Source organism: Photobacterium makurazakiensis, assembly GCF_050336715.1.
In the GTDB taxonomy this organism is placed as follows: Bacteria; Pseudomonadota; Gammaproteobacteria; order Enterobacterales; family Vibrionaceae; genus Photobacterium; species Photobacterium makurazakiensis.
In genome coordinates, this window is sequence record NZ_JAKJSJ010000024.1 from 1 (window position 1) to 57,671 (window position 57,671).

At 45.9% G+C, this 57,671-nt stretch carries 55 protein-coding genes, 1 rRNA gene and 1 riboswitch (1 of these 57 running past the window's edge); of the genes, 20 read left to right on the forward strand and 36 right to left on the reverse strand.

The window, feature by feature from the left end:
- Nucleotides 1–391 (reverse strand): 16S ribosomal RNA (locus L4D09_RS11855); the annotation flags it as partial.
- A 491-nt stretch (nt 392–882) separates the two neighbouring features.
- Between L4D09_RS11855 and L4D09_RS11860 the strand changes: the two genes are divergently transcribed.
- The gene (locus L4D09_RS11860) at nt 883–1,338 is read left to right on the forward strand and encodes an RNA recognition motif domain-containing protein (RefSeq protein ID WP_428457717.1); all 456 of its coding nucleotides are present in this window, start codon (nt 883–885) and stop codon (nt 1,336–1,338) included.
- Here L4D09_RS11860 and murI read toward each other — a convergent pair.
- From murI to L4D09_RS11875, 3 genes are all read right to left on the reverse strand, one after another.
- Nucleotides 1,307–2,095 (reverse strand): glutamate racemase, encoded by a 789-nt coding sequence (murI, locus tag L4D09_RS11865; protein WP_428457718.1) that lies wholly within the window; start codon nt 2,093–2,095, stop codon nt 1,307–1,309. The genes L4D09_RS11860 and murI overlap by 32 nt on opposite strands.
- 74 nt (nt 2,096–2,169) lie before the next feature.
- Nucleotides 2,170–2,838: a Dph6-related ATP pyrophosphatase gene (locus L4D09_RS11870; protein WP_428457719.1), complete on the reverse strand. Its 669-nt coding sequence runs from the start codon at nt 2,836–2,838 to the stop codon at nt 2,170–2,172.
- A gap of 51 nt (nt 2,839–2,889) precedes the next feature.
- A complete protein-coding gene (locus tag L4D09_RS11875; protein ID WP_428457720.1) occupies nt 2,890–4,734 on the reverse strand; it encodes a TonB-dependent receptor domain-containing protein in 1,845 nt (614 codons plus the stop codon).
- A 43-nt stretch (nt 4,735–4,777) separates the two neighbouring features.
- A riboswitch (cobalamin riboswitch) is annotated at nt 4,778–5,004 on the reverse strand.
- 147 nt (nt 5,005–5,151) lie between these two features.
- On the opposite strand from L4D09_RS11875, the gene trmA reads away from it, so the two are divergent.
- Nucleotides 5,152–6,258, forward strand: a complete 1,107-nt coding sequence (trmA, locus tag L4D09_RS11880; RefSeq protein ID WP_428457721.1) for a tRNA (uridine(54)-C5)-methyltransferase TrmA — start codon at nt 5,152–5,154, stop codon at nt 6,256–6,258.
- Nucleotides 6,259–6,345: 87 nt separating this feature from the next.
- Here trmA and L4D09_RS11885 read toward each other — a convergent pair whose 3' ends face one another.
- Both L4D09_RS11885 and fabR read right to left on the reverse strand, forming a co-directional pair.
- Entirely contained in the window at nt 6,346–6,711 is a 366-nt protein-coding gene (locus L4D09_RS11885) for a YijD family membrane protein (RefSeq protein ID WP_428457722.1), read from the reverse strand.
- 24 nt (nt 6,712–6,735) lie between these two features.
- Complete coding sequence (gene fabR, locus L4D09_RS11890; protein WP_428457723.1) at nt 6,736–7,368, reverse strand: HTH-type transcriptional repressor FabR; 633 nt, start codon at nt 7,366–7,368, stop codon at nt 6,736–6,738.
- A 305-nt stretch (nt 7,369–7,673) separates the two neighbouring features.
- Between fabR and sthA the strand changes: the two genes are divergently transcribed.
- Nucleotides 7,674–9,089: a Si-specific NAD(P)(+) transhydrogenase gene (gene sthA / locus L4D09_RS11895; RefSeq protein ID WP_428457724.1), complete on the forward strand. Its 1,416-nt coding sequence runs from the start codon at nt 7,674–7,676 to the stop codon at nt 9,087–9,089.
- Nucleotides 9,090–9,167: 78 nt separating this feature from the next.
- On the opposite strand, the gene cysQ is transcribed toward sthA, so the two are convergent.
- The 14 genes from cysQ to gspC form a co-directional block, all read right to left on the reverse strand.
- Nucleotides 9,168–10,001, reverse strand: coding sequence for a 3'(2'),5'-bisphosphate nucleotidase CysQ (cysQ, locus tag L4D09_RS11900; protein WP_428457725.1), 834 nt, complete (start codon nt 9,999–10,001; stop codon nt 9,168–9,170).
- An 8-nt stretch (nt 10,002–10,009) separates the two neighbouring features.
- Nucleotides 10,010–10,561: an ADP compounds hydrolase NudE gene (gene nudE, locus L4D09_RS11905; RefSeq protein WP_428457726.1), complete on the reverse strand. Its 552-nt coding sequence runs from the start codon at nt 10,559–10,561 to the stop codon at nt 10,010–10,012.
- Between the two features lie 166 nt (nt 10,562–10,727).
- The gene (locus L4D09_RS11910) at nt 10,728–11,486 is read right to left on the reverse strand and encodes a type II secretion system protein N (RefSeq protein ID WP_428457727.1); all 759 of its coding nucleotides are present in this window, start codon (nt 11,484–11,486) and stop codon (nt 10,728–10,730) included.
- Between the two features lie 2 nt (nt 11,487–11,488).
- Nucleotides 11,489–11,965, reverse strand: a complete 477-nt coding sequence (locus tag L4D09_RS11915) for a type II secretion system protein M (protein ID WP_428457728.1) — start codon at nt 11,963–11,965, stop codon at nt 11,489–11,491.
- The gene (gene gspL / locus L4D09_RS11920) at nt 11,962–13,254 is read right to left on the reverse strand and encodes a type II secretion system protein GspL (protein ID WP_428457729.1); all 1,293 of its coding nucleotides are present in this window, start codon (nt 13,252–13,254) and stop codon (nt 11,962–11,964) included. The genes L4D09_RS11915 and gspL overlap by 4 nt, the downstream gene beginning before the upstream one ends.
- Nucleotides 13,223–14,248, reverse strand: a complete 1,026-nt coding sequence (gene gspK, locus L4D09_RS11925) for a type II secretion system minor pseudopilin GspK (RefSeq protein ID WP_428457730.1) — start codon at nt 14,246–14,248, stop codon at nt 13,223–13,225. The genes gspL and gspK overlap by 32 nt, the downstream gene beginning before the upstream one ends.
- Nucleotides 14,241–14,903 (reverse strand): type II secretion system minor pseudopilin GspJ, encoded by a 663-nt coding sequence (gene gspJ / locus L4D09_RS11930; protein WP_428457731.1) that lies wholly within the window; start codon nt 14,901–14,903, stop codon nt 14,241–14,243. The genes gspK and gspJ overlap by 8 nt, the downstream gene beginning before the upstream one ends.
- Complete coding sequence (gene gspI, locus L4D09_RS11935) at nt 14,890–15,285, reverse strand: type II secretion system minor pseudopilin GspI (protein ID WP_428457806.1); 396 nt, start codon at nt 15,283–15,285, stop codon at nt 14,890–14,892. Before gspI ends, gspJ begins: the two co-directional genes overlap by 14 nt.
- A 5-nt stretch (nt 15,286–15,290) precedes the next feature.
- Nucleotides 15,291–15,887 carry a type II secretion system minor pseudopilin GspH gene (gspH, locus tag L4D09_RS11940; protein ID WP_428457732.1) on the reverse strand — a complete coding sequence of 199 codons (597 nt, stop codon included), beginning with the start codon at nt 15,885–15,887 and terminating at the stop codon, nt 15,291–15,293.
- Nucleotides 15,888–15,893: 6 nt separating this feature from the next.
- Nucleotides 15,894–16,328 carry a type II secretion system major pseudopilin GspG gene (gspG, locus tag L4D09_RS11945; RefSeq protein WP_428457733.1) on the reverse strand — a complete coding sequence of 145 codons (435 nt, stop codon included), beginning with the start codon at nt 16,326–16,328 and terminating at the stop codon, nt 15,894–15,896.
- A gap of 21 nt (nt 16,329–16,349) precedes the next feature.
- Nucleotides 16,350–17,570 (reverse strand): type II secretion system inner membrane protein GspF, encoded by a 1,221-nt coding sequence (gspF, locus tag L4D09_RS11950; RefSeq protein ID WP_428457734.1) that lies wholly within the window; start codon nt 17,568–17,570, stop codon nt 16,350–16,352.
- A gap of 3 nt (nt 17,571–17,573) precedes the next feature.
- Entirely contained in the window at nt 17,574–19,076 is a 1,503-nt protein-coding gene (gspE, locus tag L4D09_RS11955; protein WP_428457735.1) for a type II secretion system ATPase GspE, read from the reverse strand.
- The gene (gene gspD / locus L4D09_RS11960; RefSeq protein WP_428457736.1) at nt 19,076–21,094 is read right to left on the reverse strand and encodes a type II secretion system secretin GspD; all 2,019 of its coding nucleotides are present in this window, start codon (nt 21,092–21,094) and stop codon (nt 19,076–19,078) included. Before gspD ends, gspE begins: the two co-directional genes overlap by 1 nt.
- Before the next feature lie 38 nt (nt 21,095–21,132).
- Nucleotides 21,133–22,026 carry a type II secretion system protein GspC gene (gene gspC, locus L4D09_RS11965; protein ID WP_428457737.1) on the reverse strand — a complete coding sequence of 298 codons (894 nt, stop codon included), beginning with the start codon at nt 22,024–22,026 and terminating at the stop codon, nt 21,133–21,135.
- Nucleotides 22,027–22,318: 292 nt separating this feature from the next.
- Between gspC and hslR the strand changes: the two genes are divergently transcribed.
- From hslR to L4D09_RS11985, 4 genes are all read left to right on the forward strand, one after another.
- Entirely contained in the window at nt 22,319–22,729 is a 411-nt protein-coding gene (gene hslR, locus L4D09_RS11970) for a ribosome-associated heat shock protein Hsp15 (RefSeq protein WP_428457738.1), read from the forward strand.
- A 95-nt stretch (nt 22,730–22,824) separates the two neighbouring features.
- Entirely contained in the window at nt 22,825–23,703 is an 879-nt protein-coding gene (gene hslO / locus L4D09_RS11975) for an Hsp33 family molecular chaperone HslO (RefSeq protein WP_428457739.1), read from the forward strand.
- Nucleotides 23,704–24,022: 319 nt separating this feature from the next.
- A complete protein-coding gene (gene pckA / locus L4D09_RS11980) occupies nt 24,023–25,654 on the forward strand; it encodes a phosphoenolpyruvate carboxykinase (ATP) (protein ID WP_428457740.1) in 1,632 nt (543 codons plus the stop codon).
- A gap of 141 nt (nt 25,655–25,795) precedes the next feature.
- Nucleotides 25,796–27,793, forward strand: coding sequence for an AsmA family protein (locus L4D09_RS11985; protein WP_428457741.1), 1,998 nt, complete (start codon nt 25,796–25,798; stop codon nt 27,791–27,793).
- Here the strand turns inward: L4D09_RS11985 and L4D09_RS11990 are convergent.
- The 3 genes from L4D09_RS11990 to L4D09_RS12000 are packed head-to-tail and all read right to left on the reverse strand — an operon-like array spanning nt 27,748 to nt 30,040.
- Complete coding sequence (locus L4D09_RS11990) at nt 27,748–28,668, reverse strand: bifunctional GNAT family N-acetyltransferase/hotdog fold thioesterase (RefSeq protein ID WP_428457742.1); 921 nt, start codon at nt 28,666–28,668, stop codon at nt 27,748–27,750. The two genes, L4D09_RS11985 and L4D09_RS11990, sit on opposite strands and share 46 nt — an antisense overlap.
- A 47-nt stretch (nt 28,669–28,715) precedes the next feature.
- Nucleotides 28,716–29,153, reverse strand: coding sequence for a D-aminoacyl-tRNA deacylase (gene dtd / locus L4D09_RS11995; RefSeq protein WP_428457743.1), 438 nt, complete (start codon nt 29,151–29,153; stop codon nt 28,716–28,718).
- Nucleotides 29,150–30,040 (reverse strand): virulence factor BrkB family protein, encoded by an 891-nt coding sequence (locus tag L4D09_RS12000; protein WP_428457744.1) that lies wholly within the window; start codon nt 30,038–30,040, stop codon nt 29,150–29,152. The genes dtd and L4D09_RS12000 overlap by 4 nt, the downstream gene beginning before the upstream one ends.
- Nucleotides 30,041–30,143: 103 nt before the next feature.
- Here L4D09_RS12000 and L4D09_RS12005 point away from each other — a divergent pair, with 103 nt between their 5' ends.
- A complete protein-coding gene (locus tag L4D09_RS12005) occupies nt 30,144–30,785 on the forward strand; it encodes a DUF2959 domain-containing protein (RefSeq protein WP_428457745.1) in 642 nt (213 codons plus the stop codon).
- On the opposite strand, the gene L4D09_RS12010 is transcribed toward L4D09_RS12005, so the two are convergent.
- Nucleotides 30,782–31,321: an AAA family ATPase gene (locus L4D09_RS12010; RefSeq protein WP_428457746.1), complete on the reverse strand. Its 540-nt coding sequence runs from the start codon at nt 31,319–31,321 to the stop codon at nt 30,782–30,784. The two genes, L4D09_RS12005 and L4D09_RS12010, sit on opposite strands and share 4 nt — an antisense overlap.
- Before the next feature lie 96 nt (nt 31,322–31,417).
- A complete protein-coding gene (gene typA / locus L4D09_RS12015) occupies nt 31,418–33,247 on the reverse strand; it encodes a translational GTPase TypA (protein ID WP_428457747.1) in 1,830 nt (609 codons plus the stop codon).
- A 538-nt stretch (nt 33,248–33,785) separates the two neighbouring features.
- Here typA and glnA point away from each other — a divergent pair.
- The 6 genes from glnA to L4D09_RS12045 all read left to right on the forward strand — a co-directional run bounded on the left by glnA (nt 33,786) and on the right by L4D09_RS12045 (nt 39,986).
- Complete coding sequence (gene glnA / locus L4D09_RS12020; RefSeq protein WP_428457748.1) at nt 33,786–35,195, forward strand: glutamate--ammonia ligase; 1,410 nt, start codon at nt 33,786–33,788, stop codon at nt 35,193–35,195.
- Between the two features lie 126 nt (nt 35,196–35,321).
- The gene (locus L4D09_RS12025) at nt 35,322–35,879 is read left to right on the forward strand and encodes a DUF4124 domain-containing protein (RefSeq protein WP_428457749.1); all 558 of its coding nucleotides are present in this window, start codon (nt 35,322–35,324) and stop codon (nt 35,877–35,879) included.
- 121 nt (nt 35,880–36,000) lie between these two features.
- Entirely contained in the window at nt 36,001–37,050 is a 1,050-nt protein-coding gene (gene glnL / locus L4D09_RS12030) for a nitrogen regulation protein NR(II) (protein ID WP_428457750.1), read from the forward strand.
- A 55-nt stretch (nt 37,051–37,105) separates the two neighbouring features.
- Nucleotides 37,106–38,515: a nitrogen regulation protein NR(I) gene (glnG, locus tag L4D09_RS12035; RefSeq protein ID WP_428457751.1), complete on the forward strand. Its 1,410-nt coding sequence runs from the start codon at nt 37,106–37,108 to the stop codon at nt 38,513–38,515.
- A 147-nt stretch (nt 38,516–38,662) separates the two neighbouring features.
- On the forward strand, nt 38,663–39,664 hold the full coding sequence (add, locus tag L4D09_RS12040; protein WP_428457752.1) for an adenosine deaminase: 1,002 nt from the start codon (nt 38,663–38,665) through the stop codon (nt 39,662–39,664).
- 193 nt (nt 39,665–39,857) lie between these two features.
- Nucleotides 39,858–39,986, forward strand: a complete 129-nt coding sequence (locus tag L4D09_RS12045; RefSeq protein ID WP_428457753.1) for a hypothetical protein — start codon at nt 39,858–39,860, stop codon at nt 39,984–39,986.
- A gap of 93 nt (nt 39,987–40,079) precedes the next feature.
- Here L4D09_RS12045 and hemN read toward each other — a convergent pair whose 3' ends face one another.
- The 5 genes from hemN to L4D09_RS12070 form a co-directional block, all read right to left on the reverse strand.
- Nucleotides 40,080–41,453: an oxygen-independent coproporphyrinogen III oxidase gene (gene hemN / locus L4D09_RS12050; RefSeq protein WP_428457754.1), complete on the reverse strand. Its 1,374-nt coding sequence runs from the start codon at nt 41,451–41,453 to the stop codon at nt 40,080–40,082.
- A gap of 160 nt (nt 41,454–41,613) precedes the next feature.
- Nucleotides 41,614–42,105, reverse strand: a complete 492-nt coding sequence (locus tag L4D09_RS12055) for a DUF2489 domain-containing protein (RefSeq protein ID WP_428457755.1) — start codon at nt 42,103–42,105, stop codon at nt 41,614–41,616.
- A 3-nt stretch (nt 42,106–42,108) separates the two neighbouring features.
- On the reverse strand, nt 42,109–42,648 hold the full coding sequence (gene yihI, locus L4D09_RS12060; protein ID WP_428457756.1) for a Der GTPase-activating protein YihI: 540 nt from the start codon (nt 42,646–42,648) through the stop codon (nt 42,109–42,111).
- Nucleotides 42,648–43,289: a class I SAM-dependent methyltransferase gene (locus tag L4D09_RS12065; protein WP_428457757.1), complete on the reverse strand. Its 642-nt coding sequence runs from the start codon at nt 43,287–43,289 to the stop codon at nt 42,648–42,650. The genes yihI and L4D09_RS12065 overlap by 1 nt, the downstream gene beginning before the upstream one ends.
- Before the next feature lie 947 nt (nt 43,290–44,236).
- On the reverse strand, nt 44,237–44,854 hold the full coding sequence (locus tag L4D09_RS12070; protein ID WP_428457758.1) for a c-type cytochrome: 618 nt from the start codon (nt 44,852–44,854) through the stop codon (nt 44,237–44,239).
- Nucleotides 44,855–45,011: 157 nt separating this feature from the next.
- Between L4D09_RS12070 and yihA the strand changes: the two genes are divergently transcribed.
- Nucleotides 45,012–45,671: a ribosome biogenesis GTP-binding protein YihA/YsxC gene (gene yihA / locus L4D09_RS12075; RefSeq protein ID WP_428457759.1), complete on the forward strand. Its 660-nt coding sequence runs from the start codon at nt 45,012–45,014 to the stop codon at nt 45,669–45,671.
- Nucleotides 45,672–46,395: 724 nt separating this feature from the next.
- Here the strand turns inward: yihA and spfP are convergent.
- Together spfP and polA are read right to left on the reverse strand one after the other, a co-directional pair.
- Nucleotides 46,396–46,443 (reverse strand): small protein SpfP, encoded by a 48-nt coding sequence (spfP, locus tag L4D09_RS28890; protein ID WP_438616993.1) that lies wholly within the window; start codon nt 46,441–46,443, stop codon nt 46,396–46,398.
- Nucleotides 46,444–46,620: 177 nt separating this feature from the next.
- On the reverse strand, nt 46,621–49,392 hold the full coding sequence (gene polA / locus L4D09_RS12080; RefSeq protein ID WP_428457760.1) for a DNA polymerase I: 2,772 nt from the start codon (nt 49,390–49,392) through the stop codon (nt 46,621–46,623).
- 324 nt (nt 49,393–49,716) lie between these two features.
- On the opposite strand from polA, the gene elbB reads away from it, so the two are divergent.
- Nucleotides 49,717–50,367: an isoprenoid biosynthesis glyoxalase ElbB gene (gene elbB / locus L4D09_RS12085; RefSeq protein ID WP_428457761.1), complete on the forward strand. Its 651-nt coding sequence runs from the start codon at nt 49,717–49,719 to the stop codon at nt 50,365–50,367.
- Nucleotides 50,368–50,593: 226 nt separating this feature from the next.
- Here elbB and L4D09_RS12090 read toward each other — a convergent pair whose 3' ends face one another.
- The 4 genes from L4D09_RS12090 to recQ form a co-directional block, all read right to left on the reverse strand.
- Nucleotides 50,594–51,046 (reverse strand): GNAT family N-acetyltransferase, encoded by a 453-nt coding sequence (locus L4D09_RS12090; protein WP_428457762.1) that lies wholly within the window; start codon nt 51,044–51,046, stop codon nt 50,594–50,596.
- A gap of 107 nt (nt 51,047–51,153) precedes the next feature.
- A complete protein-coding gene (locus L4D09_RS12095; protein WP_428457763.1) occupies nt 51,154–51,849 on the reverse strand; it encodes a 7-cyano-7-deazaguanine/7-aminomethyl-7-deazaguanine transporter in 696 nt (231 codons plus the stop codon).
- 109 nt (nt 51,850–51,958) lie between these two features.
- The gene (locus tag L4D09_RS12100) at nt 51,959–52,276 is read right to left on the reverse strand and encodes a DUF3630 family protein (protein ID WP_428457764.1); all 318 of its coding nucleotides are present in this window, start codon (nt 52,274–52,276) and stop codon (nt 51,959–51,961) included.
- A gap of 304 nt (nt 52,277–52,580) precedes the next feature.
- Nucleotides 52,581–54,425 (reverse strand): ATP-dependent DNA helicase RecQ, encoded by a 1,845-nt coding sequence (gene recQ, locus L4D09_RS12105; protein WP_428457765.1) that lies wholly within the window; start codon nt 54,423–54,425, stop codon nt 52,581–52,583.
- Nucleotides 54,426–54,689: 264 nt separating this feature from the next.
- On the opposite strand from recQ, the gene rarD reads away from it, so the two are divergent.
- The 4 genes from rarD to ggt form a co-directional block, all read left to right on the forward strand.
- Nucleotides 54,690–55,601 (forward strand): EamA family transporter RarD, encoded by a 912-nt coding sequence (rarD, locus tag L4D09_RS12110; RefSeq protein ID WP_428457766.1) that lies wholly within the window; start codon nt 54,690–54,692, stop codon nt 55,599–55,601.
- Between the two features lie 127 nt (nt 55,602–55,728).
- Nucleotides 55,729–56,520, forward strand: coding sequence for a helix-turn-helix domain-containing protein (locus L4D09_RS12115; RefSeq protein ID WP_428457767.1), 792 nt, complete (start codon nt 55,729–55,731; stop codon nt 56,518–56,520).
- A gap of 87 nt (nt 56,521–56,607) precedes the next feature.
- On the forward strand, nt 56,608–57,276 hold the full coding sequence (locus tag L4D09_RS12120) for a LysE family translocator (RefSeq protein ID WP_428457768.1): 669 nt from the start codon (nt 56,608–56,610) through the stop codon (nt 57,274–57,276).
- A gap of 127 nt (nt 57,277–57,403) precedes the next feature.
- Nucleotides 57,404–57,671, forward strand: the beginning of a protein-coding gene (gene ggt / locus L4D09_RS12125) for a gamma-glutamyltransferase (protein ID WP_428457769.1). 1,520 nt of this gene lie beyond the right edge of the window; the window shows 268 of its 1,788 coding nt (coding positions 1–268); the start codon lies at nt 57,404–57,406; the stop codon falls past the right edge of the window.

Sequence of the window (57,671 nt, forward strand, 5' to 3'; positions counted from 1 at the left end):
TCCCCCATTGTGCAATATTCCCCACTGCTGCCTCCCGTAGGAGTCTGGACCGTGTCTCAGTTCCAGTGTGGCTGATCATCCTCTCAAACCAGCTAGGGATCGTCGCCTTGGTGAGCCATTACCTCACCAACTAGCTAATCCCACCTGGGCTAATCTTAGCGCGAGAGGCCCGAAGGTCCCCCTCTTTGGTCCGAAGACGTTATGCGGTATTAGCTATCGTTTCCAATAGTTATCCCCCACACTAAGGCATATTCCCAGGCATTACTCACCCGTCCGCCGCTCGCCGCCCAACAACGCCCCCGAAGGATTGTTGTTGTCGCTGCCGCTCGACTTGCATGTGTTAGGCCTGCCGCCAGCGTTCAATCTGAGCCATGATCAAACTCTTCAATTAGAATTTTTGTGGTCTCTCGACCGGCTCAACGAATACTGATTGAACATCAATAACTAGAAGCTAGTCATGACATTCGAATTGACTGTGCCAAAGCTTCGTTATCTACAAGAGATAGCGTTACCTTGTATTGGTCACTCAGTTCATTGATAAATCTTTTGACTTAACTTTTTCACGAGTGCCCACACAGATTGCATGGTCAAATTGTTAAAGAACAAACTGACTGGTTAGCGGCTTAAGTTGCCGTTCTCCGTGTCAGTGAGGCGGCATTATAGAGAGTTCAGTCAGTCTGACAAGCCTTTTTTTATAAAAAATTATCACCTGATGGTTATTTCAACTAATGTGAGATAAACGCCTCTAAATTAAACATTAGAGGATCGTCACATTCACTTACTAGTAATTCCAAGTCAATGAAAGTAATATCAATGTGACTTTGTTGTTAAAATAACCTATAACGCCTTCTTTTTTACTTTTTATGACGATGTAGCCTTTATATGAAATTATCCAATCAAAACTTAATACCGATTCTCGCTGTTGCCGTAGTTGGAGGTATCCTTTTTAGTTTCTTTTCTCCTCTAGCTGGCATTGCTTTTGCCCTTGGTGCCGTCTGTACAGGTATCGCACTTCCACTTCTAGCTTCTTCTCAGCCTAAAGATACGCAGGCAGATAACTCTCAAAGTAGTAAGACCCTTTACGTTGGTAACCTTCCTTATCGTGCAAATGAAAGTGAAGTAAAAACGTTATTCGCAGAGTACGGGGAAGTTTTCGCGGTACGCTTAATGAAAGATAAGCGCACCGGGAAAAGACGCGGCTTTGGTTTTGTTGTGATTAATAGCAAAGATGCGGAACATGCTATTGAGCAACTAAACAATAAAGAGTATGGCCAGCGAACACTCAAAGTACGTGAAGCAAATGAACCTAAGAACGGGGAAAATGAAGAGACTGAATAGTATTCAGCTTTAATTTCGCAAAACTAACATTCAGTGCCGCAGAACATTCAACTGCGGCACTGTTGTATGTAAGGTTTACAATTGGTGTATGGCTATCTTCAATGTTGCCCAATAGCGCTTTTACCCGATTGGCCACAGCTTTACCTGAATCAACAACATCAACCCCACTTCCTAAAGCCATCAATATCTCATCTTTAATTAATGGAAAGTGAGTACACCCTAAAACAATATTATCAACTTGGTTTGCCCAGGGTGACAATATGTCCTTCAGCTCTGAAATAAAGATTGGTTGCCCTCGAAGTTTCTCTTCGGCCATTTCTACTAAGCGTGTAGAACCAATACGTAGTACTTCACAGTCACTTGCAAACTGGCTAATTAAAGTATCGATGTATTGCCGTTTCACGGTTGCAGGTGTCGCTAATAAGCCAATCACTTTTTTCTGGCTGTTCAGCGCTGCTGGCTTAATCGCAGGCACAACACCAACTACGGGAATTGAAAGCAAGCTTCTCAATGCAGGTAATACGATTGTACTTGCGGTATTGCAGGCGATAACGACTAGGTCTATTTGATGGCGCTCAGTTAAAAGCTTAACGATATGCTCAGTACGGCTAATAAGTTCCTGCTCTGGTAATTCACCATAAGGAAAAGCCGCATCATCAAATGCATAGACATACTGAACTTGCGGTAACTGACTATAAATTTCTTGATAGATTGATAACCCACCAACACCAGAGTCAAATATAAGTACCCGCTTCACTGTCTATTACACCTTCATTGCAAGATAGAGCTCATAATACTGTGAATATAGTCTGATCGAAAAGTATCTAGTCGTTATTTCTCTGCTAATTGATATCGTTGGTGATGAAATCGGCCTTTCCGTTCGATAGTTCGAGGTTCAATAACAAGTTCATCGTTAAAGCAAGGCGCTTTTATGACTAACGTATGAAACTCACCATCCTCACCGCACGGATCAACACCGGCTGGTAAGCTTTCAATAAATTCACGGCTGTACCATGCCCCACAATACTTGCCATCTAATTGGTTAGTATCAACAGTAACAACCATTGTTTTTATCCCGCAGTCGAGGATCTCTTGTGCCAACACAGGGCTTTCTTGCCCCATTAACGGGAATACACACTGCCAACCCGCTGGTTCTATATAGCTACGACGGTATTCCGCAATACCATTACAGAACATGTCGCCGAAAGCGACAGCTTCAACTCCGAGCCCACTTGCCCTTATACCCTCAATGACCAACGACTGATATATCTCATTAGCGGGAAAAACTTCAGGTAGTGGAATTTCAATTAATGGCAAACCAGCCAAGCGAGCTTGCTGTCTCACTACACTCATTGGTGTCGCTTGAAACGGCACTTCATCATTGAGGTAAGTTGTGTATAAACCGACAACGTCATAACTCGGGTTGTTAAGTAGCCGGATTAAAGTCAGTGTGGAGTCTTTACCTGATGACCAGCTAACAATGGTTTTGATTGGCTTCATGATTAAATACTTCTCATAAAAAAAGCCACCAGCAGGTGGCTTTCAACATTCTTAGAATTGATAGGTTACTGTTGCGTAGTAGCTGCGTTCAGCGGAGTTATAACCATAAGCGGTCATATAATCTTCATCAAATAGATTCGCAATACGCCCTTGTAGCGTTAATGCGTCAGTAATGAAGTAACTTGCAGCAATATCAACAAGGTGGTAACTGTCTAATTCCAGATCTTCTCCGGGGAAATTAAAGTTAGTATCACGTGCTGTACCTTGGTAGAGATAGCTTAAATCCAGTTGATAATCATTAGCTAAGTAACTAGCATTCCACTTGAATGATTCATTAGGAATGCGCACTAAATCTTTTCCATCGTTTTGGTTTTGATGATCCATAAGGTCAAATGATAGGTCATGAGCAATAAACCCAGTCATAAAGTTTGCCGTAAGCTCAAGTCCTTTAATACGAACATCATTATTTTCCAGTTGCTCACCTTTACCTTGGTTCTGGATCTGATTACTAATCGTATTATCGTATAAAGCGACACGCCAATCTAACAGAGAATGAGAACCTTCAAGTGCAACTTCATAGCTTTCAGACTCTTCAGGCTCTAATTCAGAATTACCATAGTCAGGCCAGTATAGGTCATTAAAGGTTGGAGCTTTAAAACCTGTTCCAGCATTTGCAGTAACTCTCATATTGTCGACAAAGCGCCATCCAGCACCTAGCTGCCATGATGTATAAGAGCCATAATGCTCATTATCATCATAACGAACACTCGCTTCCAACTGAATGTCATCAGCATCTCGTAGTAATGAAATATATCCAGCATCATTTCTACGGCTCTCTTGATCATAAGATTTAAATGATTGTGTCCAGCTATCCCACAACTTGGAATCTGAAACTTTTTCTTCAACAAGATCTAAACCAAAACCCAAATAATATTGGTCTGAAAACTGATAACTGTTATTCCAATTCAGTTGTATTCGATCCGTAACAATCGTGCTGCCAGGGGTGCCACCACCTTTGTTTTCACCTTCATCACGGTTAGTTGCAAGTAACAAAGAAGATGCAAGATGCTCTGAGCTATATGACAACTGTCCTGAAATATTATAAAGAACATAATCCGCTTCATCATTTCCAGGAGAGCTTGAAGCATCATATTCCGCAAATCCGGAGTGGTAGTAAGCATTAACTACAGCTTTCCACTGCTCATTAAATACAAAACCTAATTCACCAAGGACATCTATATTTTTGAAACCATCATCATCAGGTTGGTCAATGCCCCATGCACCCGAAGAGAAATCAGAAACATCAAAGCCATCTGCAGTTTCGAAGTTTGCAGCAATTTTCCCCCAAGATCTTTCTGATATATTTCCCGCAACACTGCCTTTCGTTTGGTAATAGCCATCACTACCTAGGCCAGCTGCAACTTGGCCTTGCGTATCTCCAGGCTGGGTGGTGGTAATAATATTAATAACGCCTGCTGTAGCATCCGCTCCGTATACCGCAGCACGAGTACCACGAAGAAACTCGATGCTCTCAATACCAGTTAATGGCAACTGACCAAGGTTCACTCCACCACTTGTTGCACTACCAAGACGTACTCCGTTCATCATAATCAGAACATTCTTACTGCCTCTTACGGTAACTGTTGTTAATTGCCCATAGCCACCATTCGAGGATATCTGTACCCCTGGTAAACGGCGTAATACTTCAGCAAGGGATTTTGCTTGGATAGCTTCAATTTCGTCTTTTGTTACTACCGATACGGGAGCTATGACATTTTTGATGGGCTGTTCGAAACGGTTGGCGGTTACCACCATGACTTCATCTGTCGATTCTGCAGATGCCATAGATGGCAGGCACACTTGCGCCAACACCACTGCTAATAGTGTTTTTTTCATTATTTTAATTACCTTAAGTCGCGTTTATTACTGAGCAGGCTCTTTCCTACTCGGTACACTGGTCGGTCTTCGGACTTAAGAGCAAGGTTGAGTAACCACCTAGGCAACAACTTCCCACTTCAAGCAACTGCATTGCGCAATTAGGTAGAAGCAGTGTTCGGAACTTACGTCCATGTGCTTTCGTTCTCTATCACCGCTGCGCGTCAGTTACGGATTTTCACCGTATTCCCTTTGCCTGCTATCAGGCTAACCAGCGCACTCAGGATGCTAATAATCATTACAGCAAATGTCTACCTCCGTTTACGGTTGATAGTGAAATATAGCCAATAACACCATTTTTATCTGAGCTAGCACTGGACATCGGTCAACAATGCAATAAAATCTCCGCTCTTATTTTGAGCAGTTTGAGGCAACGACATGGCATCCACCGCGATTAATCCAGCTGAATACCAAAACCAGCTAGATGAAAAAGCAGCGCGTATTCAAAATATCTTTGCAGATTTTGAAACCCCTGAGCTTGAGGTGTTCTCCTCGCCAGCCGAACACTACCGTATGCGCGCAGAATTTCGCATGTGGCACGAAGGCGAAGATCTGTTTTACGTCATGTTCAACCAAGAAACGCGTGAAAAATACCGTGTCGATCAATTTCCTGCCGCCAGTCGCCTAATTAATGATTTAATGCCACTGCTGGTTGATGCACTTAAACCGATACAAGTGCTACGCCACAAACTGTTTCAAGTTGATTTTTTATCGACTTTAAGCGGTGAAATTCTTGTATCAATGCTTTATCACCGCCAACTTGATGAAGAGTGGAAAGTTGAAGCCAAAGCATTGAAACAGCGTCTAAATGATGAAGGTTTCAACCTTAATTTAATTGGTCGAGCTCGTAAGCAGAAAGTTGTACTTGATCAAGAGTTTGTCATTGAAAAACTAAAGGTTAACGACCGAACGTTGACGTATAAGCAAGTTGAAAATAGCTTTACCCAACCAAACGGTGAAGTCGCGCAAAAGATGCTTGAGTGGGCCGTTGATTGTACCCAAGACAGTGAAGGTGATTTGCTGGAACTGTATTGTGGGAATGGTAATTTTTCATTGGCTTTAGCACAAAACTTTGAGCAAGTGCTAGCAACGGAACTGGCTAAACCATCGGTTGATTCCGCTCAATACAACATTGCAGTCAACAACATCGACAATGTTCAGATCATCCGTATGTCGGCTGAAGATTTTACGGATGCGATGGAAGGAAAACGTGAGTTCCGTCGATTGAAAAGCCAGAACATCGATCTAAAGAGCTACAACTGTAACACCATTTTTGTTGATCCACCTCGCTCGGGGATGGATGAAGGCACTTGCCGTATGGTACAAGGCTATGAGCGTATTATGTATATTTCTTGCAACCCAGACACTTTGCAAGAAAACCTAAATATACTGTGTGAAACACACCGTATTACTCGCTTTGCACTGTTTGATCAGTTCCCATACACCCACCATATGGAAGCAGGTGTACTGCTTGAGCGCAAATAAGCTCATAACCTTATTTAGGACGGGTCATAAATAATAAAAAAGGCGCCTTCAGGCGCCTTTTTTATATTAAAACTAAGTTACTTATACTTAAGCTTCTGTCTTAGTCGACATCAAGCCCACCTTATAAGCCACCCAGAATAATAGACCTAAGGTGATCATTAGCGATAAAAAGTTTGAGCCCATCTCAGGCGCCATAGCACGCAAGAAAGCGGAATAACCAAACGCACCAACCAAGAAGCAGGCAAAGGCAATTGCCGGGGTACCTTCAGACATTGGCTTATTTAGGTATTCTTGGTATAGGCAGTAAACTGCCAATGCAAACGCAATTATAGGAAAAATAGAGAATGATACGGCACCAGAGGTCAATACAGATAATGTGGCATTACCACATAGACCTGCAAGTAGTGACATCACTAACGTTTTGCGTTCAGCTTTAATTTGATCTTTGTTCATATCCTTTCACCAACAAAAATGAAGTTAGAGTTTTTGCCTGAGCTCACGACGCTCACGCTCTTTGCGGTACCAGTAGGCACCTTTTGCAATTGTTCGCAATTGCATAATCAATCTTTCCGCATGCTCTGCACGAGCATGGTTATCAAGATCCAACGCTTCAGCGCCAGAACTAAACACCAAGGTGACAGATGCTTCAGCTTGGGTATAAGCTTCTTCATGTGTTACGCCAGTCTTGGCTTCTAAATATTCGGTAAGCTCCGCCACAAAGTGCTGGATCTCTCGCGCCACAGCAGCCCTAAAAGCTGGAGAGGTTCCCGAGCGTTCACGCAGCAATAGGCGAAAAACATTCGGACTACTTTCGATAAACTCCATGAAGGTTTCTACCGAGGTACGAATGACACTGCCTTCTTTTGCAATTCGTTGACGGGCCTGACGCATCAATTGACGAAGGATCAATCCCCCTTCATCAACCATGGTTAGCCCAAGCTCATCCATATCTTTAAAATGACGATAAAAAGACGTTGGAGCAATGCCCGCTTCTCGCGCCACTTCACGTAAACTGAGATTCGAGAAGCTGCGTTCTGCACTCAGCTGATTAAATGCTGCATCAATCAATGAACGGCGGGTTTTTTCTTTCTGCTGAGCCCTAATACCCATGAATTTCTTGCTTCTCTCTGAGTTATCTTGCGCCAAGTTACTGCCACTATACGCGCTTTTTGATAGTCATCAAAACATAGTAATTCCTGACATACACTTAATCAAAACCGAATGGTCAGATTTACTGCTAGCTCACAAACTCACACATAACGGAAAAATCACTACATACATCCGATTTTTCACACATCATTGCCTGAACAACGTGATCATTGCCTATCTATCATAGAAGATTGATTCTACCCGCTTTTATAAAAAGTTAAAATGGCGAGACCGCAATGTTGCCAAAATGATAATAAAGGCCAAGCATGACAAAAAGCAAAAATTCCGCCAATCAACATTTCGACGCGATTATTATCGGCAGTGGACCTGGCGGTGAAGGGACGGCCATGGGGCTCACAAAAGCGGGTTTCAATGTAGCAATTATTGAACGAGAAGACAGTGTGGGGGGGGGATGTACACACTGGGGAACCATTCCATCCAAAGCCTTGCGTCATGCTGTTAGTCGGATCATCGAATACAACCAGAACCCACTTTACTGTAAAAATAACTCCAGCCTCCATAGTACATTCAGTCAAATTCTGGGGCATGCGCAAGATGTCGTGAATAAACAAACTCGAATGCGCCAAGGGTTTTATGACCGTAACCAATGTTCAATTATCTTTGGCGAGGCCAGCTTTACCGGTTCTCACACTGTTTGTGTAAAGAAGCCTGATGGCAGCCGTGAACATTACACCGCAGATAAATTTGTGATTGCGACAGGCTCTCGCCCTTATCAGCCCGATAATGTCGACTTTACCCACGACAGGGTTTATGACAGTGACTCAATACTTCAATTAAAGCATGATCCTCGCCACATCATTATTTATGGCGCAGGGGTTATTGGCAGTGAGTACGCCTCAATATTTAGAGGGCTTGGGGTCAAGGTTGACTTAATTAATACCCGTGACCGATTACTCGAATTTCTTGATAATGAAATTTCAGACTCACTGTCTTACCACTTCTGGAACAGTGGTGTCATGATCCGCAACGGCGAGACCTATGACAAAATTGAAGGGACTAAAGATGGTGTGATCCTACACCTCCAGTCAGGCAAAAAGATGCGTGCAGACTGCCTGCTATATGCCAACGGCAGAACGGGAAATACCGACCGACTTAACCTAAGCAAAGTGGGTCTCGAACCTGACTCGAGAGGGCAGCTCCAGGTAAATGAAAACTACCGTACAGCGGTTGAGCATGTTTATGCCGTCGGTGATGTTATTGGCTACCCGAGCCTTGCCAGTGCTGCCTACGATCAAGGCCGCTTTGTTGCCCAAGCCATTGCCAACGGTGAAGCATTAGGCCGCCTTATTGAGAATATTCCCACAGGGATCTATACCATTCCAGAAATCAGCTCTGTCGGTAAAACGGAGCAAGAGCTAACCGCCGAACGAGTACCCTATGAAGTTGGCCGTTCACAATTCAAGCACCTTGCCCGAGCCCAAATCGCCGGCACGGAAGTAGGGAGTTTAAAACTGCTATTCCACCGAGAAACAAAAGAAATTTTAGGCATTCACTGCTTTGGTGAGCGAGCCGCTGAAATTATTCATATTGGGCAAGCCATCATGGAACAAAAAGGAGAAGGGAATAATATCGATTACTTCGTTAATACCACCTTCAACTATCCAACAATGGCAGAAGCATTCCGAGTCGCAGCTTTGAATGGACTCAACCGCCTCTTTTAGATTTCGCCCTACCGTCTAAGAAAGCAATAAAACAAAAAAACGGAGCATAAGCTCCGTTTTTTATCGCACAGATCTCGCTCACTCGGCTTCGAGTAATCGATTATCCGGTGTCAAAATAGATGCCCAAGGCAAGTTTGCATCACCTAACGTAATAAAATTCGGATTTTCCAACGTATCACGCTCATTGTAAGATAATGGTGCTAAGTGGGTATTTAAAATCCGTCCACCAGCTTCTTCAACTATGCATTGTGTCGCGGCCGTATCCCACTCTCCAGTTGGCCCTAGGCGTAGATAGCAATCAACAGCTCCTTCAGCGACAAGGCATGACTTCAATGCAGCCGAACCCAGAGGGACTAAATCATAATTCAATGCAGGATCTAACCGATTGGTGATCATACTAATATCTTGACGACGACTTATCGCAACAGCTAAAGACTGAGTCGGCAATTCATACTTATGGGTAGAAATACGCACCGTTTCACCTTCAGGTGTCGTTTTCCATGCCCCTTTTCCGTTATAAGCATAATAAACAACACCAGAAACAGGCGCATAAACAACACCCATAATCGGCATGTTATTCTCGACTAAGGCAATAATTGTCGCAAAATCACCACTCCCAGCAATGAATTCCTGCGTACCATCAAGTGGGTCAACCAACCAGTAACGTTGCCACTGAGCACGCTCTGATAATGGTACGACAGCATCTTCTTCAGATAACACTGGGATGTCTGGGGTTAACTCTGATAGTTTTGCGACCACTAACTTATGGGCGGCCAAGTCTGCACTCGTAACAGGGGTATTGTCACTTTTCAGCTGCTTTTCAAATTGGCCACGCTGATAAATATCTAAAATAACCTGACCTGATGCTCGGGCAATATCGATAACTTGGGGTAATAGGTTCGATAAATCCATTTCCGCTCCTATTTAGCTAACTGTTTAAGGGCAAGGAAAAGGGCAGTGATGCTCCTCGCCTCGGCAAAATCTAAATGATTAAGTAATTCTTCAGCTTGATTCAATGGCCAGCGCACAATTTCCAATGGCTCAGGTTCATCACCGTCGAGAGATTCTGGGTATAAGTCTTGAGCCAAAAACAGCGTCATACGGCTGGAGAAATACGACGGGGCAAGCACCACCTCTTTCAGTGGTTGCAACTGGTTAGCACCAAAACCAATTTCTTCTTTCAATTCACGGTTCGCAGCCTCTGCTGCCGACTCACCTAAATCAATAAGCCCTTTGGGGAATCCAAGTTCATAACGGTCGGTACCGGCAGAATATTCACGGATCAGGAGTAAATCCCCCTCTTGTGTAACGGGCACAACCAGCACAGCATGTCGACCTGATGGCTTCATTCGCTCATAGGTTCGTTCGACCCCATTGGAGAAACGAAGCTCTAGAGATTCAATTTGGAATAACTGAGACTGAGCAACAACATGCGTTGCCAGAATTTCAGGTTTTTTATGATTCGCAGCCATGCTAATTCCTGTATTTACTACCAATTGCCATGAGGACTAGCGATTGGAACAACTATGACTATTAAATGGCAATGAGTAATCGAAATAAAGCCTTTTTTCTATAAAACGTTAGCCTGACAAAATAAGTCAGGCTTTCACGTAGTAAAGCGACGAGAACGATATCGAACTAAAGGCGGCCGCTGTTATTAATTTTGTACTGCCCTTTCGGATCAGGGTTGCCTAGCCATTTAAGCTGCGCTGCAAGTTGCGGTGGAAATTCAGCGCCCGGTTTAAACCACCCCGTTAAGGCATAGGCATTCCCTTGGGACAGCGTTGCGGTCCACTCACTTGACACGTCAGCAGAGGCTTGCTCAAGCTGAGCGACAAGACTACCTTGCTCACAGCTCAAATCGGCAATGACTGGGCCTGGGTTTATCGCACCAAGCGGGGATGAGACTTCGCCAGATGTCCACGCTAATGCGCCATCAAGTTCAGAACAGTAAGGCGCGGCAAACTGATAGTTACGCAGTGTAAGCTCTAGGTTACCTGTAATGGCTACAGGTACGGTCATCGGCACATAATTCATTACCTGCCGAGCCGGTAGTGAGACTAATAAATTTTCAGCGACCGGTCCCGATGAGCCATACCCAACCATACCTCGGCCCGCCAAGTTCATTTCGCTTCCTTGGCCAAAGCGAACATCCAGCTTTACTTTCCCGGTTAACAATGAAAATACTCTCATATCCCACTGTAGGCGACCTAAGTTCATACCTTGCCAACGCACTTGGCTTGCTGTCCCTTGCCACGGTGTTCCTGACACCCCTGAAACGTCAAGCCCCTGTACCTTTGGGGCTTGCTGCCATAGCCAACTCGCAGGTATATGCGCCACCAAACTGGCCACTAAAACCGCACTAAAAGATGTGCCTAGCAATATCTTATATTTCACGTTTACCCTCGCCCTAACTGCAAGCGGTTTACTTCAACAACACCAGCACGATCGGTTTTTGATACATCTAAAAATTGAGCATCAATACCATGCTCGTCACGTAAAAAAGCCAGCCAATTTACCAATGTCGTAAACGGCAATGGTTTAACCCAAACCTGTAGCATTTCATCTCGAGGTTGAATTCGGATCAGCTCAATGCGAAATTGACGAGTGGTTTCATTAACCACTTGATTGAGACCTTTATCACTGACAGAGCCTGTTGAACCCGTAGCACCACGTAAGGCCACTATTTCATCGGCTTTTCCACCAACCCACGTTAGTAGCTGCCGTTCATTATGAAGGCGGCGTTCGGCATTTTCAGCTGAAGTGGCAAGAGGCTGCCAAATACCCCAATATAAAACCGCCATTAGCATCGCGATACCGCCACCTAATACAAGACGTTGTTCACGCTGGCTTAAGCCTTTCCACCAAGCCTTCATGATTTTCTCCTTAGCACAACAGCACCTGTAACTTGATTACCTTCACGGTTTAGCTGTCCCATATCTATTTCAAACTGCTCGGCTAGCAAGGTACGTAACTGTTCAAAATTCTGAAAATCTGCTGCTACAGCCTGAAAGCGAATCTCACCTCGATTTTGATCATACCTGAGGTTTTGAACCGATAATTGCGATACTTTGGCCAAGGATGGTTGCAACTCTGCCAACCACGGTAAAACACTGTCGTTTGAGCTCGTTCCGCCAAGACGAGATATTTCACTCTCTACTTGACGCTTCAAATAGCTCTGAGAAGGGATACGCTGAAACTGTGGCAGTACTTGCCTAAAGATACGCTCGCTTTCCGCCTTATAAGCTAGCGCCTGCTTTTCCATCGACTGTATTGAGACAACATGCTGTGTGATCAGCACAGTTAATACCAATCCAGCAGCAATCGCGACCTTACGCCATGGCTTAAGGTATTTACGCCAAGCTGGCTGTTGTTTATATACACCGGATAATAGGTTCGCTTTGCTCGCTTCTGCGCCCTGAGCCAATAGCTGCATGACCAGTTCTGGTGTTTCAGCCAGCCATTCACCGGAGACACCGACTGGCGCTGGTGTATAGTGGTGGATAACAATTTGCTGCTCAGTATCTTGCTCTGTTACCGCATCGCCGATACTGTCTTCATCACTATCATTGCTATCTTCATCATCATTCTCTTCAGCACTAAAACGCAACGGTGCCTTCTGAGCTAACAACCAAGTTTCCAACCATTCAGGTTCTGCACATACGCCCTGAGCCTCAGCTTGACGGACTAGCCATTGGCCCTCTAACTCGGCGGCAGTGTACCCATGATCAAACAACGGCAAACACAAACTGTCTGGTAACAGCTTTTTAGCCTCAATGCCGCTATCAGCCAATGCGGACAACCAGAGCTCAACCTTGCGGTGTTCAACAACAGCCACTTGGGCCATGTCATCACCTTTTTGTAAAAGGTGCACATGCAAACCATCAACATCCTGTGCCAGCTCTTCTTCTAATAAGAACGGCAATACCGTTGCGAGCTGACGACTACTGCCAGCAGGAATTGCAACCTCCGTCAGTAATACATCACAGGTTGGAACCAAGACATAAACAGCCCGTTGAGTGGCGTAGTCAGCAATATCGTCAAGCTGAGCAATCGATGCCAACTGGCCTGACGCGATCACCTCTTGCTGCTGTGGTGACCAGACTAACCATTGAACCGGCTGTTCAGCACGGCTACTGAGTCTTATTGTCAGAAATTCGCTCACTGATCCCTCCATAACGGCGACGTACAACCGTCACCTTGTTTTCACCATCGCGTTTAAGCAGTGCGACCAACCGAATTCTTGATCGATCCACCAATATTTCAGTATCTAATTGGAAATAATCACTACTTACAGCCAAGTACTCCTTGGCTTGCTCTTTAATATCTGCATCAACACTGCCTAAAGCAGATTCCGCAAGAAAATCATCTACGCTGTCCCAACCATCATAAGGACGGTCAGCAATAATACGTTGAGCATCTGACAGTGAGAGCCTAGGGGTAAATAACCCAACTAACAGTGGTGCCTGATAATCGTAAAGTGTATTGACGTTAACGGCTAACGTATCGGTTGGGATCGCGCAAACCAAAAACTTCACACGATTATAAATATCGGCTGAAACACCATTAACAGCCCTTAGCTCACTCACATCAGCCATCCAGTCGTTCGGCGGCAAATAGGGAGGTCGAAAACCTTCATAAGTACTATCACCAGCCCCAAACGAAGAATTTACCGCTTCGTCACTATCAACATATTCCCAACTCGAGTCAGCAACCACTTCCGCGGCATAGCTTTCAACGCCCACTTCTTCCATCACGGCTTGTAGTACCTTGATCAAGTAAGGTTTATTGGTTCTATCGGTTAACGGCTTAACACCGGATAACGCATTAAGGTTAAAACAGGCCTGTCGATCGACCATACCACCAATTGCTTCACCGCCATCTAATGGATAGCGTTGACCCTGTGTGGCCCATGCTTGACTGAGGTTGACCGTGTCACTGTCATCGATGCCTTGCTTAATAGCCACTTTACCTAACTCTTCCATCCCCTGTGCAAACCAGAAAGCTTGCTGATTTTGGAGCTGGTTTTCCACACGGTAGAAATTAAGGTGCAAGCGTTCACTCATCTGAACAGCAAGTAAGGTCATCAACGACAATAAAAGCAGTACGACAATTAGAGCAACCCCGCGTTGTTGATTCATTCCGCTTGGTCTATTCATCGCTAACCACCGTCAAGACTGATGCTGGTAAAATATATACCCGTTCAATTTCACCGAAATCTTCGAGGGTCATTGTTATCTTGATCCCTTCCGGTAAAGCTGCATTTTGATCCCATTGATCTTGCCACTTTTTCTGGTGATAAAACTGAAATGATAAATCGCTCACCTGCGACAAAACCTGACGAATAAGCGGTTCGCTACCGACAACGGTGTCAGGATAACGAAACCATACACGCTCTAGTGTATCTTCAATGATACGGTAGCCAACTCTGACGTTTTCACTGCGTGGAAACATCTGCTGCGGATTCTGCCATCCAGCACGCGTAAAAATAATACCTTTACTGGATGAATCGAGCAGGTACTCGCCAGCTTGCAATAGCCTATCGCTAGTAGCCTCCCCTTGATTACGCACTTTACGGGCGATGATCTGGCGAAAGTCGTTATCCAGCATGACCATCGCACGCTGTATCTCTTTGAGACGCTCACTGTGCTCTCTTGATTGGCTGTCACTGCGCTGGACACCATTCAAAACTTGATAGGCAGAAAGGCTCAGCATCGCAAACACGGCAATCGCAACCAATACTTCAAGTAGAGTAAAGCCTTGCTGCCTACAATCAACCGATCGAGCTGAGGTGCTTGAATTAGTTTTCAACATACGTTCTTAACACTATTACCGATTGCTTACGGGCTTCATCTGTAGCGACGGTGACATCCAATGCACGCAGGTACCCATCAGCCGTTTTGGTACTTTTTATCGACCAATACCATTCGCGTCCAGCCAGCTCTGATTTACCACGTCGAGCCGAGGTGGGAATTTCGCCAGATAAGCGCACCTTAGCCAATTCATTATCTGCGACCATTGCTGCAAACGTTTTTTCTTCTAGGTAACCCAGCGTATTCAAATGCTGGCTAACCGCTCTCATCACCCCTAATGCTGCAGTTGCAAATACCGCCAATGCGACAAGTACTTCCAATAACGTCATACCACGCTGAGATGATGGTTTAACCTGCTTAGTTCGTCGGTAGCGACGCCACATAATGCTCAAAATGGATCCTTCTCGGCTAGCGTTTTAATCGTTTCACCAGGAGGTAACAAGAACACTTGGCCAAGTTCATCAGCCTGCACCCGCCAAAACTGGTTTTCACCATCAACCTCAAATTCTAGAGAAAATGGGGTATATTCACCGCTTGCCATCACCACCACTTGTGGTGGTTTAATTTTATTTTTGTCAGTTTGCTCAGCAAACAAGTCTTCGTTGAATAGAGAGCCCGGATTAAACAGGCGATCTTTGTCCTCCCATGAATAGCCACCAATTTCTACTGTCAAACGAATGCCTTCATCCATTTCAACTTCGGTAAAAAAACGTGACTCAGTCATGGGTTGCCAATCTTGACTGGTTAGCTGAAGAAACTGATAGCGATTACGTTCAACACGAATACCGTAGTCAATACCATTTAATAAAGCATCCTCCCCCAATAACTGGACAAGGTAATGGAAACGCGCTGCCTGCTCTTTGACTTTATTGTCCTGACCTTCAGGTAAGGAAACCAAAACTGCAACAGCACTGGTCGCAAGTAACACCAGTACAAGAAGTATTTCAATCAGGGTAAAACCTGCAGCGCGTTTACAACGTATCATCTGAGCTTAAAAATCCAGCATGTTCCAGTTACCAATGTCGGTATTCACACCTTCACCGCCTTCTTGTCCATCCGCACCCAAGCTGAAGATATCAACAGGGCCGTGTTCACCAGGCATCACATATTGGTAATCGTAGCCCCAAGGGTCTTGTGGCAAACGACGGATATAACCATTATCACGGTAGTTACGAGGCTCAGGGCTAGAGGTTGGTTTTGACACCAATGCTTCCAGGCCTTGATCGGTACTTGGATAAACACTGTTATCCAGTTTGTACATATCCAGTGCCTGCTCAAGTGCACTAATATCAGTGACCACTTTTTGCTGATCAGCTTTCTCTTTGTTACCAAGCAAGTTTGGTACAACCAAGCTTGCCAGTACCCCAAGGATCACGATCACGACCATAACTTCTAGTAGCGTAAAGCCGCGTTGTTTGCGTTGCATTAAAAAACCTCCAAAGGAAAATTACATACCGACCATGTTATTCAGGGCAATGATCGGCATAAGAGTCGCTATAACAATAAACATCACGATGCCAGCCATCGCAACGATCAAAAGGGGTTCAAAAATCCCCAAAGCCATATTCACCAGTGACTCAAAGTCACGGTCTTGATTATCTGCCGCGCGGGTTAGCATTTGCTCCAGCTCACCACTGCGCTCACCACTGGCAATCATATGCAGCATCATTGGGGGAAACAGTTTCGTTTGCTCTAATGAAATCCGCAAGCTTGAGCCTTCTCTGACTTTATCAGCCGCCTCACAGATTTGCTTATTAACCCACGTATTGGTCATTACATCAGAGGCGACTTTCATCCCTTCAAGTAACGGGATGGCACTTGATGTACAAATTGACAATGTACGGGCAAAGCGTGAAGTATTCAGACCACGAGCAACCTTACCGATCACCGGCAATTTCATGACCCAGCGGTCCCACTTAAACCGAAAGTCAGGCCGCTTCAATGCCGTTTTTAACCCAATGGTAATCACAGCAATGACAATCAGTACAACTAACCCCCAGTCCTGCACAAAGTTACTGGCAGCAAGCAATATTTCGGTAATGGTCGGCAGTTTCTGCCCCATTTGCACAAACTGATCGACAATTTTAGGAACCACTGTCGCGAGCAGGAATGCCACGACGGCAATCGCAATCAGTGTCAGCATGGTTGGGTAGATCATCGCTTGCTGTAGTTTACTGCGCATCTTCTGGCGGTTTTCAGTGTAATCGGCCAGTCGATTCAATACCGTATCAAGGTGCCCAGACTTTTCGCCTGCTGCGACCATAGCACGGAATAGCTGATCAAATATGTGGGGGTATTCCGCCATACTATCTGACAAGGTATACCCTTCAACTACCCGTGAACGAACGGCCAATAGCATGTTCTTCAAGCGCGGTTTTTCACTTTGTTCAGCCACTGCTTTTAAGCATTCCTCCAGTGGCATCGATGCTTGTACTAAGGTTGCCAATTGACGGGTGATCAATGACAACTCGTTAGTACTGATCCCACGGCGTAGATGAAAACCACCGCTGGCTTTTTTCTTTTCACGCTCATGGGTTTGAACAACTTCAACAGGAATTAAGCCTTTCTCACGAAGCTGCTGGCGTACTTGCCGAGCGGTATCCCCCTCTTGTACGCCTTTTTTCTGTCGTCCTTTAGCATCCAGTGCCTTGTATTCAAACGCCGCCATGTATTACCCCTCTTTGGTCACTCGCATGACTTCCTCAAGGGTTGTGATCCCCGCTTTGACTTTCGCAAGTCCATCATCTCGAATGCTTGGCGTATACGCCCTAATGGCTTTTTCGATTGCCATTTCACCCGCTTCACCGTGGATCAGCTCTTGAACGTTTTCGTCCACCAGCAACAACTCATGAATACCTGTACGGCCACGATAGCCTTTGTTATTACACTTCTCACAGCCATGGGCATGATAAAGTGTCAGTGAATCATCAGCGCTTAAATCAAATAACTTTTTCTGCTCCGTATCAGCCTCATAAGGCTGACGACAGCTCTTACAAAGCGTACGAACCAAGCGTTGCGCTAATACACCCAGCAGCGACGAGGAAACCAAGAAAGGTTCAATCCCCATATCACGCAAGCGAGTAATCGCACCAACAGCAGTATTGGTGTGTAATGTCGACATCACCATGTGGCCAGTCAATGACGCTTGAACCGCAATAGCGGCCGTTTCTAAATCTCGAATTTCACCGACCATCACCACATCAGGATCCTGACGCAAAATGGCCCGTAAACCACGAGCAAATGTCATATCGACTTTACTATTTACTTGTGTTTGACCGATACCATCTATATCAAATTCGATCGGGTCTTCAACGGTTAAGATGTTACGTTCTTTACCATTGAGCTCTTGCAAGCCCGCGTATAGTGTTGTTGATTTACCAGAACCGGTTGGTCCGGTAACAAGGATGATCCCATGAGGGCGGTCGATAATTTTGCGGAAACTCTTGTGGTTCTCTGCCGTCATACCCAAGCTGTGCAGATCAAGTCGTGTGGCATTTTTATCTAACAAACGCAGTACGACTCGTTCACCGTGTGATGAGGGCATGGTTGATACCCGCACATCGACAGCACGACCACCAATACGCAGTGAAATACGGCCATCTTGCGGTACGCGTTTCTCTGCAATATCAAGGCGTGCCATGACCTTAATACGTGAAACGAGCAACGGAGCAAGCTTACGGCTTGGTTGCAACACTTCACGAAGTACACCATCCACCCTGAAGCGGATTGACAGTACTTTCTCAAAGGTTTCGATATGGATATCCGATGCCGCTTCTTTGATCGCTTCTGCCAACATGGCATTGATCAATTTGATGATTGGCGCGTCATCTTCTGATTCCAGCAAATCTTCTGTTTCCGGCAACTCTTCTGCTAGAGAGAAGAAGTCATCGCTATCAGAGCCTAAATCTTCCATTAGCTGGCGAGCTTCCGATGAATCGCGCTGGTAAGCTTCCGTCAATTTTAATTCGAAGGCCTTTTCATCCAATTCTCGCGGAGTAAAGCCATAGCCAACCACCCGACGAACTTCAGCTAAAACCACCGCCGATAATATTCCGCTATAGAACAAGGTTGTCTCTTGCTCTACCGCTTCTAATACCACACGATGGCGTTTAGCAAATGAGAATGGCAAGCGGTACAGCGGTTGCCACTCCGCTTGCAGGCTACCGGTATCCATTACTGGTTCTCCAACTGAGCAACAAAAGCACGGACCTCAGGTGGTAAAGAAATGTCCTCACCAAATTTTGGAAGCACTGGCATCTCCGCATCTGGCATCAAACGAAGACCCTGATCGGCTTTAAACAGCTGCTCGGCACGAATGTAATTATACTTACGTTGAGTTATACCATCTGCCGTCACACCATCTCGAATAATCGTTGGCTTGATGAAGACCATTAGGTTGGTTTTAGCCGTCGTGGTATTGGTTGACTTAAATAGGTGCCCTAATACCGGAATATCACCCAAAATTGGGATTTTCTGTTCACTTTCGTTGGTCTGCTCTTGGATCAAACCGCCCAACGCCAACATCTGGCCATCTTGCACCAGCACCGATGTGGTTAGCTGACGTTTCGAGAAACGCACATCAACCGCGCCATCGGCACCAAGTACATTCGAGACTTCTTGTTCGATTTTCAGCTGAACAGAATCACCTTCGTTAATTTGTGGTGTTACGTTGAGCTTGATCCCCACTTCCTTACGTTCAACAGTCTGGAATGGGTTATCGTTACTTGAGCTCGATGTCGAACCGGTGACGACTGGTACTTCTTCACCAACAATGAACGAGGCTTCGCCGTTGTCCATGACAGTGATACTTGGTGATGACAGAATGTTCGAGTTACGATCCGATGCCACGGCATTGACTAACATCGTCCAGTCACCCATCACAATACCCAATGCAGCTCCGTTTACCCCGCCTAATACACTGGCAAGCGTACTAAAGTCACCATCTTCGGTAATGGTACGAGTCTGCTCAATACCATTCGCATCAAGGTAGGTTTCAGTCCGTGTTGACGACTGAGCCTCTTCCAAACCAACTGCATATTGGGAAATCGGCACCCCAGAGTTACCAAACTGGATCACCCCACCGTCAGTGGTTCCCCACTGAACACCGAAGTTAACACCATCGCCTTCAGCTAGCTCAACAATCATTGCTTCAATCAGTACTTGGGCACGACGGATATCTAGCTGAGCGATGATGTTTTCGAGCGCACGCATGATATCTGGCGGCGCAGTCAGGATCAGTGAATTGGTATCGGTGTGAGCCGAAATCATCACTGTCGAATTACCGCTGCTGGCCGTTGCTTTTGCCCCACCCTGCTTTTCTGCTTGTAAATTATCAGATACACCTTTCAGTACATCGACCATTTCTTCTGCGTTGGCGTATTTAAGGTAGACCACTCGGTTATTACCTGATGATGCCATTTCCCGATCAAGCTGGCGGATCAAACGCTTCAAGCGGTTACGCACCTGCGGATCACCCGAGAGTAAGACTGCATTGGTGCGGTCATCAGCCACGAGTTTAGGCTGAAGAAAGCTTGGGGTTGATTTGGCATCGGCCGTTTTATTCAATGCATCTACAATACGCACCATTTCTGCGGCTGAGGCATTTTGCAATTCAACCACATCGATTTCTTTATCCCCGGCGCGGTCGACACGTTCGATGATCTCCGCGAGGCGATTGACGGTAGCGGCACGGCCAGTGATCATGATGATATTGGCAGGATCGTAATGCACTACATTACCAGCACCGGCATTATCGTTTAATTGGCGTAGAAGCGGTGACAGCTCACGGACAGAGACGTTACGTACAGTAATAACACGGGTCACAACTTGATCACCCGTTAGTTTCTCTTCATCGCCAACAACTGGGATGGCTGAAATCTTCGCATCTTTATCTCGAACGACTTTCAATACGCCGTTATCCATTTCAACCACAGCGAAGCCATAGACTTCGAGTACATTGAGGAAAAACTGATAGTACTGCTCATCATTTAAAAGATCGTAGCTGCGAACATTTACCTGTCCGCGTACCGCAGGGTCCACAATGATTGTCTTCTGTAAATTACGTCCAACAATATTGATAAACTCTTGAATATCGGTTCCTTTGAAACTGGCACTAAACTCGCTAGCAAATGCAGAACTGCACATCAAGCTGCCTAATAACCAGAGGGCACTTTTACCCATCCACTTTTTCACAAAAAACTCCTGCGTTATCGCATGTTCACTTCAAACTACTATTGCAGTTCAATATAAATATCATGTAGTTGACTGTCTCGCTCGACGGTCAATGTAAAATCGGTGGCCTGAGATAGTTCAGTCCATAGCTTTGCCATAACGGTAGCATCGGTAAGATCATTACCATTTAAGCTCACTGCCAAATCATTCGCTTGTAAGCCTACCGCATCAAATAAAGCCCGTTCTTTGCCTGGGTTAACGCGATAGCCCACTAATTCACCGTCGCGTTTAACTTGTGACAAACGAATATAACTAAACAGGGTTTGGGGTTTGTCTAAGATCTCTTGCTTAATCCGACCAAGTTCTGAGGACGGTTCAGCTGCTGGGGCTTGAGGGGCCGTTTGGCGAGCTGGCTGCGATGATGCCTTGTTGAAATCAAGACCATCAAGCATCAAGGTTTCATCACGCCCACTATTACGAATAATCACTCGGTCAGGGTATACCGCCTGAAGCGTCGCACGCGTACCATCAACCGCTTCATTCAAACCATAGGTGTTTTGCTTCCCGCGATGGGTGATAACAGCCAGAGCCGTCTCAGGGTTCGAACTGGCTACTACCCCGGCTAGGGTTAAGCTTAGACGTGTTTGCGGTGCATCTTGCTGTACGGGTTGTTTAATTTCGACTTGTTTCGGCGCATTCGCTTGGTAGCGACCAAATAAATTCATTGCTAATACATCAGACACATCACTTTTTTGCGATGTCGTCGCCGAAACCGTGACGCCTGATGCTTGCCATTCTGCAGGGGCAACGACAGGCTGCATCACTCCCCAGATTAAGCGCCCAGCTATCCATGCCAGTAAGACAACCAGTAACCACGTCAGCGTACGGGTTAACGAAGCAACGGAAAGCCACTGTTTCGACTGTAATGTGCCTAACCAATTTGCTGCAACCATGAGAAATCCATTGTCTTAAAAAGTAAATACTAAAGCCATAATGGCAGATCGATACAGGATACCGTTCAATTGTAGAATCATCACTGATAATCAAACAAATGATCACATAATGCCCAGATAGATCACGGAAATTTTTTTTCTACTATCAATAGACTAGACATTTTGTTCGAATTATTCCCGATTTGATGTTGAAATCTCGAGTCTATATCACCATTTATTACACTCAACCGCCTGCTGACGTGGTGTCAGCAATATGGTATTTTTAGCGCCCTTTTGGGGTAAGGAACCGATCGTGGGACAGAAAGCTTCAGATTCTGACACCCTTCAGGTCCGTCTCGATAAATGGTTATGGGCGGCACGCTTTTACAAAACTCGTTCAATTGCCCGCAACATGGTTGATGGGGGCAAAGTGCAATATAACGGCCAGCGCTCCAAACCAAGTAAATTAGTCGAACTCGGTGCCGAAATTCGACTCCGCCAAGGTAATGAAGAAAAAACCGTGGTGATCGAGCAACTGTCTGGTACTCGTCGCGGCGCACCCGAAGCGCAAACGCTTTATAGCGAAACCGCTGACAGTGTTAAACTACGAGAAGAGCATGCAAAACTGCGCAAGCTCCATGCTTTGGGCAACCCAAGTCCTGATAAGCGTCCTGATAAAAAACAACGACGCGATATAATTAAGTTTAAAAGCAATTCCAATTAACTGTATTAGTTCACGCTCATGCCATTAAGTTTCATTTGCATGACGAACATTGACAGAAATTGGCAATTAAAATACCTGCTGGAGAATACAATCTAATGACAAAAGACAATTTATACCGCTATCTGTTCGACGGTGTATCAGTACGTGGTGAATTAGTTCAGTTGGGCGAAACCTACCAACAGATCATTTCCAGCAAGGAATACCCTGCACCAGTTCAAACTCTACTCGGTGAGCTACTGGTGGCCACTAGCCTGCTGACTGCCACATTGAAATTCGAAGGTTCGATCACGGTTCAGCTACAAGGTGATGGCCCAGTAAAGCTTGCAGTGATCAACGGTGACCACGAGCAAAAACTTCGCGGCGTCGCACGCTGGGATGGTGACGTACCGACATCGGGTTCAATCCATGACCTTATGGGTAAAGGCCACATGGTTATCACCATCACACCAAATAAAGGTGAACGCTACCAAGGCGTTGTTGGCCTAGAAGGCGATAGCCTTGCAAGCTGCCTTGAGGGTTACTTCGAAAACTCCGAGCAGCTAAAAACCCGCATTTGGTTACGTACTGGCGAGTTCGATGGTAATGCCAAGGCTGCAGGTATGCTACTGCAGGTACTGCCTGACGGCAAAGGCTCAGCAGATGACTTTGCTCACCTTGAGCAACTGACTGAAACGGTAAAAGATGACGAGCTATTTAGCTTAGAAGCACAAGATGTGCTTTACCGACTTTACCACCAAGAAACCGTGCAACTGTTTGACCCACAAGCAGTAGAGTTCCACTGTGGTTGTTCGCGTGAGCGCAGTGCTTCTGCCATTTGCTCAATCGAACGCAGTGAAGTCGAGCGTATTGTTGCAGAGGAAGGCAAAGTTTCTCTTCATTGTGACTACTGCGGCACAAACTATGACTTTGATAACGTTGATGTTGCTGCACTGTTCGAAAATGCAGCGAACGACACGAGCAACCAAGTGCATTAATTATTGGCTATTATTAAGCCCGTAAGTTAGTTACAGAAGCCGGACATTGTCCGGCTTTTTTTTGTCCTCAAGCACGGAAAAGCCCCTCCATCTGTAAGCAAATAACATGCTAAGTATCGCTTTTTTCAGCAAAAATATTAATTTCGAGACCTAGCGCAAGTGGTTTACATCGCGATAAACTCATAACCCACAAACCATTTATAACTTTTACCAAACCTTAACGTTTAAGTGGTTAAATTATGATAAACCTCCCTGAATTACCCCTTTAGGGTTGCTAGCATGGTCAACAGTTAAACAACATCTTACCCAAGGAGCACCTATGACTGTCATGAACGTCGAGAAAAAGGTTGCAAAAGATTTAGATTTATCTCAATACGGTATCAACAATGTTACAGAAATCGTTCGCAACCCTAGCTACGAAGTTCTGTTCGAAGAAGAGACCAAGCCAAGCCTAGAAGGATATGAGCGTGGTATCGTAACAGAGCTAGGCTCTGTTGCTGTTGATACCGGTATCTTTACGGGTCGATCGCCAAAAGATAAGTTCATCGTTAAAGATGACACCACCAAAGATACCCTATGGTGGGCAGACCAAGGCAAAAACGATAATAAGAGCATTGGTATTGAAGCGTGGAACGATCTGAAAGGACTTGTAACAAACCAGCTATCAGGCAAACGCCTGTTTGTGATTGATGGCTACTGTGGTGCCAACCCTGATACTCGACTCTGTATTCGTGTGATCACTGAAGTAGCATGGCAGGCGCACTTTGTGAAAAACATGTTCATCCGCCCAACCGAAGACGAGCTGGAAACATTTGAAGCAGACTTCGTGGTAATGAATGGCGCTAAGTGCACTAACCAGAAATGGGAAGAGCACGAGATGAACTCTGAAAACTTCACGGTATTTAACCTTACCGAGAAGATGCAACTCATTGGCGGTACGTGGTATGGCGGTGAGATGAAGAAGGGTATGTTCGCAATGATGAACTACTTCTTGCCTCTTAAAGACATTGCTTCAATGCACTGCTCTGCCAATATGGGTGAAGATGGTGATGTTGCTGTGTTCTTCGGCCTATCAGGCACAGGTAAAACAACCCTATCTACTGATCCAAAGCGCGCACTGATTGGTGATGATGAGCACGGTTGGGATGACAACGGTGTATTCAACTTCGAAGGTGGTTGCTACGCAAAAACCATCAACCTTTCGAAAGAAGCTGAGCCAGACATCTATAATGCAATCCGCCGCGATGCGCTACTAGAAAACGTAACGGTTCGTTCGGATGGCGCAATTGATTTCGATGATAACTCAAAAACAGAAAACACCCGTGTTTCTTACCCGATTTACCATATCGAAAACATTGTTAAGCCAGTATCAAAAGGTGGTCACGCGAACAAGGTGATCTTCCTTTCTGCCGATGCTTTCGGTGTACTTCCTCCGGTTTCTAAGCTAACACCAGAGCAAACCAAGTATCACTTCTTATCGGGTTTCACGGCGAAGCTAGCTGGCACTGAGCGTGGTATCACCGAGCCAACGCCAACATTCTCTGCATGTTTCGGTAATGCGTTCCTAACGCTACACCCAACTAAATATGCTGAAGTCTTGGTTAAGCGTATGGAAGCTGCTGGTGCAGAAGCTTACTTGGTGAATACAGGTTGGAACGGTTCAGGTAAACGTATCTCGATTCAAGATACCCGTGGCATTATCGATGCTATCTTAGATGGTTCTATTGATAAGGCTGAAACCAAAGATATCCCAATCTTTAACCTTGAAGTACCAACATCACTACCAGGTGTTGACCCAGAAATCCTTGACCCTCGTGATACCTACACTGATCCACTACAGTGGGAAAGTAAGGCAATAGATCTGGCAGAGCGCTTCATCAATAACTTCGACAAGTATACCGACACCACAGAAGGTGCAGGACTTGTTGCAGCTGGCCCACAGCTAGACTAATCAATTACTCACTGAGTACTTTTCAAGCCCCTCTTTGAGGGGCTTTTTCATTGTTGGCTTAAAAACCACCATCAGGGCTTGCAGCCAATGATTTTTTCCGCCCTAATAGCAATCTAGCCATGGCCAATTCAGGGAGAATGTATGCGCCTACTCGGGAAAGTGATCGCAACGCTGATGGTTCTGTTATTTCTCGGAGTGACAATTTTCGCCACACTCCTGCACACCCGTTATGCGACGACCGTTGGCCTAGCAGCGATCAATCTCTTCTCGCAGAGCCAAGTGAACGCCACCGCCATTGATTACCACCTCTCGACCCCTTGGCAACTTCACTTTCAACAGCCTAGCCTACAGCGCAAAGGGCAGCCTCCCCTGCAAGCTAAACAACTGTCGATTTGGCTTAGCCCAGACTCGTTACTCGGCAATGGCTGGGTCTTTGATTCACTGCTTATCGACAGTCCTAGCCCAATAAAACTCAACCAGCAACTCACTCGCTTACCTGCAATAAAAGTCCACCGGCTCGCATTAACTGGGGTTAACTTACAGCAGGATGAACTGCGCGTGATCGATGGTGAGCTACAAATCGATAACTGGCACTACGATCCTTTATCACCTCAGCCCTTCTGGCAACAATTTAGCGGCGATTTCCAACTTTCAGCTAATGCCGCACAATGGCGGTCTTTTAACATCGACAATGTATTGCTAGATGGCCACCAACAAAGCCAGCGTTGGATATTGAACGGTTTTTCGATGGCATGGCAACAGGCCGATCTCAGCGGCCAACTGGAGTACCATACTGAAACACAGCAACTGCTCCTTCAGCAATTAACCCTCTCAGATCTACGGTTGCAGGATTCAGCAGCTCAAGATTCACTTCAAGCTGCATTGGAAAGCCTTATACAATCTGGTATCCAGATTACCCTTGAAAGACTTGATGTGCTCGATAGCAGTGTTGAACTACCAGCATTCACACTCAACCATGCCAACCTATCGCTGCAAAACTGGCACTGGCCTCAAACACTCTGGCAACAGCAAGAAGCGCATTTATCATTCAATGCCACAGACGGGAATTGGAATGAAACCGCCTTTATTGAGCCCCTAGCGGAGTTGTACTTTGGACCACAGCAAATCACGATACAGGGCGCATCGCTCGCGTTATTGGAAGGCTATTTGCGAACGTCGGGTACTGTCACCCCAGAAGCCATCCTGTTAGATAGTCTCACCGCCAATGGCATCAAATGGCTATTGCCTGATAATTGGCAACAATCACTTGCCGCTCTATTAAATCCTGTGAAGACATTCAGCCTCAGCAACCTTGATATCGGCTACCTCCAACTCATAGCAGCTGACGATAACACACCATGGCAAGTGTCTGGGCTCAACCTCAAAGGCCATGATTTAATCCTAATGCGTGAGAGTCAATGGGGTCTATGGCAAGGAGAGATCACAACAAGTGCCAGCGTTGCCAGCCTCAATACCGTTAGTATGGTTGAACCCCTAATTGAAATGAGTGCAGCTCAAGGGCAATGGAAAATGACGCGAGCCATTATTCCATTTCAAGACGGGATCATGGAGGCCACAGGGCACTGGGAAAGAAATACTGGTGGGCAACCATGGTCTATCAAGCTTCATGGCGATAGTCTACCCGCCGAGATTATTAGTCGATGGCTCGGTATCGCTTTTCCTCTCAGCGGAAAGTTAGATATTACCGCAAACTTTAATGGGCTGGGTCAGTCTGCGACAGCGCTTGCCTATAGCCTTGATGGTAAACTCGACGGCAGCTTTAGAGATATCAAATTAGCGACCCCAGCGTCAGCACTATGGCAATCCTGGGTAAGTGCCCACCAACCACCTCTCAACACGCTAGAAACCAACAACACACAGGCTACAGCCGCGCCCCAACCACTGACTATCACACCTTTAGCCTTAACGATTGATCGCGGACGTATTCAGCTTTCTCCCACCAAAATGAAGGGAGCAGAAGTCTCGGCACAATTGGACGGTAAATGGGATTTAGCTGCCTCCGAAGAGCAACAGCTAAAATTAGAGGCTTGGCTAGGGTGCCAAGCGCTATCAAAAGTATGGCAGGGCAATAATCAACAAACCGTGTCACATTCATCTTGTGACGGAAACAGCATATAGGTACCTGTAAAGCGGGCTGCAAGTTGCTCACCGCTATACACACTGACCTCAACTTCGACTCGCCCTTTTCGACCACTGGCTAAGCGAGCAATATCACCCCGCAGATCTTCGACCGTAACCACGGCACGTGGCCGCTCTTTCACTGGGGAAAGGTATCGGATATGGCTGTCGACCAGCATAATATCTGCAGGCAACTTACGCTCTTTTAGCAAAATCCAGACAAATCCCCACCCCGCTAACGTTGCCATAGTAAAAATACTACCGGCAAACATGCTTTCATTTGGGTTGAGGTTGGCATTGATCAATGCACTGACTTCAAAGCGATAGCCCGTGTACTGGCTAATTTTAACGCCCATTTTGTCGCTAATAGGGATTTGTGATTGCCATAAATCCTGTAGCTCCTGACACCAATCAGGGTGGCGTACCACCTCATGGAGAGGATCTAAATGTTTGAGCATCTGCTGATGACGAACTGGGCCTTTTTCTTCACTCAGCTCGCCTTGGCTAGCAAAACCGCTACGTAAGTAAAAAGGTATGGCATCTTCACGGGCATTACACACTAAACGCTTTGCGCCATCTTGCCGTGCTAATGACTCCAGCGCCATGAGTACTAATGCCCCCATGCCTTGATGGCGGTGGTTTGGGTGTACCGCCATATAACGAATTTGCCCATCATTATCGGGCGTCATATACAGCCGCCCAATGGCAATCGTCTCACCATTATCATTAATGATCATCCGGTGGCTACTCATATCATCATAAGCATCACGCTCAGAACCGGCAGGCATATGCCAAGGCTCACGTAGCATCCGCCAACGAAAATCATAATAACGGCCTAGCTCATCTTCCGTTTGCGGGGTGATCAGTCGAAACATGAAATCCTTCTCCAACTATCTTTGAGCTATCAGCCCGAAGAAATTAATTATACCTGCAACCAAAAAGTCACTGGGCCATCATTCAATAGTGCGACTTTCATATCGGCGGCAAAAATACCGGTTTCGGTTTGAATGTCTTTCTCTTTGCAACAAGACACAAAATACTCATACAAGCGCTCAGCATCATCCGGAGAGGCGCCAGATGAAAACCCGGGACGCATGCCCTTTTTAGTGTCAGCCGCCAACGTAAACTGAGAGACCACCAACACACTGCCACCAGCTTGCTGAACATTCAGGTTCATCTTACCGTCATTATCTTCAAACACTCGATAACCAAGCACCTTATCACGTAGACGTTGCGCTTTGGCTTCATCATCGCCTTTTTCGACGCCAAGCAGTACCAATAAGCCCTGACCTATCGTTCCCGTTACTTGGCCGTCAACCGTAACACTGGCTTCACTGACCCGTTGAATAAGCGCAATCATTGTTTCTCATTACCTTTAATTTGTTGTTCTTCAATTTCATTTTCTGTCAAAACATTCGCCTGATACGGCTTGCGATCAGGGTGCCAGTGATCTCGCTCCCCCAAACTGGCGGTAATTTCAGCCCCGATCAATACAATACACCAGCATAGGTATACCCAAACAAAAATAATCGGGATCACTGCCAAAGCACCGTAAATAACTTGATAAGACGGAAAATTTGTAATGTATAGCGCAAAGCCCTTTTTACTCAGCTCAAACAGCAGGCTGGCAATCAAGGCACCCACCAATGCATGCTGAAAGCGCACCTTTGTATTTGGCACTAATAGGTACAGTCCTAAAAAGGCACAGCTCGACATTATCACGGGCAAACCACGCAACATTTGCTGAAACACACCGTTAACCGCGTCGCTGTTGAGTAAATTAAGCGATCCCAAATAGGAGCTAACAGCAATACTCGAGCCAACCAAAATAGGGCCGAGAGTCAAGACCATCCAATAGATCGAGAAAGAGATAACAGGACGGCGCTTTTCATGCACTCGCCAAATATAGTTCAACGACTTGTCGATTGATGAAATCAGCATCATCGCAACCACAAACAACGCCCCGACACCAACGGCGGTCATTTTGCCTGCATTCGCCACAAACTCATTCAAGTACTGCTTAACAATTTCACCCGCGGCAGGCACAAAATTTTCAATCACAAAATTTTGTAGTAGCTCGCCAAGCCCGGCAAAAACAGGAAAAGCTGACAGTGCTGATAGCACAACAGTGATCAGTGGTACCAACGACAACAGCGTCACATAAGCCATCGACCCCGCGGTTACCGTCAAGCGATCATGGTTCGCCCTCTGCTGGAGGTAGCAGATATAGGCCATTACGGTTTTCATTCCCTGCCACCATAGAGGCTTGCCAGTTGTCTTTTTGTCATCCATAGTCATGTAATAATTTGCTTTTCTATATCATAATTTTAGGACAGATTTGGAGAATATTATGCCCTACTTGTTTGCCATTTTACTCAGCCTAACCACCCTTACTGGCTGTCAGAGCGCCTATTACTCAGCGATGGAACAAGTGGGCGTGCATAAACGTGACATCATGGTCGATCGGGTTGAAGACGCTAACGAAGCACAACAAGATGCTCAACAGCAATTCACCAGCGCACTGGATGCACTCAAGGCTCTGAATCAGTTTGATGGTGGTGAACTTGAAACCGTCTACAACGACATCAATGACCAATATGAAGCCAGCAGCGACGCCGCAGAAAAAGTCAGCGAGCGCATTGCTGCCATTGAAGATGTTGCCGACGCTTTATTTGAAGAGTGGCAAGATGAACTCTCACTGTACAGCAGCGCAACCCTGCGCCGCGATAGCGAAAAGAAACTCAAAAGCACCCAGGCTTCCTACCAGCGCATGCTTGATGCCATGCATCGCGCCGAGCAAAAGATGACGCCAGTACTCGATACATTACGTGACAATACGTTATACCTAAAGCATAACCTTAATGCGGCGGCTATTGGCTCGTTACAAGGTGAATTTAACTCGCTTCAACAAGATATTCAGCGAGCGATTAACGATATGCAAGCAGCCATTACGGAATCTGAGCGTTTTATCGCACAGCTGAAAAAAGCTTAGAGCGCCCCGCTCTGCTTCAATCGGGTCAGTACCCAACTGGCCCGGGTTTCTATCTCACCCCATGGCACTTCAACCACCTCGTACCCTAGGTTAATGTACGTTTGTTTTAATTGCTTATGGATAGCTTGTGCTTCTTTGAATGTGTGTGGTCGTTCGTCATCTTGCACATAAATATCTTCATGCGGCTCACAGAAAAACACCACTGGGTAATAACCTTGAGCGGCTTCCACATACCGTGGGTCTATGTCCTCACCACCCAGCGTAAGGTAGGCACAAATATCCCCAATGGCACGATCAACAAAAGCAGGCATCGTACCCCGTACAGCTTGTTCACGTTGCTCAGCCATCATACCTAAGCACATGGCTGCAAAACGCGGTAAGTCAGTCCACGGTAACACACCATTATCAATTGCCGCTTGCTGGCGAATTAAGGTCCGTGACACTTCTGGAAACGCCATGTACCCACGCTGGGTCAGGGTATTGAGTAACGAGGTTTTCCCCGCCCCCGGCCCACCCGTAATGATTATCGGTTGCATAGTTTGTTTCTTATAATGTTTTTGTAGGGTTCAGATACAACAATCCCCCCATGGTAGCACCGATGGGGGGATTGGTTAACGGCAATCAGCTAGCAATTATTTTGCTGTACGGCTTGCACGTTTACGATCGTTTTCTGTAAGAAGTTTCTTACGGATACGAATGCTTACTGGTGTTACTTCTACTAGTTCGTCATCATCGATGAACTCTAGTGCTTGCTCAAGCGTGTACTTGATAGCAGGAGAAAGCGTTTGAGCTTCATCAGTACCAGATGCACGAACGTTAGTTAGCTGCTTACCTTTAAGACAGTTAACTGTTAGGTCATTTGAACGGTTATGAATACCGATAACCTGACCTTCGTAAACTTCGTCAGCGTGCTCAGCAAACAGACGACCACGCTCTTGTAGGTTAAACAGTGCGTAAGTCAGTGCTTTACCTGTTGCGTTAGAAATTAGAACACCGTTGTTACGCTGACCAATTGTACCGCCTTTGTGAGCACCATAGTGATCAAATGAGTGGTAGATAAGACCAGAACCAGACGTTAGCGTCATGAACTCAGTTTGGAAACCGATAAGACCACGAGAAGGCATCATGAAGTCCATGCGAACACGGCCTTTGCCATCTGGTGCCATATCAGTCAGCTCACCTTTACGCAGACCGATGTTCTCCATGATACCGCCCTGGTGCTCTTCCACCACATCGATAGTCACGACTTCAAACGGTTCCATTAGCTGACCATCTTCTTCTTTGATGATAACTTCTGGACGAGATACTGCTAGCTCGAAACCTTCACGACGCATGTTTTCGATCAGGATAGATAGGTGAAGCTCACCACGGCCTGATACGCGGAAACGATCTGGGTTATCCGTTTCTTCAACACGTAGTGCTACGTTGTGTACCAATTCTTTCTGCAGACGCTCAAGAATGTTACGTGAAGTTACGAACTTACCTTCTTTACCAGCGAACGGAGACGTGTTCACCTGGAAAGTCATGGTTACTGTTGGTTCATCAACAGAAAGTGCCGGAAGTGCTTCAACGTCGTTGATATCACAAATCGTATCAGAGATTTTCAGCTCACCAAGACCTGTGATAGCGATGATATCGCCCGCTTTCGCTTCTTCAACTTCGTGACGCTCAAGACCTAGGTAACCTAGAACCGTGCCCACTTTACCATTACGCTTCTTACCGTCAGCACCAACAACAGTTACTTGTTGGTTAGGCTTAACTGTACCGCGAGTGATACGCGCAACACCGATAACACCAACGTAAGAGCTGTAGTCTAGCTGAGAGACTTGCATCTGTAGTGAGCCGTCAACGTCAACATTTGGAGCTTCTACAGTATCAACAACAGCTTGGAACAATGGTTCCATATCTTCGCCAACTGAATCTTCTTCCATTGTTGCCCAGCCGTTAAGCGCTGAAGCATAAACAGTTGTGAAGTCTAGTTGTTCGTCAGTCGCACCAAGGTTGTCAAATAGGTCGAACACTTGGTCCATAACCCACTCAGGGCGTGCACCCGGACGGTCAATCTTGTTGATAACAACGATTGGCTTAAGACCGTATGCAAACGCTTTTTGTGTTACAAAGCGAGTTTGTGGCATAGGGCCATCAACGGCATCAACGATAAGAAGAACAGAGTCAACCATAGACATGATACGCTCAACTTCACCACCGAAATCGGCGTGTCCTGGGGTATCTACGATGTTGATGCGGTAATCATTCCAGTTAATCGCTGTGTTCTTAGCAAGAATGGTAATGCCACGCTCTTTCTCGATATCGTTCGAGTCCATTACACGCTCTTCGCTTTCGCCGCGAGCTTCTAGCGTGCCAGACTGCTGAAGCAGTTTGTCAACCAGGGTAGTTTTACCGTGGTCAACGTGAGCAATAATTGCGATATTTCTTAATTTATCGATCTGTTGATTAGACATGGATTTCACATTCACTCAGAACATGCAGCGACCATCGGGTAGCTACTTGGTTAAAAAAACGGCTCATAATCTAACAGATTTTACTCTAAAACCCACGAAATATGTGATTTATATCACCAGCTTTTTTTATTCAGCCTGTAAAGCCCGATATTACTGGATAAATTCACTCTTCATGGGGCTTTTTTTATGCGCCTTGAGCCCTATTTTACACTACATTTAGCAAATTCAGTGAAAACAACTGATTTAATAGTAAATGAATAATATCGACACCAGATTGACAATAAGACAACATCGGCTAATAGTAGGGCATGCACCACAAAGGTGAAAACACACCCATCGCACTATAATGGTGCAATCAATCACCAAAATGGTGCGGGAAATGGAATTCACGCCGCTTAAATCGCGATAAATGCGCGATTTTGGGGCTTTAAAAAGTTGGCACGGTTTTAGCAAAGTAGTTTGTTATAGAGCATTACGCCTGCTCGCCAATAACTTTTTTGCGGCCAGTTGCCCAAAATAACACCGGAGGTTACTCAAGATGTCAGTAGATAACGTACTAGCGCTGATCCAGGAAAATGAAGTTAAGTTTGTTGACCTACGCTTTACCGACACAAAAGGTAAAGAGCAGCACATTTCTATCCCATCCCACCAAATCGATGCAGACTTCTTTGAAGAAGGCAAAATGTTCGATGGCTCTTCGGTTGCTGGCTGGAAAGGTATCAACGAATCTGACATGGTAATGATGCCAGATGCATCAAGCGCGGTACTTGACCCGTTTACTGAAGATTCAACGTTAAACATTCGTTGCGACATTTTAGAGCCTGCAACCATGCAAGGCTACGATCGCGACCCTCGTTCAATCGCTAAACGTGCTGAAGATTTCATGCGCGCAACAGGCCTTGCAGATTCAGTACTAGTTGGTCCTGAGCCAGAGTTCTTCCTGTTTGATGACGTGAAATTCAACACGGACATGTCAGGTTCTTTCTTCAAGATTGATGACGTAGAAGCCGCTTGGAACACAGGTTCTGATTTTGAAGGCGGTAACAAAGGTCACCGTCCTGGAGTGAAGGGTGGTTACTTCCCTGTCGCGCCTGTTGATTCGTCACAAGATATCCGTTCTGCTATGTGTCTAATCATGGAAGAAATGGGCCTAGTGGTTGAAGCACACCACCACGAAGTTGCAACAGCTGGTCAGAATGAGATCGCGACCCGTTTCAACACGCTAACCACCAAAGCAGATGAAATCCAAATCTATAAGTACGTTGTTCACAACGTTGCGCATGCATTTGGTAAAACAGCAACCTTTATGCCTAAACCGCTTGTCGGTGACAACGGCTCAGGTATGCACGTTCACATGTCTCTAGCAAAAGACGGTCAAAACCTCTTTGCAGGCGACAAGTACGGTGGCCTATCTGAAATGGCGCTTTACTACATCGGCGGTATCATCAAGCACGCACGTGCAATCAACGCCTTTGCTAACCCAGCGACGAACTCTTACAAGCGTCTAGTCCCTGGTTTCGAAGCACCAGTAATGCTGGCTTACTCTGCACGTAACCGTTCAGCGTCTATCCGTATTCCTGTAGTACCAAGCCCGAAAGCACGTCGTATCGAAGTACGCTTCGGTGATCCGGCAGCTAACCCATACCTAGCATTCGCAGCAATGCTAATGGCTGGCCTTGACGGTATCCAGAACAAGATTCACCCAGGTGAAGCGATGGATAAAGACTTGTACGACCTACCAGCTGAAGAAGCGGCGGAAATCCCAACTGTTGCTGAATCACTACAGGGCGCACTACAGTCTCTTGACGAAGATCGTGAGTTCCTAACATCTGGCGGTGTATTCTCTGATGACTTCATCGATTCTTATATCGACCTGAAATCTCAGGATGTTGCGAAAGTAAACATGACAACGCATCCACTAGAGTTCGAACTGTACTACTCAGTTTAAGTAACTGATAAGTAATCGACATTACATACTTAGGCCAGCTTCACAAGCTGGCCTTTTTCATATTGCGGCTTATTAACAGGCAGCAAACAATGGCATTCTGTCTTCCCCTCATTCAGAATCGAACTTATGAAATGCCTTTATTTACTCTCGCTCGTCACTGTTTGGACAACCTGTTTCACCGTCCAGGCTGAACCTATTTACACATGGGAAGATGAAGACGGTAAAATCCATTTCAGCGATCAGCCCCAAACCGGTGCAACAGAGCTCATTTTGAAAGTTCCCAAAGTCCAAACACCGCCTCCAAAAACACCCCCACCCACACTGCACCAAGAAGCCACAACGGATAGTCCCGAACTCGCGTTACCGGCAGCCACCATAAAGCTGCTCTCACCAACCCACCAGCAAACCCTGCGAAACAATGAAGGAAATATCAGTGTACGTGCCCATGCTAGCCGTAAGTTAAATCAAGGCCATACCGTACAACTTCTGCTCAATGGCAAGCCCTATGGCAAACCTCAAACTCAACAGCAGTGGCAACTCTCTAATCTCGATAGGGGCAGTCACACCCTACAAAGCCAGTTGCTAAAATACGGCAAGGTTATTGCATCATCAGAAACAGTAACTGTCTTCCTACACCGTGCAACGGTTAAACATCAGAAAGCACCTGCGCCAATGCCCAAATAACTGGCATAGCAAAAGATTTCCTTTCACGGCACCCAGTAGACAGGCTACACTTGATTGCACCAATATGGTGCACACCCTGTTCAATGCACCAAAATGAATTGAACTGACAAGGATAGTTATTGTGACGGCTGAATTTTCTCCACTGATTTTGGATAACCTAGTGACTGCGATTGTACTGCTCGATGAAGAGCTGTCGATCCGTTACGTCAATCCTGCGGCTGAGCAGTTACTGTCTTTTAGCAAACGACGGCTCAACAACACCCACTTTCCTGAACTGCTTCAGCACACGTCACTCGATTTAGGGCTGGTTCAAGCAACCTTACACAGTGGTCAGGGCCTAGCAGATAGTGATGTCACCTTTGTTATTGATGGCCGCCACCATACGCTGGAGCTCAACGCGAGCCCAGTATCGTGGCAAAAAGAATTATTGATTTTACTTGAGCTCAAACCCATCGACCAACAACGGCGGATCAGCCAAGAGCTTAGCCAGCACGCCCAACAGCAGGCCGCTAAGGAACTCGTTCGAGGCTTAGCCCATGAGATTAAAAACCCCTTGGGAGGCTTAAGAGGAGCGGCGCAACTGCTGGAAAAAACGCTGCCCGACCCAAGCTATACCGAATACACGCAAATGATCATCGAACAGGCCGATCGTTTACGTAACTTAGTCGATCGCTTACTCGGCCCACAACGCCCAGGAGCTCGCCAAGAAGATAATATTCACATCGTATTAGAAAAGGTGCGCCAACTGGTTAGCATTGATTGTGGTGATAACATTACGCTACATCGCGATTATGACCCTAGCCTGCCCGACTTCTTGATGGATCCTGACCAACTTGAGCAAGCCATCCTTAATATTGTCAGTAATGCTTCGTTGGCACTGCAGCAGCATCAGGGCGGCAATATCACATTGCGTACCCGTACTGCACATCAAACACTGATCCATGGCAAGCGTTATCGGGTTGTCGCAAAAATCGACATCATTGACGATGGCCCAGGGATCCCCCGCGATATTCAAGACACCTTGTTTTACCCCATGGTTACCGGACGAGAAGGCGGCACGGGGCTTGGCTTATCCATTGCCCAAAACCTTGTCGACCAACATCGCGGAAAAATAGAAGTCATCAGCTGGCCAGGACACACCAAGTTCAGCTTGTATCTACCGATAAAATAACGAAAAACAGCCACTCCCATTGCGATAGGCACTGGCTAAATAAAGAGGAATCACTATGAGCAAAGGACTAATCTGGGTCGTTGATGACGACAGCTCAATTCGCTGGGTACTGGAGCGTACCCTTAATGCCGCCGGACTAAAATGTGAAACCTTTGCCAATGCTGATAGCGTTATCGAGGCATTAGAGCGCAGCGTACCTGATGTACTGGTTTCAGACATTCGTATGCCAGGCATGGATGGCCTGACACTGCTCAAAACCCTACAAAGTGATTACCCGACCCTTCCGGTGATCATCATGACGGCGCATTCTGATCTCGATGCGGCGGTCAATGCCTATCAAGAAGGTGCATTTGAGTACCTGCCGAAACCGTTCGATATTGACGAAGCCGTCAATCTTGTCGAACGTGCCGTGACCCACAGCCAAGAACAAAAGCGTCAGCAACAGCCCGAGGCAACCGAAACTAATGCTCCCGAAATCATTGGTGAGGCACCAGCGATGCAGGAGGTATTCCGCGCGATTGGCCGCCTGTCACGTTCATCTATATCTGTACTAATCAATGGTGAGTCAGGCACCGGTAAAGAATTGGTGGCCCATGCGCTTCACCGCCACAGCCCACGCAGCAGCAAAGAGTTTATCGCCCTAAATATGGCTGCGATCCCCAAAGACTTGATTGAATCCGAACTTTTTGGCCATGAGAAAGGGGCATTCACCGGAGCCAATAATGTACGTCAAGGCCGTTTCGAACAAGCAAACGGCGGCACACTGTTTCTTGATGAAATCGGTGATATGCCATTAGATATCCAGACTCGGCTTTTAAGGGTACTTGCGGATGGCCAATTCTACCGAGTCGGTGGGCATTCCCCGGTGAACGTCGATGTACGTATCATCGCAGCAACCCACCAAGATCTTGAACGCTTGGTCAGTAAAGGGGATTTCAGGGAGGACTTATTTCATCGCCTCAATGTCATTCGCGTGCATTTACCCGCCCTCAAAGATCGCCGCCAAGACATCCCACAACTGACTCGCCACTTTTTACAGTGCGCTTCAGATGAACTGGCAGTAGAAGTAAAAACGCTTCATCCAGATACGGAAGCGGTGCTCAGTACATTGGACTGGCCGGGGAATGTTCGCCAACTTGAAAATACTTGCCGTTGGTTAACCGTAATGGCAAGTGGTAATGAAGTACTCCCCGCAGATCTCCCTCCGGAGCTGATGGCTCCCCCATCGCCGCAGGGCGAGAGTGATGACTCTCAACATTGGCACCACACGTTATCGCGTTGGGCTAAAGAAAACTTACAACAAGGCCATCAAAATTTATTAGGTGAAGCTTTACCGGAATTTGAAAAAATCTTACTTGAAGCCGCGCTTGAGCATACTCATGGCCATAAGCAAGAAGCCGCAAGGCTATTAGGCTGGGGACGAAATACCCTCACCCGTAAGCTCAAAGAACTGAATATCGCGTAATGCCCAGCAGGAGGAAGAACTCAACAGGATCCGTTAGCATAAACAGAGTTTCTTCCTCCATCGACAATATCGCAAACTATCTATAATGATTGTAAATCTTTACTTGCGTATACTGGCGTACCAGTTTTTTATGGGATACCGATAACGATGATTACTAAGCAACTTCCCTTAACCGATCTTCACCGTCACCTTGACGGTAACATTCGCATTCAGACCATTCTTGAGCTTGGCCAGCAGTTTGGCATGGCCCTGCCTGCAACTGACATTGAATCACTGCGCCCTCATGTCCAAATTGTTGAAGCTGAGCCGAGCCTGGTCGCTTTTCTATCAAAGCTTGATTGGGGCGTCGCCGTATTAGGTGATCTCGATGCTTGTCGCCGCGTTGCTTATGAAAACGTCGAAGATGCGCTTAACGCACAAATCGACTACGCCGAGTTGCGCTTTTCACCTTATTACATGGCGATGAAACACAACCTACCCGTTGCTGGTGTGGTTGAGGCTGTTGTCGATGGGGTACAGGCTGGTTGTCGTGATTTTGGGGTACAGGCAAACCTTATCGGTATCTTAAGCCGTACCTTCGGTATCGATGCTTGCCAACAAGAATTGGATGGGCTGCTTAGCCAAAAAGATCATCTTGTCGCGATTGATTTGGCGGGTGATGAGCTCGGCCAGCCCGGCGAACAGTTTGTCTCTCACTTCAAGCAAGTACGCGATGCCGGATTGCAAGTAACAGTCCACGCTGGTGAAGCTGCTGGCCCTGAAAGTATGTGGCAGGCTATCCATGACTTAGGCGCAGTACGTATTGGCCATGGTGTTAAGGCAATCCATGATCCTAAGCTGATGGACTACCTAGCAGCGAATAAAATTGGTATTGAGTCATGCCTGACATCCAATATCCAGACCAGTACCGTGGCCTCATTCGATACCCATCCGGTTAAGCAATTCCTTGACCATGGCATTCTTGCTTGCCTAAATACCGACGATCCGGCAGTGGAAGGAATTGAACTACCCCACGAGTATGAGGTAGCAGCACCGAAAGCAGGCCTGAGCCAAGTGCAAATTCGTCAAGCGCAAATCAATGGCCTTGAGTTGGCATTCTTGTCTGATAGTGACAAGCTAGCACTAAAAGCAAAAGTAGCTAATCGATAATCAATCACTTACCTAACAAATAAGGTCGAATGGATATTTTTTACTCTAAAACCATTCCATTACGACCTTTTTTGCGTAAAATACCGCCAACCTCAGGCCTGACCTGAAATAGTTCGTAACCCGCCGCCAGGCTTTGGTTATCGAAGCGCACGCGACATACCGCAAAACACCAAGAAAAAGTGGGAAACCCACCATGCTGGAAAGTCTCTTTTCATTCAGCGTGGCAATACCTGCCGTCAGTGAACTTGCAGCCAATGGTCCAGGCCATTTTGCCGCAGGTATTCTGGCGCTAATTGCCGCGGTGAATATGTTCAATGGTTGATAGCATCGACCACTGAATCAAAAAAGCCCCCACGACTCAGGTCGCGGGGGCTTTTTATTGCAATCAATATAATTATCTAAAGAGATAACGGCATTAAATCACACGAGAGAACTGCTGCTGACGGGCACGATCACGCAAGTACTTATCAAAGCACATGCAAATATTACGGATCAACAAACGCCCTTTTAACTCAACATAAATGCTACTTTCATCAATCGTTACTAGCTCATCGTTAATGAAGGTCTGTAGCAGCTCAATGTCTTCGGCAAAATAGCTATCGAAATCGATATCAAACCGCTGTTCAATATCTTTTTTATCTAGTTGGAAATTACAAATTAAAGCCTTAATCACTTCACGGCGAAGTAAGTCATCGCTATCAAGTGAGACGCCACGCCACAATGCTTCACGCTTTTCATCAACATTGGCATAATAGTGTTTCAGCTCTTTTTGGTTCTGCGCGTAACAATCGCCAATCATTGAAATAGCTGACACACCTAGGCCTAATAAATCGCAATCACCCTGCGTGGTATAGCCTTGGAAATTACGGTGCAATACGCCACTTCGTTGTGCAATCGCCAATTCATCGTCGGGCAGTGCAAAGTGATCCATGCCAATGAACTGATAGCCCGCTCCCGTCAAGGTCGCAATGGTATCTTGCAAAATAGCCAGTTTTTCGTTTGCTTGCGGTAAATCGGCTTCATTAATTTTACGCTGGGCAGCAAATAGCTTCGGCATATGAGCGTAATTGAAAATCGATAAACGGCCTGGACGCATAGCCAACACTTGGTTTAGCGTGTCAGCAAACAACGCTTGAGTCTGTTTTGGCAGACCATAAATTAAATCCAGATTGGTCGAACGGAAGCCCAACTCATTGGCACGCTTAGCCATTGCAAAAATGAATTCTTCATCTTGCTCGCGATTAACCAGCTTTTGTACTTCTTTATTGAAATCTTGAACACCGATACTCAGGCGGTTAAAGCCTTCGCTACGTAGGTGATCCAGCATATCCAGCTCAATTTCACGCGGATCCACTTCAATACTGATCTCTGCGTCAGCAGCAAAGTTAAACTGGCTTCGTAGCAAATCCATCAAGCGACTAACTTGTGGTTTGGTTAAAAAGGTCGGTGTACCGCCTCCCCAATGCAATTGACTCACCTCGCGATCACCTAATAAGGTGGCACGTTGGCGGATCTCTTGTTCTAGCGCATCCAAGTACTGATCGGCTTTATGCTGATGGCGAGTAATGATTTTATTACACCCACAGTAATAACAAAGCTTGTGACAAAACGGGATATGGACATAGAGAGAAAGTTTACGCTCAGGGTATTGAGCACAAGCCATATCAAATTCCGCCGAGGTAAAGGCTTCGTGAAACTCAAGGGCGGTTGGGTATGAGGTATAGCGAGGGCCAGAATAGTTATACTTTTCTATTAGGGCCTGATCCCAAATAATCTGCTCATTTGACATGACTTATTTCCACTTTTCATATGGGGGAATTGCGAACCACCGAGTTTGCCATAACTCGATAAAGATGTAGATAAATTACGTATTAGGAATGGCCGAACTGCTAACCTGATCAGAAATTCCCTTGCCTAACATCAGTATAGGCAAGGGATTAGCATGTTAATTAAGAAGCCATGGCATTTTTTTGAGCCAGAATAACTTCTAATTCCGCTTTAATCGTATCCTGCAGACGTGCTTCTGCTTTCATGCGAATAAGATCAAGCTTCATGCGCTCTTTCTTTTCCAGCGTTTTACGTGCATCACCACGTGGCATCTCTTTTACCACTTGGTAAAGTTCATGCATAGCCGGATATTGCAGGGCAAAGTCAATGTGCTTATCGCCCTGAAGTACTTCCATCAATTTATATAAACGAATGGAAAGTTCAGACATGTCACACTGATCTTGCTTGCCTGCCTCGGCAATGATCATCACGCTTTCCATGATATTCGCATTACGCTGCCTGATCCCCTCGGCCTGCTGCTTTTCTGCTCGTGCTAAAAACGCCTTATGGCGCTGATTTTGGCGGTGCAGTTTAAACAGTAGGTAACCAGCATAGGTCGCCAAGACAGCAATAATGCTACCGGCCAACCCTAGCCAAAGCGTCATATTCTGCAAGGGTTACTCCTTGTCGAAATCGTCAAAGCCCATGTTTTCAAACTTGTCGAGTAGATCGTCATCAGATGCTGGCTTCGAGCGTTCTTTCACTTCGATCTCTGGCTCATCTTCTTCAAGCAGGCCGAGCTGGCTCATAAGCTGCTCAATGCGATCGAGTTTCGTATCAACTTGCTTCTGCAGACCTGAACCTAGCTTCTCACCCGCTTCAATACGGTCAAGCAAGATCATTAACTGACCATCATTCTCTAGCATTGCTAGCTCTTGCTCTGCAGTTAAGCGACGCTCTTTCTTGGTCATTGGCTTCTTAGGCTCAATAATCAAAGGCACAGGCTTTTTGCTACCATGGCGTGGGTCTTTACGCTTAGCAGCAGAACGAGCGTCTTCCAATTTTACTTCAGAGTGACGGCTGCCTGATTTCAAGCCTTTACGCTTTTTATCTTTCTTACGTTTTTGAGCATCAAGATCAAGTTGTGATGTGCTCTTGTTTACTACGGCTTCTGGACCGATAGATCCAGGAGTACGGCTTCTTTTCTTACGGGTCATTACTGGGTCTTCCTCAGCAAAATTACATCATTCCCAACAAACTCGACGTCCAGGCTATCTCTACGAGCCAAATATTGGAACGTCTCGCGGCTAAAAAAGCTTACATGGGTTGGATCGTTTTTATAGTACCACTGCCCAAAGGCATCGGCGTTCGTCGCTAGCTTCGTCATCACACCTAGCCAGCCGCCAGGTTTGATTATACTCAGTAGCAGCCCCCACTCCTTTGCAGGCGTATAAAAGTGTTCAATGGCTTCTGTACAAGTGACAAAGTCATACTGCCTTGCCAATACCTCAGGGTTATTAGCAAAGTATGGATCATATACGGCCATCTGGTGACCGGCCTCTTCGAACATTACCGATAAGGTTGGGCCTGGGCCACAACCAAAATCCAGCCCTTGCAACGGCGTTGAGCCGAAATGTGCCATTAACGGTGCCGCTACGCGATTTAAAAAACGGCGGTAACCTTCATCGGCTGGATTATTCTGATGCTGTTCATAGACCGTTTTTTCTTCTATTGGCATCAATAGTGCGTTGGGATCAGCAAAAATTAATGCACATTCCCCACAACGGAAATACTTTCTTCGTTTATCTTGATGAAAGATTCCCGTCTCTTCACAATGACATAGTGGACAATGATACATAGTATTTCGACCCCTGAATCAAGCCAAATAGCAGTCTCGGCCTTAATGAAGCCGGGTATAATAGCAGATTTGCTGGAGAAGTGTGCACTTTCGCAGCAGTCGCTGTAAAAGGAAAGTGCCGCGTTCAACATCAAGATAATGGGAATTTAAAAGCTGGAATATAAGAAAAAAGCGACAAGTAAAAACTTGTCGCTCTATGGGGTTGCCATTGCTGGCATAAACCTGTCTAGTCTGTCCTTAACCAGTTATAACGTCCTGGTCTGACAATATCCTTTTGTTATTTTTGCTTTCCGTGCCAACTTGTTGTTCTTCATCGTCCTGATGAATTATTTCCGTCCGTGAACGTGTCCTTGTTAACTCGACAATCCCATGTCGGCTATCCATTCGCATGTTACTAACCAGTAACTAATTCACCATCCGTGTGAGCACACTATCCTTAGTCTGCGATTCCATCTTTTCCGTAAGTGCCGCCCTGGCAATCCTTACGCACCTTGCGAGCATCCTGACACCCTGTCAGACATCCTGTGATCCTTTAAACGTCCTGCTTAGCCATCCTAGCGCTATCCATTCCTGTGTCGCACTCCGTGTCGACAACGCATACTTTACGCGGTTATAAGGTTGATACAATTAGGTGAAAACAGATAAATAAGTGAAAGTTCCTTTCATTGAAGGTAAGTGACTGTTCTAACAACAAGTAAAGAATCATCCCCTATTACCTTTCATCATCATCGACCATTATCTATAGCTGATCTCGCACAGTCCCTTTAGTGATTGACGAATACACTAGTAGAAACTGTCATTTACTTTCAGATTAGCGAGAACACACTGCTATAAGGAGGGAGAATCGCAGATAAGACGATAGAATCGTTGAGGCCTTATGCTCAACAATAAAAAAGGCAGCCGAAGCTACCTTTCTGTCACTAATGACTGGAAGTCAGACTGTAAGATCAGTGCAAACCGCCTACATACTGAGACAGTGCGTTAATTTCATCATCAGACAATTTTGCGGCAACCGCACGCATCATTGAATTCATATCGTTGGTACGTTGGCCGTCGCGGAATTTTTCAAGCTGCAATTGAATATATTCAGCATTCTGCCCAGAAATCTTCGGGAAACCCGACAAGCTTGTACCGTTACCACGCGGGCCGTGACATGCTGTACACGCAGTTACACCACGCTCGGCATCACCAAAGCGGTATAATGTTTCGGCAACCTCGATTGAAGATTCTGCTGTGGTGTTTTCGGATACCGGTAATGACGCATAGTAAGCAGCTAAGTCTGCCATATCTTGCTCGGTTAATGGCATCGACATACCGCCCATGACTGGATCATTACGTCCTTGAGCGCCACCAGTACTCATGGCGAGCTTAAAGTCTTTAAGCTGTTTCTCAAGATACCCTGCGTGCTGACCAGCAATTTTAGGGTATTGCGCCATTATGCTATTACCATCTGCCCCATGGCAGGCGGCACATGTTGCGGCTTTCATCTTTCCGGCTTCTGCATCTCCCTGAGCCCAGGCTGAGCAACTGGCCAGAAGAGTCAAAATCAGTGCTAATTTCTTCATGACATTCCGTTTATAATTATAGAGCTTCCAGTACCACAAGTAATGCTCAGAAACATGGTATACAATGCGACCATTAACTAAGCATGTTTTCGTACATTTTACACAATTTCACATAAAAGTAATCAGTCGACTACATCAAGACTTGACGGAGTTAACAGTGAATCAACCTCTCAACTATAGAAACACAGGATTTATCACAAGTGCACCCGATATCCGACACTTGCCAAACGACATCGGCGTTGAGATCGCATTTGCTGGCCGCTCCAATGCAGGTAAGTCAAGTGCGCTGAATCGCATAACAGATCAAAAAGGCCTTGCTCGTACATCGAAAACACCTGGACGTACTCAACTTATTAACATGTTTGAGGTCGTCAACGGTTGTAACCTTATCGATTTACCGGGCTATGGTTTTGCTCAAGTGCCCTTGGAACTGAAAATCAAGTGGCAGAAGTCACTGGGTGAGTATTTGCAAAAACGCGAATGCCTTCAGGGGTTAGTGGTACTGATGGATATTCGCCACCCAATGAAAGATCTGGATCAGCAAATGGTGAGCTGGGCAGTAGAAAGCCGCCTACCTGTGTTGGTGCTACTTACCAAGGCCGATAAGCTAAAGAGTGGCGCGCGCAAAAAGCAACTACTCCAAATTCGTGAAATGTCACAGGGTTTTGGTGGTGATGTGCAGGTAGAAGCCTTTTCATCATTGAAAGGTATTGGGGTTGATCAGGTTCGTCGTAAACTCGATGAATGGTTTGCACCTGAACTCGAGCGTCAAATGGCACTGCTTGAGCAAGATGAACAGACCGACGAAGGTGAGTAATCCCTCCTCTGTTTAACGCACTAATTATAGGCTCCTTTATGGGGCCTTTTTTACACCTTCAATTTAGTTACAGCATTCGTGATAAAAATTCCCCACCATCAAGATGGGGCAATGGGAGAGAAATAGGAGGTTTTTATTTTTGTTCAAAAATAATTAATGATTTCGATAATCAAAGCAAGTTTTTTATCCTAGTTTTGCCTCTTCCCGCATCAGTAATAAAACCTATCAGCACTAGTTTACGAATGTAAATTCAGGATATTACACTGTAAATATAAATTTCATCGATAGTTATTTTTAGATATTAATTAACACGCGAAATGATAAGAATGACACTTCTTTTTTTGGAATAAAATTACAGCTTTAAAAACACTTAGGCAAAAAAAAAGCCACCCCCAATATGAGAGTGGCTATTTCATGGATGTGTTGACGAGCCGGTCTTTAACCCGCTATCAAAAACAAATATGAACAAGAAGCAGAGACTATTATACCGATCCACAAGATACAATTAAAGTAATTACTCTAATTTTAGACTTAATTGAATGGAAGGTAATCTGTACAATATTAATGAATGCTGTATAAGAATTTAACAATGCGCAAATAGGATAGACCGAAAAGTCCATAAAATAAGAAGATTAATGGGTAAATAGGGGGGGATATTCGCACAAATGAATTTTTTCCTTGCCACAATAAAAAACGCCCCGGCCAAAAGACCAGGGCGGCTAAATCAGCCAAATCCAATAACGTGAAACAAAAGGTCTGAAAGATAGAACATCTTACCTCTGTACCCTACGCAGATAACTGTATATCAATTGCTCAGATTTGAAAAGTGTTTTTGTAGTTTTTTTTCACAATTACGTAAGTAAATTCTATTAGCTGTAACTCTTTTATAATTTAATTTTCATAAAAAAATAGCCAGCATTGGCTGGCTATTTAGTGTTAATGCTGGTGATTAGTGAGCTTCATCCCAGTTATCACCCATGCCAGCATCAGCAATAAGAGGTACATCAAGTTCTGCAGCAGACTCCATCAGCTGTCGAACTTCGACAGAAACTAATTCAACCTCGGATTCTTGTACTTCGAATACAAGTTCGTCATGTACTTGCATTAATAAACGTACGCGACCTTCTGGCTGTTGTTCTACCCATTCATCCACTAAGATCATTGCACGCTTGATAATATCTGCGGCCGTGCCTTGCATCGGGGCATTAATCGCGGCACGTTCAGCCGCCTTACGACGTATTCCGTTACGTGATTTAATATCAGGTAAATGCAAACGGCGGCCAAATAACGTCTCAACATAGCCTTGCTCGCTCGCTTGGCTACGGGTATTTTCCATGTATTCAAGCACCCCTGGATAGCGCTCAAAATACACATTCATATAGTCTTGTGCTTCATTGCGTCCCATGTCCAGCTGCTTTGCCAAACCAAAGGCACTCATACCATAGATAAGACCAAAGTTAATGGCTTTAGCACGGCGACGCTGTTCACTTGATACTGACTCAAGGGGAAGGCCTAAAATCTCAGCTGCAGTCGCAGCATGGATATCTTTGCCATCACGGAAGGCATTAAGCAAAGCTTCATCACCAGACAAGTGTGCCATGATCCGTAATTCAACCTGAGAGTAATCGACCGCTAAAATTTTATATCCAGTCGGCGCAATAAAGGCTTGGCGGATACGTCGGCCCTCTTCATTGCGCACGGGAATATTCTGCAAGTTTGGATCGCTTGATGATAAACGCCCCGTTGCTGTTACAGCTTGATGGTAAGAGGTATGTACTCGACCCGATGCAGGGTTTACCATTTTTGGTAACTTATCGGTATAGGTCGACTTTAATTTCGCTAGGCTACGATATTCCAAAATAAGTTTCGGTAATGGGTAGTCTAAGGCAAGCTCTTGTAATACTTCTTCATTGGTAGACGCAGCACCTGACGGTGTTTTCTTCAATACTGGCAGCCCCATTTTTTCAAATAGAATCGCCTGTAACTGTTTCGGAGAGCTTAAGTTGAACTCTTCGCCCGCAATTTCAAACGCTTTACGTTCGAGTTCATCTAAACGCACTGCAATTTCAGACGATTGCGCACCCAACTTCATGCTATCAATCAGTACACCTGTACGTTCGATACGAGAAAGAGCGGGTACCAGTGGCATTTCAATCTCTTCAAATACCGATTTAAGCTTAACATCGGCATTAACTTTTTCGATCAGCATATTATGCAGGCGTAAAGTAATATCCGCATCTTCAGCCGCGTATGGCCCTGCTTGCTCTAAATCAATCTGGTTAAAGGTTAGCTGCTTCTTACCTTTACCCGCAATCTCTTCAAAGCTAATTGTTTTGTGCTCGAGGTAACGTAATGACAAGCTATCCATGTCATGACGGCCAACCACACTATTAAAGACGTATGATTCAAGCATGGTGTCAAAACGGATCCCTTTCATGTCAATGTCGTAACGCGCTAGGATACTGGCATCAAACTTCAAGTTTTGACCCACTTTATCTTGAGCTGGATCTTCCAACAGCGGTTTCAACTTCGCTAACACCCAATCACGGTCCAATTGTACAGGCGCATCAAGGTAGTCATGCGCAACAGGTACATATGCCGCTTTCCCTTCTTCAACAGCAAACGATACGCCAACTAAGTTCGCTGTCATATAGTCCAAACCATCGGTTTCAGTATCAAATGCAACAACGTCTGCCGAGTGCAATGTCGCTAACCATGCTTCAAAGTCTTCTTCAGTCAATACGGTTTCATAACCACTGCGGTCAATAACAGGCGCGACTACTTTCGGTGCTTGTGAAGCTGATGCCGAGGCCTCATCTGCAACAATTTTGCCATCACTGCCGTCCAGCATCTCAGATAACCAGCGACGGAATTGCAACTTGCCAAAGAGCTTGGTGAGCTCATCGGTATCAGGGGTTTGCTTCACTAACTGATCGGGAGTGACATCTAATTCAACGTCGAGCTTAATGGTCGCAAGTTCATACGATAAATAAGCCGCCTCTTTATTATCAAGCAGTTTCTTTGGCATCGTTTTTGAGCCACGGAAGCCAAGCGCTGGAATGTCATCAAGGCTGTCATACAAGGCATCCAGTCCACCGATCCCGGTTAATAGCGCTTTGGCTGTCTTCTCTCCCACCCCAGGCACGCCCGGAATGTTATCCACTTTATCCCCCATCAAGGCAAGGAAGTCGATGATCAACTCAGGGCCAATACCAAACTTATCCACAACACCAGCAGGATCCATCACGACATCGGTCATGGTGTTGATCAAAGTAACGTTACGATCAACCAGCTGAGCCATGTCTTTATCACCCGTACTGATCAATACCGGCATATCGGCTTGCGATGCTTGGGTCGCTAATGTACCAATAACATCATCCGCTTCTACCCCAGAAATAGAGATCAACGGCAACCCCATCGCTTTGATCACCGCGTGTAATGGTTCGATTTGGCTTCGAAGATCATCAGGCATCGGCGGGCGATTGGCTTTGTATTCCGGATACATGTCGTCACGGAATGTTTTACCTTTTGCATCAAAGATCACCGCAATATGTTCCGTCGAAAACTGACGTAACAGGCTACGAAGCATATTTACAACACCATACACCGCACCTGTTGGCTCACCATCAGAATTAGTGAAGTTAGGCGCAGCATGATAGGCACGATACAGATAAGATGATCCATCAATCAAGATGAGTGGATTTTCAGGGATAGTTGCCATAAAGATATTCTTATATCCGGGGGATGAAAGAGTTAGCCCACTAGGATGCCATGACTGCTATCAACTGTTAACTGCTGTTTTACTTCCACCCCCCTTGATCTGTGGATAAGTTTGTTAGTACTTAAATTAAAAGCATTGATCAATTTTTAAGATTTGCACCAAAAAACCAAATAATACCTTTATAAACAAGCAGATAACAACAAGGATCAACAGCCACCAGCGATCCTTCCATGATCATTAATTGTGGAAAAAGTTAACAGACCGATCTGAAATAAGATTAACTGAGAGTAAAAATAGACAATTTCGACGATAAAGGAAGCCATTATGAAGAAAATTGCGGTTATTTTAAGCGGGTCAGGTGTGTTTGACGGCTCAGAAATCCACGAAGCGGTACTTGCCCTTCATGCCATCGAGCAAGAAGGGGCTAGCTGGCATTGTTTCGCGCCTAGCATTGAGCAGCACCACGTCATTAATCACCTTACAGGTGAAGCAATGGATGAGTCTCGCAATGTGTTGATCGAAGCTGCACGTATCGCGCGTGGCAATATTGATGATGTCGCGAACCTCGACACAGCAGACTACGATGCACTGCTTTTGCCCGGTGGGTTTGGTGCCGCCAAAAATTTATCGGATTTTGCCTTCGCTGGCAGCAAGTGTGCGGTAAACCCTGAGGTTAAGCGGGTTTGCCAAAAGTTTGCTAATGAAGATAAGCCTGCTGGCTATTTATGTATTGCACCAGCACTGATCCCGCAGATCTATGGCTCTGGTGCAAAAGCCACGATAGGAAACGATCCAGACACCGCAAAAGCATTTAATGACATGGGGGGAGAGCATATTGAGTGTCCGGTCAATGATTTCGTACTCGACCAAAAACGCCGTCTATTGACCACACCAGCCTATATGTTGGCTGGTAGTATTTCGGAGGCAGCAAGCGGGATAAATAAATTGGTAAAAGAATTAGTGAAAATCGCTTAGTGCAGATAAAGAAAAAGCGGCGCTACTTACCTTATTAAAGTAGGAAGTAGCAGCCGCTCAGCAGAAGTAGTTACACTTTTCAGCCCTACACCGAAAGCGAAACCCTAGCTGAAGTACACTGGAAGCAATGTGAGCAATGTCGTGCCTTCAAACGAGAAAAGCTTTGGCTCTCTTTCTCGCTGAGTGCAAGTTAATAATAACCATTCTCATTTAAGATGCAAGCTCTTTATTGCGAATAGTTGTCATTTGCTGTTAGCTGCTTCACAAAATGCAACCGGTAGTCATCGATACCGTCTTTCTTTTCCATATGCTCAATCTGATAACCATTACGTAATAGCAGACGGAGCATGGCTGAAAAGCGATTGCGTGATTTTACCCTTAGCTCTTGATAACCTTGATTGACAGCCCAGCATTCCTGAGCTTCAAGCAGTACCTGCGCAACACCGCGACGGCGACCGGCTGGTGCAACACCGCCGAGCCAACTATAGAAGCAGGTACTAGACAGGCGATAACCAATTTTGACACCGAGACATTCGCCATCTTGCTCTGCCACCAAAATACAAGCTGACTTACCCGCCGTTCGAGCCACGATAGCGGCATAATCTGCGGGGTAGGCAAATTCACGAATTTTGGCTAACACTTCAACGGCCTCTTCAATTGAAGCCTCACGCACTTTCATGTTTGCTTCCTCTTGATCTCGACATAAACCAATAAAGCTCGAAGGGTTCAAATACAAAAAGCCGACTTATCGTCGGCCTTTGTTTATTCATGATTATACAACAAGCATTAAGTTCTCACGCCATCATGCTCGGTTTTGATGCCACTCACTGCGGGCTTGCGCACTTCTGTCAGCCTTCGGGTTAAATGGTTCAGCAACACACCGTACATTGGCACAAACAAACCAAGGCTGATTAACAGCTTAAATCCATAATCGACCAAGGCAATTTCTACCCAGTTTTCAGCCATAAACGGATCGGGGCTGTTATAAAATGCAATCGCAAAAAATGCCAGGGTATCTAAAGCGTTACCAAACAAAGTGGAGCAACTCGGTGCAATCCACCAGCGCTTGTTTTGGCGTAACCGATTAAACACTGACACATCCATTATTTGGCCTAATAGATAAGCCATAAAGCTCGCAGCGGCAATCCTAGCAACAAATACATTAAACTCAGCTAAGTGCGACACACCCTGAAATTCACCTTGGAAGAACAGTACCGATAGTATGTAAGATATCGCGAGCGATGGGGCCATCACGTGCAGAATGATCTTGCGTGCCATGGTCGCACCAAAGATACGTACAGTAAGATCCGTAGCCAAGAAGATAAACGGGAAGGTAAATGCCCCCCACGTTGTGTGCATACCAAAGATAGTAAACGGCAACTGCACCAGATAATTACTGGAAGCAATAATCACCAAATGGAATACCACAAGAAAAGATAGGGCTTTGCGCTGCTGCGCTAAAGTAAATTGAGAAGTCGTCATTGTCTGACCTTTTTGTCATTGGGGGAGAGGGAACCCAAAACACTGCTACTCGCTCTCACGCCAGCAGCAGCAACCGAAGGCGGGATTATACAGAAATCAGCCTATTTTCCTAGCGTATAACTGCAGGCTTTCCTAACAGTTGTGCAAGATAGCTGAGCGTCTCTCCAGCTTCACTGTCCAAGCCTTCAAGCCATAACTGACCAGAATAGTGCTCGCCTTTTAACATCATTCGACAGCCTTCAAAGTCAACCAACCAAACATGAAGGTCGGCATTTAACTCTTTTTCCCGCACCGTGATATCAAGTTGCTTTAACAGTTGCTCGGCAATATCGGAAAAACTATCAAAATCAAACGTAGGTCCAGTGATTTCAAGCAGGCGGTGTGCTAAATCGAGTTGTCGGCAGAAGAATAAATTGGGGCTAGACATGAAGGGATTCCTTTTTCAAATAAGTAGGATGGCGACTTTCCTGTAACCAAGTGTTGCTATGCGTATCAAGCAATAAAGAGCCTATGGTCATGGCTGCCAGTTCGTGGTTTTATGACCCTGTTGTCTGTTAGGGGCGTAGCCTCTTGCAAAGACAGGCAACAGGTGAATTTAACATTCTCACCAAATACGCAAGCTGTTTTTTAGCGAGCAGAACATACCAGTATGTCTCTAAGCCGCTTTTAATACCGGACTCGGATAGTCCGGTTTTTTTTATCCCGCAGCTTTCGACTGCGCGTTTACTCAGCTAGTACAGTGCTTCCTCACCAGCCGTGAGATGATCTTGTATCACCCCCATAAAGACATCACCGAACTTCTCTAGCTTACGATGACCCACTCCGTTTATAGCCAGCATTTCTCCCGCAGAAGTTGGTAGTGACTCCGCCATTTCCATTAAACTCGCATCATTAAATACGACGTAAGGTGGCAAGTCTTCTTCATCAGCAATGGCTTTACGTAGCTTACGTAATTTAGCAAACAACTTCTTATCATACTGGCGGTTTGCCAGTTTATCGTTTTTAGCACTTCGAGCCGTTATATCTAACCGAGGAACGGCGAGCTCTAAACTTTGCTCACCGCGTAAGATCGCTCTCGCTTTTTCCGTCAACTGCAAGGTAGAGCTACGCACGATACTTTGCGTCAAAAAGCCGCGATGAATAAGCTGACGTAAAATACTCACCCAAAACTCATGGCTGTGTTCGCGACCAATGCCATATGTTGTCAACTGATCATGCCCATATTCACGCACGCGCTGATTTTGCATCCCGCGTAGTACTTCAACCACATGGTTAATACCAAAATTTTGATTCACTCGATAAACACACGATAACGCTTTTTGCGAAACTTCCAATGCTTCAAAACGCTTCGGTGGATCGAGGCAGATATCACAGTTGCCACATGGCTCATCGCGGTGCTCACCAAAATAATTTAAGAGTACCTGACGGCGACACGTCTGTGCTTCAGCAAAGGCCCCCATCGCATTCAGCTTATGGCTTTCTATCTGCTTCTGCGCGCCCTCTTCTTTTTCATCAAGGCAACGCCTTAGCCATGCTAGATCTGATGGGTCATAAAGCATCACGGCTTCAGCGGGTAAACCATCACGCCCGGCTCGCCCCGTTTCCTGATAATAAGATTCAATGTTGCGCGGAATGTCATAGTGCACAACAAAACGCACATTGGGTTTGTTGATCCCCATGCCAAAGGCGACTGTGGCCACCACGATATGAATATCATCGCGCTGAAAGCCTTCTTGCACTCGCGCTCTTTCATCATGCTCAAGGCCTGCATGGTAAGCCGCAGCGCGGATCCCGCTTTTGCACAGGCTTTCCGTTATTTGCTCAACCCGCTTACGACTATTGCAATACACGATACCGCACTGACCATGCATCGCTGACAAATAGCGGTTTAGCTGCGCCATCGGTTTATATTTTTCTTGCAAGGTATAGCGGATATTGGGCCGGTCAAAGCTGCCTAGGTGCTCGTAATGATCAACCAACGCCAAGCGGTTGATGATATCGTGTCGAGTGGTTTCATCAGCTGTTGCGGTTAATGCCATCACCGGTAAATTAGGGAAATGCTGCTTAAGCGAACCTAGAGCCGCATATTCAGGCCGAAAGTCATGACCCCACTGTGAAATACAGTGAGCTTCATCGACGGCCAGTAAACTCAGTGGCATCGATAATAGGCGATCCATAAAATCACGCCCCATGACACGCTCTGGTGACACATAGACGAGCTTGATCTGCCCTTGCTCCATCGCCTGAAACGTGGCGAGTACTTCATCCCGTGACATAGTCGAATTAATACAACCGGCAGCAACGCCATTTGCCAATAATTGATCAACCTGATCTTTCATGAGGGAAATCAGCGGCGAGACCACCAGGGTTAAACCATCACGTAGCAAAGCCGGGATCTGGTAGCACAGCGACTTGCCTCCCCCTGTCGGCATTATCACCAAACAATCTTGCCCTTCAGCCACAGCATCGATAACTGACTGCTGGCCAAGTCTAAATGTCTGATAACCAAACACATCCTGCAATACCTGTTCACTGGCGATTGGGCTTTCTAACTGGCATGCATCACTGGTTGGCATAATTCAACTCTTTGGCTAGATGTATTTCCCCCTAAGCAATCAAAGAACGAAAGCATGGGAATCCATAAGGCTGGCTATTCTATAACAATCAGATCACCAATGGGAACGCTTGCGGTCGTCGAAGGCCAGCGGTTGCTGGCTCTAAATGATGAGTAAAAAGACAATAGTATTGGGATCGAACACGATTTATACTGCCCCTGCATAGTGAGCAGGTTCACGGCTTCACTTCATTCTCCCCCATCTTGCATAACAGCTTAGGTACCAATGGACGAACAAAGCAAACAAACCCAACGCGGCGTGATTCTCGCGTTGGCTGCATATACTTTGTGGGGTATTGCCCCTATTTATTTCAAATCGCTTCAACATGTTAGTGCTTTTGAAATATTGAGTAACCGCGTGATATGGTCATTCTTTTTTCTGACTATCATGATTATGGTCAGTAAAAAGTGGGGCAACGTAAGGGCGATATTAAACAAACCCAAAGTGCTACTCATGCTGACAGTCACTTCGCTTTTAGTCGGTACTAACTGGCTGATTTTTATTTGGGCAGTCAACAATAACTATATGCTTGATGCCAGTTTAGGCTATTACATCAACCCTTTGTTTAATGTTGTCCTTGGCCTATTGTTTCTCGGGGAAAGATTACGCCCACTACAGTGGGTGGCTGTCGCATTAGCTGGTTGCGGTGTCGCGGTGCAATTAATCCAGTTTGGTTCGTTACCCATTATCGCACTCGCATTAGCCTCCAGTTTTGGTCTTTATGGCCTACTGCGCAAGAAGATCAATCTGGATGCTGTCACCGGTCTCTTTATGGAAACCTGTATTTTGCTGCCAGTGGCCGCTATTTATGTGTTGTTTATCGCAGACAGCCCAACCGCCAATTGGGCGACAAACCCAATGTCGACTAACCTCTTGCTAATCGCGGCAGGGATCGTCACAACTGTACCACTACTTTGCTTTACAGGTGCGGCGACCAAGCTTCGGTTATCCACTCTTGGTTTCTTCCAATACATTGGCCCAAGCCTTATGTTTTTGCTTGCGGTTACCATTTATGATGAAAGCTTTACCTCTGATAAAGGCTATACCTTTGCATTTATTTGGGCGGCACTGGTACTGTTTAGTATTGATGGCTTCAAAGGCCACCGTAAAAATAAGCGTGAAGCTCGCGTAAGCTAGCTCCGAACATTGGAGCGGCCTGTCATTTTTTTACAAGTCGCTCCTCATCCGTTATGTTCTACTCATCATCTCGCTTCAATTTACCCGTGCTCAGCACCATCGGCACCTGTCTATCCCGGGGATCAGGATGAATACAATCAGCCATCGTAAATCCGGCATCGATGACATCAACCTAATTGACGCCCATTACCAAAGCTTTAACTTCAAACGGCACTACCATCTCGATTACCATCTGGGATTAATAACGTCAGGGCAACAACAATATTATTTCAATGGTGCAAGCCACCATGCGGGCGCAGGCCAGCTTGTGATCATGCCTCCCGGTGAAATTCACGATGGTCAGCCCGAGCGGCAGGGCTATACCGTAAAAGTCTTCAGCATAACGCCAGCTTGGCTCGACCATCAGGCCGAAGAGCTTTCAATAAACAGCCAAGTCTTTTTCCCTCAGCATAATGTGACTGACAAGCCGCTGTTTACTCAGCTCAGCCAGTTACATACATTACTGAGCGATCCTCTCTATCCCCAACTTGCCAAAGACTGCATGCCGATCGAGTACTTTTCTCAACTCATCGGCCGTTACAGCCAGATCCGCCCGCAGCAAGTTGTTGCTCTTGGCAATAAAGATCTCGGCCAACTTCGCGACTATCTTATGGCAAACCTCGACCAAAAAATCAATCTCGACCACTTAGCTGCCCTATGTGATCTCAGCCCATCTCAACTGTTACGCCAGTTTAAAAAGGCAACAGGGATGACTCCCTATGCTTGGCTGGCAAGGCTTCGACTTGAGCAGGCTATGGCCTTGTTAAAATCAGGGTGTACTGGCACCGATGTTGCCTATCATGTCGGCTTTTACGATCAGGCACATTTTACTCGGGCATTTCAACAAGCATTCGGCGTGGCGCCGTCAGAAATAAAATAACCCACTGACTATTAATTTTTTACAAGCATCCCCACCTCAACTCAGGCATCCTAGCCCGTTATTCCCCCCAGTAGAAAAAGTAGAACCATGAACGAAATCACTCCCCTTCTGACATTACTGACCGTCCATGTCATTGCCCTAATGAGTCCAGGGCCTGATTTTGCCCTCGTGGTACAAAATGCCGGTCTCTATGGACGCAAGACAGGAATGATGATTGCCCTTGGCTTATCGCTCGGGATCTTATTGCATTCGATTCTCAGCCTGACCGGCGCCAGTCTGTTGATCCAACAGCAGCCAGTACTGTTTTCTATCTTGCAAGCCGCAGGTGGCTGCTACCTGTTATGGCTCGGTATTGGTGCCCTAAAAGGTACATGGCAACATTGGCAACAACGCTGCCATCCCCAACAGCCTCACGTAGCTGACAGTGAACCAGCCAAGCACGTAATCGCTAGCCGCAAGCAAGCATTGCTCAAGGGGTTCACCACCAATATTTTGAATCCGAAGGCCTTTGTCTTTTTCATTAGCTTGCTCTCAACACTGGTGCCTGCAGGCATGTCGATAAGCGGAAAAGCCTCGGCTATCGGGCTACTTTGGCTATCATCTTTCTTGTGGTTTGCCATGCTGGCTTGGCTGTTAACCGGTGAACGCTTGCAACAAAAACTGCAACGTTGGACACCCGCGATAGACGCAACCTGCGGCCTGCTCTTCGCCACCATTGGTAGCCTAATTTTGGGTAACCTTGTACTGCATGGCTAAAGCTAAAAGTCACTATTATCAAAGCGAGAGTTGACTCAGAGCACAAAAAACACCCAATAATTAGACACAATTTCATTCCACTCTTAGGCTAGTGATCACCCAACATTAGGTATCCCAAGGACAACACATGGAATGGAATCATATTGGCCGGAACACCGTTCTGGCCTGCTCCCTATTTGCTTTTCCTGCCATTGCCGAACTTTCACAACTAGACTCACAGTCAGAATCACAACAAGCGGCAGATCAACTCGCGCCAGAGGCCGCAACTGGACTCAACCAGCAGGAACTTGTCACAGGTAAAGAGTGGATGGTGGCATCTGCCAACCCCTATGCCAGTGAAGCTGGTGCAGAAATTCTCCGCCAAGGTGGTAACGCCATTGATGCCATGGTGGCAG

Excerpts from the sequence above, each read along its gene's own strand:
- nudE (WP_428457726.1), bottom strand. The coding sequence starts at position 10,561 with ATGGCTGCGAATCATAAAAAACCTGAAATTCTGGCAACGCATGTTGTT.
- gspK (WP_428457730.1), bottom strand. The coding sequence starts at position 14,248 with ATGAATAGACCAAGCGGAATGAATCAACAACGCGGGGTTGCTCTAATT.
- yihI (WP_428457756.1), bottom strand. The coding sequence starts at position 42,648 with ATGACCCGTAAGAAAAGAAGCCGTACTCCTGGATCTATCGGTCCAGAA.
- gspC (WP_428457737.1), bottom strand. The coding sequence starts at position 22,026 with ATGGTTGCAGCAAATTGGTTAGGCACATTACAGTCGAAACAGTGGCTT.
- glnG (WP_428457751.1), top strand. The coding sequence starts at position 37,106 with ATGAGCAAAGGACTAATCTGGGTCGTTGATGACGACAGCTCAATTCGC.
- L4D09_RS12025 (WP_428457749.1), top strand. The coding sequence starts at position 35,322 with ATGAAATGCCTTTATTTACTCTCGCTCGTCACTGTTTGGACAACCTGT.
- L4D09_RS11985 (WP_428457741.1), top strand. The coding sequence starts at position 25,796 with ATGCGCCTACTCGGGAAAGTGATCGCAACGCTGATGGTTCTGTTATTT.
- L4D09_RS11990 (WP_428457742.1), bottom strand. The coding sequence starts at position 28,668 with ATGTTTCGACTGATCACCCCGCAAACGGAAGATGAGCTAGGCCGTTAT.
- gspH (WP_428457732.1), bottom strand. The coding sequence starts at position 15,887 with ATGATACGTTGTAAACGCGCTGCAGGTTTTACCCTGATTGAAATACTT.
- hslO (WP_428457739.1), top strand. The coding sequence starts at position 22,825 with ATGACAAAAGACAATTTATACCGCTATCTGTTCGACGGTGTATCAGTA.
- L4D09_RS12065 (WP_428457757.1), bottom strand. The coding sequence starts at position 43,289 with ATGTATCATTGTCCACTATGTCATTGTGAAGAGACGGGAATCTTTCAT.
- dtd (WP_428457743.1), bottom strand. The coding sequence starts at position 29,153 with ATGATTGCGCTTATTCAACGGGTCAGTGAAGCCAGTGTTACGGTTGAC.
- L4D09_RS12010 (WP_428457746.1), bottom strand. The coding sequence starts at position 31,321 with ATGCAACCGATAATCATTACGGGTGGGCCGGGGGCGGGGAAAACCTCG.
- glnA (WP_428457748.1), top strand. The coding sequence starts at position 33,786 with ATGTCAGTAGATAACGTACTAGCGCTGATCCAGGAAAATGAAGTTAAG.
- cysQ (WP_428457725.1), bottom strand. The coding sequence starts at position 10,001 with ATGGATTTATCGAACCTATTACCCCAAGTTATCGATATTGCCCGAGCA.
- trmA (WP_428457721.1), top strand. The coding sequence starts at position 5,152 with ATGGCATCCACCGCGATTAATCCAGCTGAATACCAAAACCAGCTAGAT.
- rarD (WP_428457766.1), top strand. The coding sequence starts at position 54,690 with ATGGACGAACAAAGCAAACAAACCCAACGCGGCGTGATTCTCGCGTTG.
- elbB (WP_428457761.1), top strand. The coding sequence starts at position 49,717 with ATGAAGAAAATTGCGGTTATTTTAAGCGGGTCAGGTGTGTTTGACGGC.
- add (WP_428457752.1), top strand. The coding sequence starts at position 38,663 with ATGATTACTAAGCAACTTCCCTTAACCGATCTTCACCGTCACCTTGAC.
- gspG (WP_428457733.1), bottom strand. The coding sequence starts at position 16,328 with ATGCAACGCAAACAACGCGGCTTTACGCTACTAGAAGTTATGGTCGTG.
- gspI (WP_428457806.1), bottom strand. The coding sequence starts at position 15,285 with ATGTGGCGTCGCTACCGACGAACTAAGCAGGTTAAACCATCATCTCAG.
- L4D09_RS11870 (WP_428457719.1), bottom strand. The coding sequence starts at position 2,838 with ATGAAGCCAATCAAAACCATTGTTAGCTGGTCATCAGGTAAAGACTCC.
- L4D09_RS11885 (WP_428457722.1), bottom strand. The coding sequence starts at position 6,711 with ATGAACAAAGATCAAATTAAAGCTGAACGCAAAACGTTAGTGATGTCA.
- L4D09_RS12000 (WP_428457744.1), bottom strand. The coding sequence starts at position 30,040 with ATGAAAACCGTAATGGCCTATATCTGCTACCTCCAGCAGAGGGCGAAC.
- L4D09_RS12095 (WP_428457763.1), bottom strand. The coding sequence starts at position 51,849 with ATGACGACTTCTCAATTTACTTTAGCGCAGCAGCGCAAAGCCCTATCT.
- polA (WP_428457760.1), bottom strand. The coding sequence starts at position 49,392 with ATGGCAACTATCCCTGAAAATCCACTCATCTTGATTGATGGATCATCT.
- gspJ (WP_428457731.1), bottom strand. The coding sequence starts at position 14,903 with ATGTTGAAAACTAATTCAAGCACCTCAGCTCGATCGGTTGATTGTAGG.
- L4D09_RS12090 (WP_428457762.1), bottom strand. The coding sequence starts at position 51,046 with ATGAAAGTGCGTGAGGCTTCAATTGAAGAGGCCGTTGAAGTGTTAGCC.
- L4D09_RS12115 (WP_428457767.1), top strand. The coding sequence starts at position 55,729 with ATGAATACAATCAGCCATCGTAAATCCGGCATCGATGACATCAACCTA.
- recQ (WP_428457765.1), bottom strand. The coding sequence starts at position 54,425 with ATGCCAACCAGTGATGCATGCCAGTTAGAAAGCCCAATCGCCAGTGAA.
- L4D09_RS12045 (WP_428457753.1), top strand. The coding sequence starts at position 39,858 with ATGCTGGAAAGTCTCTTTTCATTCAGCGTGGCAATACCTGCCGTCAGT.
- L4D09_RS12070 (WP_428457758.1), bottom strand. The coding sequence starts at position 44,854 with ATGAAGAAATTAGCACTGATTTTGACTCTTCTGGCCAGTTGCTCAGCC.
- sthA (WP_428457724.1), top strand. The coding sequence starts at position 7,674 with ATGACAAAAAGCAAAAATTCCGCCAATCAACATTTCGACGCGATTATT.
- fabR (WP_428457723.1), bottom strand. The coding sequence starts at position 7,368 with ATGGGTATTAGGGCTCAGCAGAAAGAAAAAACCCGCCGTTCATTGATT.
- L4D09_RS11875 (WP_428457720.1), bottom strand. The coding sequence starts at position 4,734 with ATGAAAAAAACACTATTAGCAGTGGTGTTGGCGCAAGTGTGCCTGCCA.
- L4D09_RS11915 (WP_428457728.1), bottom strand. The coding sequence starts at position 11,965 with ATGAAGGCTTGGTGGAAAGGCTTAAGCCAGCGTGAACAACGTCTTGTA.
- gspF (WP_428457734.1), bottom strand. The coding sequence starts at position 17,570 with ATGGCGGCGTTTGAATACAAGGCACTGGATGCTAAAGGACGACAGAAA.
- L4D09_RS11860 (WP_428457717.1), top strand. The coding sequence starts at position 883 with ATGAAATTATCCAATCAAAACTTAATACCGATTCTCGCTGTTGCCGTA.
- hemN (WP_428457754.1), bottom strand. The coding sequence starts at position 41,453 with ATGTCAAATGAGCAGATTATTTGGGATCAGGCCCTAATAGAAAAGTAT.
- L4D09_RS12005 (WP_428457745.1), top strand. The coding sequence starts at position 30,144 with ATGCCCTACTTGTTTGCCATTTTACTCAGCCTAACCACCCTTACTGGC.
- pckA (WP_428457740.1), top strand. The coding sequence starts at position 24,023 with ATGACTGTCATGAACGTCGAGAAAAAGGTTGCAAAAGATTTAGATTTA.
- gspE (WP_428457735.1), bottom strand. The coding sequence starts at position 19,076 with ATGGATACCGGTAGCCTGCAAGCGGAGTGGCAACCGCTGTACCGCTTG.
- typA (WP_428457747.1), bottom strand. The coding sequence starts at position 33,247 with ATGTCTAATCAACAGATCGATAAATTAAGAAATATCGCAATTATTGCT.
- L4D09_RS12120 (WP_428457768.1), top strand. The coding sequence starts at position 56,608 with ATGAACGAAATCACTCCCCTTCTGACATTACTGACCGTCCATGTCATT.
- L4D09_RS12100 (WP_428457764.1), bottom strand. The coding sequence starts at position 52,276 with ATGTCTAGCCCCAATTTATTCTTCTGCCGACAACTCGATTTAGCACAC.